Below are 56,896 nucleotides of genomic sequence, written 5' to 3' on the forward strand. Positions count from 1 at the left end.
CCGCGCCGCCCGTCGCGCCCGCGCCCGCGCCCGCGCTGTCGCTGCAGCCCTGCCGCCTGCCGGGCCTGGCCACCGCCGTGCGCTGCGGCACCCTGGCCCGCCCCCTGGATCCTGCCGATCCCCACGGCACGCAGATCACGCTGCAGGTGGCGGTGCTGCCGGCGCTGGCCCGCCAACCCCGGCCCGATCCGCTGCTGTTTCTGGTGGGTGGCCCGGGACAGAGCGCGGTGGAGCTGGCCGCCACCCTGCAGGCCCTGGTCGGCCCGCTGGGCCAGCAGCGCGACCTGGTGCTGGTGGACCAGCGCGGCACCGGACGCAGCGCACCGCTGCGCTGCCCGGCGCTGGAACAGCCCGCCACCGCCCCGCTGTCGCAGCAGTTGGCCGGCACCGAGGCGCAGGCCCGGGCCCTGGCCGCCTGCCGCCAGGACCTGGAACGCCTGCCCGGGGGGCGGCTCACGGCCTATGGCACCGCACAGGCCGCCGCCGACCTGGAGGCCGTGCGGCAGGCCCTGGGCGTGGCGCAGTGGAACGTGATCGGCGTCTCCTATGGCACGCGGCTGGCGCTGGAGTTGCTGCGCCAGCAGCCCCAGACCGTGCGGCGCCTGGTGCTGGACGGTGTGGCCCCGGCGGGCATGGGCCTGCCCGACGCCGCCGAGCAGGACGCGCAGGCCGCGCTGGACGGCTGGCTGGCGGCCTGCGCGGCCGACCCGGCCTGCCACCAGGCCCATCCCCGTCTGGGCGCGCGGTGGCAGGCCTGGCTGGCACGCCTGCCGCAGACCTTCACCTTGGCCCATCCACTCACCGGAACCCTGGAGCGTGTGCGCCTGGACGCCGAGCAGGTGGCCGGCCTGCTGCGCGCTCCGCTCTACCAGCCCGCGCTGGCCGCCGGCCTGCCTCGCGCCATGGAGGCTGCCATGGCCGGACGGCCCGACGGCCTGCTGGGCCTGGCCGCCAGCCTGCAGGGCACGGACGGGGGGCCGGGCCTCTACCACGGCCTGCATTACGCCGTGGTGTGCCAGGAGGACATGGCCCCCCTGCCCACTGGCGCCCGGCCCGGCCCGCTGCGCCGCCAGTACGAGACCCTGTGCCGCGGCTGGCCCACCGGCGCCCCGCCCGCACCGCTGCCACCCAGCCCGGCGCCGGTGATGCTGTGGGCCGGCGGTGACGACCCGGTCACCCCGCCGCGGCACGCGCTGCGCGTGGCCCAGGCCCTGGGCCCCAAGGCACGGTTGGAGGTGATGACCCACGGCGGCCACGGCCTGCTGTCCCACCCCTGCGTCGCCGACCGGGTGCGCCGCTTCATCCAGGCCCCTGACGAGGCCGCCGCCCTGCGCGTCTCCGGTGCGCTGGGCGCCCCGCCAGCCGGCGGCTCGGTGCCCCTCACCGCCGTGGCCTGGGGCTCCTGCAGCCTGGGCCTGCCCCGTCCGCTCCCCCTGACAGACGGCGCCCGCCCTCGGCAGGACACGCCCCCGCCGACCCAGCCGCCTGCAGCCGCCCCGCGATGATCCAGACCGAACACCTTTGCCGCCGCTTTCCTGCGCCACGACGCCTGCGGGACTGGCGGCCCCGTGCCGGGCCCGCCCGTGCGCCCATCACCGCGGTGGCCGACGTGAGCTTCACCGCCGCCGACGGCTGCATCACCGGCTTGCTGGGGGCCAACGGCGCAGGCAAGACCACCACGCTGCGCCTGGTGGCCGGCCTGCTGGCGCCCGATGCCGGCTGGGTGCAGGTGGATGGCCTGCCGGTGCACCCCGAGCCGCGCGCCGCCCAGGCCCGGCTGGGCGTGCTGTCCGACGCCCGCGGGCTGTACCCGCGGCTGACCGCGCTGGAGAACATCATCTACCACGGCCAACTGCAGGGCATGAGCGCTGAACATGCCCATGAACGCGCCCTGGCACTGGCCCAGTGGCTGGACATGGTGCCGCTGCTGCACCGCCGGGCCGATGGCTTCAGCCAGGGCGAGCGCATGAAGACCGCCCTGGCCCGCGCCCTGGTGCACGACCCGGCCAACATCATCCTGGACGAGCCCACCAACGGCCTGGACGTGGTGGCCACGCGTGCGCTGCGGCACTTTCTGCGCGAGCTGCGCGACCGGCAAGGCAAGTGCATCCTGGTGTCCACCCACATCATGCAAGAGGTGGAGCGCCTGTGCGACCACGTGGTGGTGGTGGCCCAGGGGCGCACGGTGGCCCAGGGCAGCGTGGCCGCGCTGCGGCAGGCCACCGGGCGGCAGGACTTCGAGGAAGCCTTCGTCGCCCTGGCCTTTGAGGACACGCCAGCCGCCGCCCCCGGGGGCCCCCTGGACGCAGGAGCCGACCATGCGCCGCGCTGACACCCCACCCGGCAGCGCCCTGGCCGGGGCCTGGGCAGTGTTCCGCAAGGAGTGGACCGACGCCCTGCGCGATCGCCGCACCCTGCTCATGGTGCTGGTCAGCGCGGTGCTGATGGGCCCCCTGGTGCTGGTGCTGCTCTCCGGCCTGGTGTCGGACATGGAGGCCCGTGCCCAGAGCCGCCAGGCCCTGGTGCAGGGCCTGGGCCGGGCCCCCACCCTGGAAAACTACCTGCTGCGCCAGGGCTGGCAGCTGCGCGAAGCCCCGCCCGAGCATGAGCGCCTGCTGCGCGAGAACCGCCTGCCCCAGGCGGTGCTGCGGGTGGAACCCGACTTCGAGCAGGCCCTGCGCGAGCGCCGCGCGCCGCGGGTGACGGTGGTGGCCGCCAGCGACAACCCGCGGGCCCAGGGGTCGGCGCAGCAGCTGCAGGCCCTGCTGCAGGGCTTTGCCCACGAACGCGCCCGCCTGGAACTGGCCCTGCGCGGGGTGTCACCCCAGGTGCTGCAGCCCCTGCGGGTGGCCGAGGAGGATCTGGCCCACCCGGCGGCGCGCGCAGCGCGGGTCACCGGCATGCTGCCGTTCTTCGTGCTGATGGCGGTGCTCTACGGCGCGCTGAACGCCGCACTGGACACCACCGCCGGCGAGCGTGAGCGCGGCACCCTGGAGCCGCTGCTGCTCAACCCCGTGCCCCCCTGGGCGCTGGCCCTGGGCAAGTGGGCGGCGGTGGCGGCGGTGGGCCTGCTGATCGCGGTGCTCAGCAGCCTGAGCTTCCTGCCCGGGCAATGGCTGCTGCAGAGCGAATCGCTGGCCGCCTTGTTCCGCTACGGGCCTGCCGAGGCCCTGCGCTTCATCGTGCTGCTGCTGCCGCTGGCCGCGGCCATGGCCGCGGTGCTGATGGCCGTGGCCCTGCCCTGCCGCACCGTCAAGGAAGCCCAGGCCAGCAGCACGCTGGTGGTGCTGGCAGTGCAGATGCTGCCCATGGTCACCCTGTTCAGCCTGGAGGGCGAATCCCCCTGGCAGCGCTGGGTGCCGGGCCTGGCGCAGTTCAACCTGCTCAACCAGGTGCTCAAGGGCAGCCCGGTGGACGCCGGGGCCCTGCTGGCCTCTTGGCTCAGCTGCGGCCTGCTGAGCCTGCTGGCGCTGGCCAGCGTCGCCCGCCGGCTGCGGCGGGGCGCCGGGGGCTGAACGGGCCGGCGCCGGCACGCGGCGCCCGGGCCTCAGCCCAGGCTCAGGCCCACGTAGTTCTCGGCCATGGCGGTCATAGCGGCCTCGGAGTTGACCAGGTAGTCCAGCTCGGCTTCCTGCATCTTGCGGCCGAACTCGCCGTTCTCAGGGAAGCGGTGCATCAGCGAGGTGAACCACCAGCTGAAGCGCTCGGCCTTCCAGATGCGGGAGAGGGCGCGCTGCGAGTAGCTGTGGATGCCGGCCTCACGGCCGCTGGCGGCACCGCCGTAGTACTCGGCCAAGCCGCGGCTGAGGATGCCCACGTCAGAGGCCGCCAGGTTCAGGCCCTTGGCGCCGGTGGGCGGCACGATGTGGGCGGCGTCGCCGGCCAGGAACAGGCGGCCAAAACGCATGGGCTCAGCCACAAAGCTGCGCAGCGGGGCGATGCTCTTCTCGATGGACGGGCCGGTGACCATGCGGGCCACGTCCTCGGGCGGCAGGCGGCGCTTGAGCTCATCCCAGAAGGCGGCGTCGCTCCACTGCTCGACCTTGTCTTCCAGCGGGCACTGCACGTAGTAGCGCACCCGCGTCTTGCTGCGCATGCTGCACAGCGCAAAGCCACGTTCGTGGTTGGCGTAGATCAGCTCTTCGTGCACCGGCGGCACATCGGCCAGCACGCCCAGCCAGCCGAAGGGGTAGATCTTCTCGAAATTCTGGATGGCGCCGGCCGGCACGCTGGCGCGGGCCACCCCGTGGTAGCCGTCGCAGCCGACGATGAAGTCGGCCTGGATCTCGTGGGTCTGGCCGTCCTTCTCGTAGCGCACGCGCGGCTGGCTGCCGTCAAAGTCGTGCAGGCTGACGTTGGCGGCCTCGTACACGGTGTGCAGGCCGGCGGCGGTGCGGTGGTCCATCAGGTCGCGGGTGACCTCGGTCTGGCCGTAGACCATCACGCGCTTGCCGGTCAGGGCATGCAGGTCGATGCGGTGGCGGCGCTCGCCAAAGCACAGGTCAAAACCGTCGTGCGGCAGGCCTTCACGGTGCATGCGCTCGCCCACCCCCGCCTCGTTGAGCAGGTCCACGGCCACCTGCTCCAGCACGCCGGCGCGGATGCGGCCCAGCACATATTCGGGCGTTTGGCGCTCCAGGATGACGTGGTCAATGCCCGCCTTGTGCAGCAGGGCTCCGAGCAGCAGGCCGGACGGGCCGGCGCCGATGATGGCGACTTGGGTACGCATGGCGATCACCTCAGGAAGGGTTCAGCAGGTCGGGGCCCGGCAGGCCCCGCAATGCCCGGCAGTGTGCGGCGCACGGCCCGGTTCGCCCATGCACGGACCCGGCAGGGTCTTGCACTTATGGAACATACTGAGGCGGTGATTACCCTGCCCTCCACGCCGCCCGACCAGCCCTTGCCGGCCTACCAGCTCTACGGCGAACCCGCCCCAGCACAGGGCAGTGAGCCGTGGCACCTGGAGACCATCTCGGCGCGCAGCCGACTGCACGACTGGGAGATCCGGCCGCACCGCCACGAGGGATTCCAGCAATTTCTGCACCTTCGCAGCGGCCAGGCCCAGGCCTGGCTGGACGGCCGGACCGAGCCCCTGACCGGGCCTTGCGTGGTCAGCGTGCCGCCACTGGCGGCGCACGGTTTTCGCTTCGAGCCCGGGGTGCAGGGCCATGTGCTGACGGTGCAGGCGGCCCACTTGCTGCCGCTGCTGCAGCGCCTGGGCGCGGCCGATGGAACGCTGCTGGCCCGCCTGGGCCAGCCGGCCCACCTGCCCCTGCGCCGCACCCCGGCCCTGGCGCGCACGCTGCAGGCCCTGGTGGACGAGCTGGCGCAGGAATACACCGGCCATGCCCCCTGGCGCGCCCAGACGCTGGATGCGCTGTGGCTGCGCTGGGTGCTGGGCCTGGCGCGGGCCCTGCCCGACACGACGCCGGCGGGGGCCGCGGCCGGCCCGCCCCGGCGGGCGCACGACCATCTGGTGCGCTACCGCGCGCTGGTGGCCTCGCGCTTCCATCTGCAGCCGCGGGTGAGCGACCTGGCCGCCGAGCTGGGCCTCACGGCCACCCAGCTCAACCGGGTGTGCCGCGCCACCGCCGGCTGCAGCGCCTTGGACCTGCTGCATGCCCGCCTGCTGCTGGAGGCCCAGCGTGAGCTGGCCTACACCCGCCAGAGCATCAAGCAGATTGCCCTGGCGCTGGGCTTTGCCGACCCGGCCTACTTCTCACGCTTCTTCCAGCGCCTGTGCGGGCAGTCGCCCCAGGCCTGGCGCGAGGCGCGCCGGCCGGCCAGCACGCCGGTGGCCACCGCCCCCGCCACCGGGGAGCCGGCGGGCTTCAGCCCACGCGGTGCAGGCGGGTCTTGAAGCGCTGGCCGTTGGCCACGTAATGCTGGGCGCTGAGCTTCAGCCGCTCGATCTGCTCGGGGCTGAGCTCACGCTTGACCACGGCCGGGCTGCCGACGATGAGCACCCCATCGGGGAAGACCTTGCCCTCGGTGACCAGGGCGCCCGCGCCCACCAGGCAGTGGCGCCCGATGCGCGCGCCGTTGAGCACCACCGCGCCGATGCCGATGAGCGAGCCATCGCCAATGGTGCAGCCGTGCAGCGTGGCACGGTGCCCGATGGTGACGTCCTCGCCGATGGTCAGCGGCACGCCAGCGTCCGAATGCATCACCGTGGCCTCCTGCACATTGCTGCCGCGGCCGATGCGCACCGGCTCGGGCTGGTCGCCCCGGATCAGACAACCGGGCCAGACGCTCACGTCCTCGCCCAGCTCCACCCGCCCGATCACCTCAGCCGACTCGGCCACCCAGGCCGAGTCGGGCACCACGGGGGCCACACCATCGAGTTCATACAAGGCCATGGGATCTGTCTCCAGTCGTTGAGATGTCGCGGCGGGCCGGCAGGCGGCCCGCGCCTGGTTCAGGGGGCCGAGGCCGGCGCGGGCGGCAGGGCCGGTGGCGGCACTGGCGTGACAGGCAAGGCGGGCGTGGCAGGTGCGGAGGCCGCCACAGGCGCCGGCCCGGTGGCGCTGGCGCCCGCCGCGGCGGAGGCCGCCGCCTCTGCCGCGCCCGGCTCCTCCAGGCCCACACCGGTGAGCCAGCCGCCCTCGGCATATTCGGCATAGCGCCAGTCGCCGCCGGCCTCCACCACGCCCTCGGGGGGCACCTGCGGAGCCACCGGCACGCCGCGCAGGGCGCGCTCCATGTAGCTGATCCAGACCGGCAGGGACAGGCCCCCGCCTGACTCGCGGCTGCCCAGGCTGCGCGGTTCGTCGTAGCCCATCCACACCACCGCGACGATGCCGGGCTGGAAGCCGGCGAACCAAGCGTCCACGGCGTCGTTGGTGGTGCCGGTCTTGCCGTAGAGGTCGGGGCGGCCCAGCTGCGCCTGGGCGCGGGCGGCGGTGCCGCTGCGGGTCACCTCATTGAGCAGGCTGTTGGTGATGAAGACGTTGCGCGCCGGCACCACGCGCAGGTCCTCGGACAGCGCCGGCGCGGGCGGGGCCTCGAACACGGTCTTGCCCTCGCCGTCGACGATGCGCTCGATCACCAGGGGGCTGACCTTGTAGCCGCCGTTGGCCAGCACCGCGTAGGCCGAGGCCAGCTGCAGCGGCGTGACGCTGCCGGCGCCCAGGGCCAGGGTGAGGTTGTCCGGGTGCTTGGCGGCTTCAAAGCCGAAGTGCCCCACCCATTCGCGCGACGGGCCCACCCCCATTTGCTGCACCAGGCGGATGCTCACCAGGTTCTTGGACTTGGCCAGGGCCCGGCGCAGGCTGATGGGGCCGTCGAACTCACCGTCGGAGTTCTGCGGGTTCCAGTCCCCCGGACCCCCGGCGCCGGGCAGCACCAGCGGGGCATCGTTGATCAGGGTCTGGGGCATCACGCCATGCTCAAGCGCCGCCGAATACAGGAAGGGCTTGAAACTGGAGCCGGGCTGGCGCCAGGCCTGGGTGACGTGGTTGAACTGCTGGCGGGTGAAGTCAAAGCCGCCCACCAGGGCGCGCACCCGCCCGGTGCCACTGTCCAGCGACACCAGGGCGCCCTGCGCCTGGGGCCACTGCGCCACCTGCCAGCCCTGCCGCTCGTGCCGGACCACCCGGATCACCGAGCCACGGTGCACCGACAGCTCGGCCGTGGGCTTGGCCACCAGCCCCGGCTGCGCCAGGCGCAGCCCGTCGCCACCGACCGTGATGGTCTCGCCGCTGGCGAGCTGGGCGGTGATCGACTTGGGGCTGGCCTTGAGCACCAGGGCCACGCGCAGGTCCTCGTCATCGCGATGCTCCTTGAGGATCTGGGCGGCCACGGTGTCGGCACTGTCGTCGTCGGGCAGGTCCTCCTGGGCCTCAGGGCCGCGCCAGGGCTGCTTGCGCTCGTGGTCGAGCACGCCGCGGCGCAGCGCCGCCCAGGCGGCCTGCTGGTCGGCGGCCACCAGCGAGGTGTAGACCTTGATGCCGGAGGTGTAGGCCGCTTCGCCGAACTGGTCGTACACCGCCTTGCGGGCCATCTCGGCCACGTACTCGGCATGCACCGTGGTCTGCAGCTTGGTGCGGATCACCAGCTTCTCGGCCTTGGCGGCGGCGTACTCGGTGTCCGAGATGGTGCCGGTCTCGTGCAGCCGGGCCAGGATGACCTGCTGGCGCGCGCTGGCCCGGGCGAAGTTGGTGATGGGGTTGGCAAAGGCCGGGTTCTTGGGCAGGCCCGCCAGCATCGCGCACTCGGCGATGGACAGCTCCGCCAGCGGCTTGCCAAAGTACACCTGGGCCGCGGCGCCAAAACCGTAGGCGCGCTGGCCGAGGTAGATCTGGTTCATGTACAGCTCCAGGATCTCGTCCTTGGAGAGCTGCCCCTCGATCTTGAGGGCCAGCAGCGCTTCTTTGATCTTGCGCTCGGGCGTGCGTCGCGCCGAGAGGAAGAAATTGCGCGCCACCTGCTGGGTGATGGTGGAGGCCCCCTCCACCCGGCCGCGGGTGAAGACGTTGAACACCGCGCGCGCGATGCCCCGGAAGTCCAGCCCGCTGTGCTCGCGGAACCGGATGTCCTCCACCGTGACGATGGCGTCCTGCATGCGCCGCGGGATCTGCGCGATGGGCAGGTACTGCCGGCGCTCGGAGCCGAACTGGGCGATCTCCACCCCATCACGGGTGAAGACTTGCAGCGGCAGGCGCGGCTGGTAGTCGGTCACCCGGTCCAGCGCCGGCAGCTGCGGGAAATACACCAGGGCAGCCAGCAGCACCAGCAGCAGCCCGGCCCCCCCCGCAGCGCCCAGGACCACCACGGGCCAGAGCCAGGGCTGGGCGGCCAGCCGCGCGCGGAGTCGGGACAGCAGGGGCGGACGGTCGTCGGTCATGTCGGACAGGAGAAAACTGCGGTGGGAGCGCGCCGGCCGGCAAGCGGGCACGCCGGGGATTATCAACAGCGGACTGTGCGGACAAGTCCGACTGCGCGTGTGGACTGTTGCCCCTCAGGGAAGACCCTGTGTTTACCATTCGACACGATCACATCGGCGCAGGATCCACGCGGTATCCGGTTCTGCCCCCAACTCCAACCAAGAGAGTCAGGGCGACCACGGGTGCCTCATCGGCCACCAGGTCGCCCATCAGGCGAGGTGTCCATGATCCGATTCAAGCGCGCAGGCCGGTGCTCCCGGTCTCGGTGGTCCTGCGGACCGGTCTCGGCGTTCCTGCTGTGCGCCGCCGCCAGTGCGGGCGCCCAGTCGCCGGGCCCTAGCGCCACCACCACCGCCACGCCCGCAGGCAGTCCCGCGGCGGGCACACGCCGCACCACACCGCGGCCGACACCGGCGGCTGGCCCGCGGGCCAGCGCCACTGAAGTGGCGCCCACCGCCCAGCTGCCCGCCCCGATGCTCATGATCTGGCCCCGTTCCGCAGGCCCGGTCCCCACGGGCTCCGGCATCGCCCCGGTCGCAGAGGGCGCCCATGCCACCGAGGTCTCCCCCCGAGCACCGGCCGACGCGGCCACGCCCGGCCCGGCCGACGCCCCCCTCACCGGGGCGGCCCAGCCGGGACGCAGCGCTGGCGCGCCGGACCTGCGGCTACCACCACTGCCCGAGACTGAGCCCGACGCCCCCAGGCCCATCACCGGCCGCGGGGCCGGTACGGGCCCCCGCCCAGCCACGGCGGACGCCCGGGTGCGTCCCGCCACGGCCACCTCCGCTGCGCGCCCGACCGGTCCCGCAAGCGCCCAGGGTCAGGCCTCGCCACGCCCGGCGCCGGTCGCCGCCTCGCCCCTGGCACCAACACCCGCCGCGGGGATCCCGGGCACGACGGCGGCCCCATCCCCCGTGACGCCCCAAGCGTCCATGGCCACCACATCCCCCGCATGGACCGCGACCCCGTCCGCCACCGGGGAACCCGGGCTGGCCACGGCGGAGGGTCTGCGGCTGGCCCTGGTGATCGGCAATGGGCACTATGCGGACGCGCCGCTGGCCAACCCCACCAACGACGCCCGTGCGATTGCCGCCGCCCTGGAGGCCAGCGGATTTCGGGTGGTCCTCAAGCTCAACGCCCCCCTGCGGGAGATGCAGGCCGCCGTGCGCGACTTCGGCGACAGCCTCAAAAGCAGCGGGCGGCAGAGCACCGGCCTGTTCTACTTCGCCGGACACGGCATGCAGATCAAGGGCCGCAACTACCTGATCCCGGTGGGCGCCGAGATCCAGCGGGAAGACGAAGTGGCCTATCACGCCCTGGACGCCCAGGCGGTGCTAGACAAAATGGAGTCTGCAGGCAACAGCACGAACCTGCTGGTCTTGGACGCTTGCCGCAACAATCCCTTCGCCCGCAGCTTCCGCAGTCAGCAGCAGGGCCTGGCCCAGATGGAGGCGCCGGTGGGCACCCTGGTGGCCTTCGCCACCGCGCCCGGCTCCGTCAGCAGCGACGGGGTGGGCAGCAACGGCCTCTACACCGAACACCTGCTGCGTGCCATGCGGACCCCGGGCCTGAAAGTGGAGGACGTCTTCAAGCAAGTGCGCGCGGCGGTCCGACGGGAATCGCAAGGTCGGCAGATCCCCTGGGAGAGCACGTCCCTGGAAGGCGACTTCTACTTCCTCACCCCCATCCGCCCCGGCGGCGCCCTCGCCGCGGCCCTCCAGCCCGAGGGAGCCGCCAGCGCTGCGGCCCCGGCCAAGCCGCCCACGCCCGCCGAGGCCACCCCCCTTCCCTCGCCCGAGGCTGAACTGGACGACGCCATGTGGCAGGCGGTCAGCCGCGCCAGCCAGGCAGGCCCCCTGGAGGCCTACCTGCGGCGCTTTCCCTCGGGTCAGCATGCCCAGGAGGCGCTGCGACGCATGCTGCACTTGAGAGCGGTGGAGCAGGAGCGGTCCGCCGTGGCACCACCACCTGCCTTGAATCCCTTTGGCTACGGCGTGGGCGACCGCTGGCAGTACCAAGTGCGGGAGGGCTGGACACAGCGCCAGCTGGGCGAATACGAGATCGTGGTCACCGCCGTACAGCCGGACGGCAGCCTGCAGGGCCAGGACAAGGCCGAGCTGCACCGCCAGGGACATCTGCGTGCGCTGGGCGCCATTCCCGGCAGGCCTGCCCAGCGGTACAGCCCCTACCGACCCATCTGGCACGAGCTCGCCCAGACCGTTCCCAATCAGCGGCTGCGCTACAGCTTGACGGAAGGCGAGGCCGACCAGGCGATCCTCTATGCGGTGGATGCCGAACTGCGGGTCGCGGGCCAGGAGTCGGTCCAAGTGCCCGCGGGCACCTTCATGGCGTACCGGGTGGACCTGCGGGAATGGGTCACGGCCAGCCGGGGCCACGAGCGCTGGCAGGAGTATTGGCTGACCACCCACTGGTACAGCCCGGAGGTGGGGGCTCCCGTCGCCTCAGAGTACAGCCGTCGGGACCAGGCGGGCAATACGTTCAAGTGGCGGCAGCGTGAGGACCTGGTCCAGTACCGCCGCGTGCACGACGGCACCGGCTCGGCCAGCCAGACGGCAGCAGAAAGCCACGCCGACGCGACAAACTGACGGGCTTTCGCACGGCATATCGGCCGGCCGCCCAGCCCTACAGGCCCCACCATGCAGTCCTGGGGGCCAAGGCGGCCCTCCCGGAGAGCGCCATGCCCCGCTGGTTGTCACGCCTCAACCACCTCCTGCCCCTGCGCTGGGCGACCCTGGGCCTGTGCGTCGTCTGGACGCTGGCCGGCGCGGCCGGCGCCCTGTGGGCCGGCTGGCATCCGCTGTGGGTGCTGCCGGGCTTGGCCGGCAGCATGCTGGGCTGGCAGGACCTGCGCCAGCAGAAGCGCGCCATCCTGCGCAACTACCCGGTGATCGGGCACCTGCGCTACCTGCTGGAATTCATCCGGCCCGAGATGCGCCAGTACTTCATCGAAAGCGACAACGAAGCCGCGCCCTTCTCGCGCCAGCAGCGCAGCCTGGTCTATCAACGGGCCAAGGGTCAGCCGGACAAGCGGCCCTTCGGCACCCAGATGGATGTGCATGCCCACGGCCATGAGTGGATCAACCACGCCATCGTGCCCACCCAGCTGGCCTCGCACGACTTCCGCATCACCATCGGTGGCGGCCGGGCCCAGCCCTACCGGGCCAGCGTGTTCAACATCTCCGCCATGAGCTTTGGGGCCCTGTCGGCCAACGCCATCCAGGCGCTCAACGGCGGCGCGCGCAAGGGCGGCTTCATGCATGACACGGGCGAGGGCTCGATCAGCGCCCACCACCGGGTGCACGGCGGCGACCTGGTCTGGGAGATCGGTTCAGGCTACTTCGGCTGCCGCGACGCGACCGGGCATTTCAGCGAGGAACGCTTCGTGGCCAACGCCATGGACCCTCAGGTCAAGCTCATCGAGATCAAGCTCAGCCAGGGGGCCAAGCCCGGCCACGGCGGCGTGCTGCCCGGCCCCAAAGTCACGGCGGAGATCGCCGCCGCCCGCGGCGTGACGCCCGGGCAGGACTGCGTGTCACCGGCCAGCCACACGGCCTTCGCCACCCCCATCGAGCTGCTGCAGTTCGTCGACCGGCTGCGCCAGCTCTCCGGTGGCAAGCCCACCGGCTTCAAGCTCTGCGTGGGCCACCCCTGGGAGTGGTTCGCCATCGCCAAGGCCATGCGGCAGACGCGCATCCTGCCGGACTTCATCGTGGTGGATGGGGCCGAGGGCGGCACCGGCGCCGCGCCCCTGGAGTTCACCGACCACGTGGGCATGCCGCTGCAGGAGGGGCTGCTGCTGGTGCACAACACCCTGGTGGGGCTGAACCTGCGGGCCGACATCCGCCTGGGCGCCTCGGGCAAGATCGTCAGCGCCTTTGACATCGCCCGGGCCATGGCCCTGGGGGCCGACTGGTGCAACTCGGCGCGTGGCTTCATGTTCGCCCTGGGCTGCATTCAGGCCCAAAGCTGCCACACCGGCGAATGCCCCACCGGCGTGGCGACCCAGGACCCGGTGCGCCAACGGGCCCTGGTGGTCACTGACAAGATCGAGCGGGTGGCCCATTTCCACCGCAACACCCTGCATGCGCTGCAGGAGCTGGTGCAGGCCGCAGGCCTGCACCACCCCAACCAGATCGGCCCGCAGCACATCATGCGGCGCATGGAGAGCGGCAAGGTCTGCCTGCTGACCGACCACCTGCGCTTCATGGCCCCGGGCAGCCTGCTGGCGGCCGAGCGCGGCCAGCAACCCTGGCCGGCGGAGATCTTCGCCCGCTACTGGCCCCGGGCACGGGCAGACGCCTTCAGCCCCCGCGAAACAACAGCAGACCCGACGCCTTCAGCACGGGAGGAAACGCAGGAGTCGGCCACCCGCGGGGCGGCGAAGCAGGAGACGGCCTAGCCGAACGCGGCCTCAGGCGGCCGGCGGCAGGGTGTCGGCGAAGCTCGGCCGCGCGGCCAGCTTGTCGGCCAGACGGGCCAGGTTGCCATGACGCTCGCGCCAGGAGATGGCCGGGAAGCGGAAGTCCAGGTAGCCCAGGGCGCAGCCCACCGCGATGTCGGCCAGGCTGAAGTGGTTGCCCGCGCAGAAGGGCTTTTCGCCCAGGCCCAGGGCCATGGCCTGCAGGGCGGACTCCACACGCACCATCTGGCGGTCGATCCAGGCCTGGCAGCGCTGGGCATCGGTGCGGCCGCTCCAGGTGGCCTCCATGCGGGCGGACACGCAGGCGTCGAGCAGGCCGTCGGCCAGGGCTTCCCAGGTGCGCACCTCCACCCGCTAACGGCCGCTGGGCGGCAGCAGCTTGCCCACCGGCGAGAGGGTGTCCACGTACTCCACGATGACGCGGGAGTCGAAGATGGCCTCGCCGCCTTCCATCACCAAGCAGGGCACCTTGCCCAGCGGGTTGACGGCCAGCATGGCCTCGCTGCCCCACACGTCCTCCTGGAGGAACTGGATGTCCAGCTTCTTTTCGGCCAGCACGATACGGACCTTTCGGACATAGGGGCTGGTGAGAGAGCCGTGCAGTTTCATGGATTGGATCTTGGTACTTCCCTGGGGTCGGCGCGATTCTAGCGAGGGGCTTTCGTCCGCTGCCCGGGCCCCCCAGATTCCCCCGGACCGCACACCGTCTAAAATCAGGGACTTCCCTCAAGTGCGGCCCGGCGCCGCCCCGCGCCTGTGGCAGACCGCACACGGGCCGCTCCCCTGACCCTCCCTCCGCCTGCTCCATGACCCACTCCGCCCTGATGGCGCTGTCCCCCCTGGACGGCCGCTACGCCGCCAAAGTCGCCGCCCTGCGTCCCCTGCTGTCGGAGTACGGCCTGATGCACCGCCGGGTGCAAGTGGAGGTGGAGTGGTTCATCGCCCTGTCCGACGCCGGCCTGCCGGGCTACGCCCCGCTGTCCGAGGCCGCCCGCGCTCACATGCGTGCCCTGGCCAGCGGTTTCTCGGAAGCCGACGCCCAGGCCATCAAGGACATCGAGAAGACCACCAACCACGACGTCAAGGCCGTGGAGTACTTCATCAAGTCGCGCATGAAGGGCGTGCCCGAGCTGGAGGCCGCCCTGGAGTTCGTGCACTTCGCCTGCACCAGCGAGGACATCAACAACACCAGCCATGCGCTGATGCTCAAGGCCGCCCGCGCCGAGGTGGTGCTGCCCACGCTGGACCAGATCATCGCCGCCCTGACCGCCATGGCCCAGCGCTTTGCCGCCGTGCCCATGCTCAGCCGCACCCATGGCCAGACCGCCAGCCCCACCACCGTGGGCAAGGAAATCGCCAACGTGGTGGCCCGCCTGCAGCGCAGCCGCACGGTGATCGCTGAGGTCAAGCTGCTGGGCAAGATGAACGGCGCCGTGGGCAACTACAACGCCCACAGCGTGGCCTACCCCGAGACCGACTGGGAAAGCTTCTCGCGCGGCGTGGTCGAAGGCGGCCTGGGCCTGACCTTCAACCCCTACACCATCCAGATCGAGCCGCATGACTACATGGCCGAGCTGTTTGATGCCGTCACCCGCACCAACACCATCCTGATCGACTTCGCGCGGGACGTGTGGGGCTACATCTCGCTGGGCTACTTCAAGCAGCGCCTGAAGGACGGTGAGGTCGGCTCCTCGGCCATGCCGCACAAGGTCAACCCGATCGACTTCGAGAACGCCGAGGGCAACTTCGGCCTGGCCAACGCCCTGCTGGCCCACCTGAGCCAGAAGCTGCCCATCAGCCGCTGGCAGCGTGACCTGACCGACTCCACCGTGCTGCGCAACATGGGCGTGGCCCTGGGCTACGCCGTGCTGGGCTATGACTCGCTGCTGCGCGGTCTGGGCAAGCTGGAGATCAACGAGGCCGCACTGGCCGCCGACCTGGACGAGGCCTGGGAAGTGATGGCCGAGGCCATCCAGACCGTGATGCGCCGCCACGGCCTGCCCCAGCCCTACGAGCAGCTCAAGGCCTTCACCCGCGGCAAGCCCATGACCCGCGAGCTGATGCAGGGCTTCATCGACAGCACCGACCTGCCGGCCGAAGAGAAGGCCCGCCTGCTGGCCATGAGCCCGGCCAGCTACATCGGCCGCGCCGTCGAGCTGGCCCGCCGCATCGGCTGAAGACCGCCGCCCCCCACGACGCCCAGAACCCGGAGCCCCCCATGAACTTCACCAGCCTGCTGGACCACGTCACCCACCGCCACGAGTCCATGCTCTGCGTGGGCCTGGATCCCGAACCGGCCAAGTTCCCGGTGGGCATGAAGGGTGACGAGCGCCGGATCTTCGAGTTTTGCGCCCGCATCGTGGATGCCACCAAGGACCTGGTCTGCGCCTTCAAGCCGCAGATCGCGTACTTTGCGGCCCACCGCGCCGAGGACCAGCTCGAGCAGCTGATGGCCTACATCCGCCGCGTGGCGCCGGATGTGCCCATCATCCTGGACGCCAAACGCGGCGACATCGGCGCCACCGCCGAGCAGTACGCCCGCGAGGCCTTCGTGCGCTACCAGAGCGATGCGGTCACGCTCTCGCCCTACATGGGCTTCGACTCCATCGAGCCCTACCTGAAGTACGACGGCAAGGGCCTGATCCTGCTGTGCCGCACCTCCAACCCGGGCGGCTCGGACCTGCAGTTCCAGACCCTGGCCTCGGGCGAGAAGCTCTACGAGGAAGTGGCCCGCCTGGCCGCCGGCCCCTGGAACGCCTCCGGCCGCCTGGGCCTGGTGGTGGGGGCCACCTTCCCCGAGGAGCTCAAGCGCGTGCGCGAGCTGGCGCCCACCCTGCCGCTGCTGATTCCCGGCGTGGGCGCCCAGGGCGGAGACGCCGCCGCCACCGTGGCCGCCGCCTGGCGGCCGGACGCGCCCATCATCGTCAACTCCTCGCGGGCCGTGCTTTACGCCAGCCAGGGCGAAGACTACGCCCTGGCCGCCCGCCAAGTGGCCCAGGCCACCCGAGAACAGCTGGCCCGCGCCCGCTTCGCCCCCGCCACCTGAGCCGGCCGGCGCCGGCGCCCGGACAGGGCACCGGCGCTGCGCCCCCCCGGAACGAAGCACGCCACCCAAAAACAGATTACGCGCCAGCCCCAACGGGTGCACACTGACGCAGCCCTACCGCGGCACGCCCGCCACACCCCATGCCCGCCCCCGCCTCGACGCCCACCGCGCCCATGCGCCTGCATGAGCTGCTGCGCATCGCGCTGGGCGCAGCCTGTGGGGCCGCCCTGGGCAGCGGCTGGTTGGGCAACCCCCTGCTGGGCGCCCTGGGGGCCAGCCTGGGCGCCGGCCTGGCGGCCCGCTGGCGGCCCGCTGCTGACCACGCCGGCGACAGCGACGGCCAGGGCGGTGCCCCTCCTGGCGGACAGGCCGCCGCCCTCGACCCGCTGGCCGATCCCCCCTGGGCCGAGGTGCTGTGCACCTACCTGCCCGATGCCTTGGTGATCACCGAGCGCGCCACCGGCCGGCTGCTGTGGGTCAACCCCGGCTTCGAGCGCATGACCGGCTGGGCGCCGCATGAGGCCCTGGGGCGCACCGCCCTGGACCTGGGCCTGTGGGTCAATCCCGCCGACCGCCTGGTCTGGATGATGGCCTTGCGGCGCGAGGGTCGCCCCCTGGCCTGGAGCGGCCGCTTCCGCCGGCATGACGGGCAGGAGATGGTGGTCCAGCTGGCTTGCCAGGTGGCCCCGCTGCAGGGCCACGAGGTGGTGCTGATCGCCGCCCGCGACATCACGGAAGAGGCCCGGGCCCAGCGGCTGGCCGAGAGCCAGCGCGCCGAGCAGGCCGCCGCCCAGGCCCGCGCCCTGACCGAGGCCCGTGACGCCGCCGAGGCGGCGAGCCGGGCCAAGAGCCAGTTCCTGGCGCGGGCCAGCCACGAGATCCGCACACCGCTCTCCGCCCTGCTGGGCCTGGCGGGCATGGCCCGGGACCCCGGACTGGACGACCTGCGCCGGCGCCGCTACATCGAGCTGCTGTGCGACAGCGCCGAGGCGCTCTCGCGCATCCTCTCCAACATCCTCGACTTCAGCCGCATCGAGGCCGGCCGCCTGAGCGTGCAGCCGCAACCCTTTGACCTGCCGGCCCAGCTCGATCCGCTGGGCGGGGCCTTCAGCGCCCTGGCCGATGCGCGCGGGCTGCAGATGGAGGTGTCACTGGCGCCTCAGCTGCCGCACATCGTGGTGGGCGACTGGGACCGGCTGCGCCAGATCCTGGTCAACTTCCTGCACAACGCACTGAAGTTCACCCGGGAGGGCGGCGTGCACTTGGTGGTGGAACCCGCTGCGGGCGACCGGGTGCGTTTCGAGGTGCACGACACCGGACCCGGCATCGACGCCGCCACCTGCGCCCGCCTGTTCCAGCCCTTCGTCCAGGCCCAGGGCCCGCAGGCGGTGCGTGCCGGTGGTTTTGGCCTGGGGTTGTCCATCTGCCGCGAGCTGGCCCAGCTCATGGGCGGCGAGGTGGGCGTGGACAGCCAGCCCGGCCAGGGCAGCTGCTTCTGGCTGGAACTGCCCCTTCCGGCGGCCGATGCGGCCACCACCCAGAGCAGCGGCCTGACCCTGATGGACGGCCAGCCCCTGCAGGGGGTGCATGTGCTGGTGGCCGAGGACAACGCGGTCAACATGCTGATCGTGGCGGCCATGCTGGAGGGTTGGGGCGCCGAGGTGACGCAGGTGGGTGATGGTGCCCAGGCGGTGGCGGCGGTCCGGGAGGCCGCGCGCCGCGGACAACCGGTGGACCTGGTCCTGATGGACCTGCAGATGCCCGAGATGGACGGCCTGGCCGCCACCCGGCGCCTGCGCCTGGACTGGACCCACCAGCAGCTGCCCATCGTGGCCCTGACCGCCGCCGCCCTGCAGCATGAGCAGGACGAAGCCCTGGCCGCCGGCATGGACGGCTTCCTCACCAAGCCCATCGATCCGCCCCGGACCCGGCAGATGGTGATGCGCCTGCTGGGTCTGCCCAGCCGCTGACGCCGCCCGGCGGCCGCTCAGACCGGCCGCGGCAACCCCTCGACAAAGACCCGCAGCTCGCCCGGACGCATCGCCGTCCAGGCCTCGTCGCGCGTCAGGGGCTCGGTGGCCACCAGGGCCACGCGGTCATGCGGCGTGGTGTGCTGGGCAAAGTCCACCCGCAGGTCCTCGTCCTTGAGCGAGACGGGGCGGAAGGGGTGCTCTCGCACCACCCAATGCAGATGGGTTGAGCAGTGGGCCCACAACGCCTGCCCGTTGGACAGCAGCATGTTGAAGGTGCCGTGCCGGTGCAGACGCGGACACAGCTCGGCCAGGGTGCGGCTGAGCTCCTCCACACTGGGCACGCTGGCATGCGACTTGGCCAGCTCCTGCATCAGCCAGCAGAAGGCGCGCTCGCTGTCGGTGTCCCCCACCGGCCGGAAGGCGCCATGCAGCCGGGGGTGGAAGTCCACCAGGTTGCCGTTGTGCGCCATCACCCAGTAGCGGCCCCAGAGCTCGCGCTGGAAGGGGTGCGTGTTCTCCAACGCCACCTGGCCCTGGGTGGCCTTGCGGATGTGGGCGATCACCTGGCTGCTGCGGATGGGCCAGGTCTTGATGAGCGCCGCCACCGGCGAGCTGCGGGCGCTTTGCGCATCCACGAAGAGCCGCACGCCGCGGTCCTCGAAGAAGCCGATGCCAAAGCCGTCCTTGTGCTCCTGGGCGCGGGTGGCCAGGCCGGTGAAGCTGAACATCACGTTGGTCGGCGTGTTGGCGTTCATGCCCAGGAGTTGGCACATGTCAGGAGGGCCGGCAAGGGCGTGCAGCAGAAGGGATGGCGCCGGATTCTAGGAGGCCGGCCCAGGCTGCGGCCGGGCTTGAGACGGGTCAAGGCCCAGCCCGCGCCGCGGCGGGACCATGGCAGCACAAGGAGAAGCCTCATGACCGCTCTGCCCACCTCTGAACAACGTGCCCAACTTGCCCAGCGCCTGCAGGCGCGACGCCTGCAGCTGATCGAACAGCGCCAGGCCCAGCTGCAGGGCCAGGACCGCGTGGCTTACGCCACGGAGCTGCTGCTGCAGGATGGGGACGATGCGCCGCAGCGCGACGCCGATCGGGAAGTGGCGCTGGCACGCGCCGACCGTGAGCGCCAGGAGCTCGGCCACATCGAGCAGGCGCTGATGCGCCTGGACCATCCCGGCTTCGGCCTGTGCACCGACTGCGGCGAGCCCATCGCGCTGGCCCGCCTGCAGGCCGAGCCCTGGGCACTGCGCTGCGTGGCCTGCGAGAGCGCCCGCGAAGGCTGGCAGCCGCGCCATACCCTGTGAGGGCTACCCCGCCTGACGGGGCCGTTGGGCGCCTCAGCGCACTGGCTCGGGCGCCCGCCCGCCCTGGCGCTTGAGCGCCGCCTCCAGCTTGATGAGCTGCCACTCCTCCTGCGCGGTGTAGCGGAAGGTGGCCTCCAGGGCCTGCGTCTGGTGCAGGGCCGAGGCCACCGAGGTGCCCTGCCGCACCAGCCAGCCCGCCGCCATCAGCGCCGCCAGACCGGCGCCCTCTTGCGCCAGCACGCAGACCACCTGCCCATGGTCCAGGCCCTCGGCCACCTGGCCGATGAGCTGGGCCAGGCCCGCGGTGCTGTGAACCGTACCGGCGTCGGCGGCGGCCCGCAGCTGCAGGCCCGCCAGAGTGGCCGACTCGGCCATGGCCGGCCCTTCCAGGCCCAGGGTGAGGACCGTGCCCACCCCCAGCTGGCGCAATGTGGTCAGGGTGCTGTCGAGCAGGCGCTGGCCCGCGGGCAGCAGCAGGCAACCCAGCCGCCCCGGCTCGACCCAGCGCATCGGCGCGGGCAGTACGGGCAGACCGGGACGAGGCGCCAGCGGCGCCGTCGGCTCGCGGGACTCCAGGAAATCCGAAGGCGCCGGCGAGGCCACGTCCCCCCAGTCGGTGGGCGGAGCCAAGGGCTCGGCGGGCCGCGGCATGGCGGCTGACACAGCCGCCGGGGTGGCGGTGGGTGAAGCCGGCAGGTACTGGCCGGTGCGCAGGAACAGCGCCACTGGCGAGTCCGCCGCCGGACGGAAGAAGGTGGTGACCGGCTCGGCGGCGCAGACCTGGCCGTGGGCCATCAGCACCACCAGCTGGCCGATGGCCCGGATGTGCTCGATCTGGCGCATCACCGCCAGCACGGCGCGGTCCTTGGCCAACTGGCTCATCAGCGACAGCACGCTGATGGCGCCGGCGCGGGGCAGGCCCGCCGTGGGATCGTCCAGCAGCACCAGCGGTTCCCCCATGACGGCGGCCATGCCGATACCCAACCGCCGGAACTGGGCCACGCTCAGGTCGGCCAGCTCGGCCTGCTTGAGGGCCACCAGATCGCCGCAGCCATGCCAGGCCAGGGTTTGCCAGGCCAGGTCCAGGTCCAGGATCTGACTGGGCTGCCGTGCCCGGTGGCAGCGGCGCATGAACTCCTCCACTGACAGGCGGATGCCCGGCGGGTTGGGAAAGGCCATGAAGGGCCGGTTGCGGGGCTGGAGCGGCGCGCCATGGAACTGCGCCCGTCCGTGGTGGACCATGCGGCCGACATCGCGCGAGAGCACCGCCATGCCGCGCAGCAGCATGGACTTGCCGCCGCCGGCCGGACCGGTCAGCACCGTCACCCCGCGGGCGGGCACCCGAAGGTCGACCCGGCTGAGCAGGACGCGCTCGCCCGCCGTCAGACCGAACTGCTGCAACTCCAGAATGCTTGCACCGGGCATGCTACTGCTCATGTCCCATAGAAGGCTTCCCTGCGGCCGGTGAATGCCAGCGCGCCGCCCAATTCGGTGCGCCCGTCGACCCAGGTGCCAACACGGAGTCTAGCGGCCCTGTCCGCCCCCGCACCCCCGTTGGCATCAATCTGTGAGTTATCCCCCTGACGTGGAGGCCGCCAGTGCCCGGCCGGCCAAGGCCATGGAGGCCAGCAGGGCGCTGGCGGCCCCGGTCCGCAGGGCCAGGGCCACGGGCACACGCGCGCCCAGCACCACCCCGCAGCTGGCCGCACCGGCCAGGTACTCCAGCTGCTGGGACAGCAGGTGGCCGGCCTCCAGGTCCGGCGCCAGCAGCACATCGGCCTGCCCGGCCACGGGACCGTGCAGGTCTTTCAGGCCTGCCGCCTCCATGGAGATGGCGTTGTCAAAGGCCAACGGACCGTCCACCACCGCGCCACGGATCTGCCCGCGGTCGGCCATCTTGCACAGGGCAGCGGCGTCCAGGGTAGAGGCGATGCGCGGCGTCACCGTCTCGACGGCCGACAGCACGGCCACCCGCGGGCAGGCCACGCCCAGGGCCTGGGCCAGGTCGATGGCGTTGCGCAGGATGTCGGCCTTGGCGGCCAGGTCCGGTCGGATGTTGACCGCCGCATCCGTCACCAGCAGGGGTCGGCCGTAGGCAGGCACCTCAAAGCGCGCCACGTGCGAGAGCCGTCGGCCGGTGGCCAGGGCCGGCTCGGCCAGCACCGCCAGCATGAGCTCCTCGGTGGACAGGCTGCCCTTGCAGAGCAGGTCGACCTCACCCCGCGCGGCCAAGGCCACGGCGGCCTGCGCCGCCGCATGGCTGTGGGGCTGGTCCACCAGGGTGCAGCCCGCCAGCGTCAGCTCCAGGCTGTCAGCCAGGGCCTGCAGCCGGGCCGCAGGTCCGAGCAGCACGGGCTGCACCAGCCCCGCGGCGGCGGCCTGCACAGCCGCGCGCAGCGACGACGCGTCACAGGGATGCACCACCGCACAGCGCGCGGGCTGCGCCGGGCGCTGCGCGGCCACCCAGGCCGCCAGCCGGGCCTCCGGGTCGAAAAGGTGCAGCGTGGGTGCGGCCAGCCGGGGCCGGCTGATCTTCTGCGACGGGGCCTTGACCAGCGCCTGGCCGCTGACCACCTGCTCGCCCACCTGGTTGACGACAGCGCAGTCCAGCCGCACGTTGCGGGTGGCCGGGTCCTTGTCCAACACGGTGACGCTGACCACCAGCGCGTCGCCCACGCGCACCGGACGGTGGAAGCGCAGGTTTTGCTCCAGGTAGATGGTGCCGGCCCCGGGGAACTCGGTGCCCAGGAGGCTGGAGACCAGCGCCCCGGCCCACATGCCGTGGGCGATGACACCGTGGAACCGGGTGGTCTCGGCCCAGGCCGCGTCCAGGTGGGCGGGGTTCACGTCCCCCGACACCGCCGCGAAGGCCTTGATGTCGTCCATGGCCAGGGTGCGGTGCAACTCGGCACGCTGGCCCGGCTGCAGTTCATCGAAGGTGTGGTTGTGCACCACGCCGTGGGCGCCCTCGGCGCCGGCCATGCCCGTCATGTCAGGTCCTCCTTCTCAGGGGTCAGGTCCACGCCGCGCTCAACGCACCGCATGCTCGCCTGCATCCACGTACAGCGTCTGGCCGGTCATGCCGGTGGCACCAGGCCCCGCCAGGAAGGCGACCAGGGCGCCCACCTCGTCCAGGGTGACCAGGCGACGCAGCGGCGCCGTGCGGGCGGCAGTGGCCATCAGGCCGTCGAAGTCGGCCAGGCCCGAAGCGGCCCGGGTGGGCATCGGGCCGGGCGAGACGGCGTGGACCCGGATGCCCTGCGGCCCGAGCTCGGCCGCCAGGTAGCGCACCAGGGACTCCAGCGCCGCCTTGACCGGGCCCATCAGGCCGTAGTTCGGGACCGCCTCCTCGGCCCCCAGGTAACTCATGGTCACCAGGGTGCCTTGGCGGGCGGCCAGGTGGGGTTCGGCACACCGGGCCAGCTCGGCAAAGGAATGGCATGAGACCCGCATGGCCCGCGCAAAGCCCTCGGCCGTGCTGTCGGCCACCCGGCCATGCAACTCGGCCAGGGGGGCGAAGGCGATGGAATGGACCACGAAGTCCAAACCGCCCAGCTCGGCCGCCGCCGCCTCGACCAGGCCGGCGATGGCCCCCGGCGCCTCGACGTTGCACTCATGCAGGCTGGCCTGCAGCGCCTCGGCCAAGGGACTGACCACCGCACGGGCCTTGGCATTGAGGCAACTCAGGGCCAGTCGGGCGCCTTGGGCATGGAGCTGCCGGGCACAGCCCCACGCGATGCTGGCATCGTTGGCCACCCCCAACACCAGGCCGCGGCGACCGGCAAGGGGGGGCGGGAAAGGCGTCTGGCTCATGAGCGGCTCCTGTCAGGAACCTGCGAACATGCCCGAGTTTTGTGGTGCCGCCATGAATGCCCGAGCAGAACCCAGGGTTAACCCTGGGTTGAGGGGGATCTCCAAAGCCTTCATCGGTTGACCCAGGCGTGGTCAACATGCACCAGCACACACTCGGCCGTGTAGGGCTGGCGGGCCTGCTCGCAGTGGTTCCAGGCCACCTCGACGGCCGCCGCCGGCGAGGCCCGGCCACTGGACCACCCATAGGCCCCCTGCGGCGACACGGCAAACGCGCGGTGACCGGTTTCCAGCAGGTAGTGCTGGCGGAAGGCCTCCGCGGCCTCGGACTTGCCCAGGTAGGCGTCGATCTCGGCCGCCAGCTGCGGCGGCACGTCGGCAAAGGCGGCCTCGTCGGACTGCTCGGACTGCTGGGGCAGGTCGCGCATAAAACGCTCCAAGGCCCTCAGCGCCATCTTGCTGCCGATGAGCAGCACGGCCACCAGCACCACGGCGCAGACACGCAGCACGCCCCCATGGCGATCGGCGGGCGGCGGCCCATAGTCGTTGTCACCTTCGGTGCCAGGCCAGATGGCCAGGGCGAAGCTGAAGATCTGCCCCACCGTGGGCACCAGGGTGAGCAGCAGCCACCACGCCGAGAGGTTGACGTCGTGCAACCGCAGGGCGGTCATGCGCAGGCCCATGACGCCCACAAGGACCAGCAGCACGGCGTTGAGCAGGAGCATCACGGCCCCGGGCGCCAGGGCCAGCAGCATCAGCCCGCCCAGCAGCACGGTAATGCTCAGCAAGCCGCCCGCCAGGTAGCTCTTGCGGTTGAGGCGGCCGTCGATATGGCGCCCGAAGAGGCCGGGCTCCTGGGCGTCCTGCACGGGGGCGGCCCCACCACGGTGGCCGGGCCGCGCTGCGCCCGAGGCCACGGCCTGACGGGCCTCGCGCTCGGCCTGGCGCTCCTCCTCACGGGCCGCCAGGGCCCGGGCCAGGTCGGTCACGCACTCCTGGCAAAAGGCCTGCATGCGCTGGCGGGTGCCGCATTGGGGGCAGACCACCCAGGGCACTCCGGCCTCGGCGGCAGCAGCCGCCGAGGCAGCCACGGCCAAGGGGTCCGGCAGGGGGGCCACGGACTCCTGGGGCGCCAGGGGCACCAGGGACAAGCCGCTGCTGTCAGGGGCGCTGGCATCGGGCTCGGGTGCCCGGCGGGCCGGTGCCGGCGGCGGCACCTGAGGCAGGCTCGGCAGCGGGGCGATGGGCGTGCGGCCCGCCGGCGGCAGGCGCAGCGCCGGCGACTCCACCCGGGCAGGCCGGTGGGCCGGGGGCATGGCGGTCGCGGTGGGAGGCACCCGTCCCGGCACCGGGACCGGGGCCGGCGCCGGCGCGGATGCCGGCGTGCGCAGGGCGGCCCCACCCGATGCCGGCACTGCCTCGGCGTGGGCCGGCTGGACCCGCAGCACCGCACCGCGCTGGGCGAAACGGTTCACCCAGGCCGCCACTTCTGCAGAGGGCACCGCGCGCTTGATGACGACAGGGCGGCCGGAAAACATCTGGTCCAGCCGCGGGGTGTCCAACTGCAGCCAGGCGCCCAGACGCTCACGCACCGCCTCGGGCGTGGCACCCGGCATCAGTTCTCCGGCAAACACCAGCCGCATCGGCGCATCCATCACCCGCTCTCCCTCGTCCAGTCCCTTGAGATGGTCCAGACGGGTCGGTGCAGGGCACGGCGCGCCTGGGCAGGCGCGCTCCGGCATGGCCAGGGACGCGCGTGCGGGCGAGAGCCTAACGAGCCAGAAGCGATGGCGTCGCCCGTACCCGGCCGGCCGGAGGGGTCTGGGGGCCGGACGGCCGCGCCTGAAAGCCGGGCGGCCAGGCGCTGCAGGCGGAAGCCAGGGGCCGCTCAGGCCTCGGCGGCGTCGCGGCGCAGGGCGTCCAGCAGCACGTCCATATGGATGAGCGCATGCTTCTGGTCAGGGGCTTCCAGCACACCCTCACGCTTGAGCTGGGCCAGGGTGCGGCTGGCGGTCTCGATGGTCATGTCCAGCATGGCACTCATCTCCAGGCGCGAGGGCAGCCACACGGCCTGGCCATCGGCGTATTCGCTCAGCTTGAGCAGCAGGCGCAGCATGCGGTGGCGGGCGGGACCGGCGCACAGCTCGGTGAGCCATTCGTCGGCGTCGTCCAGGGCACGCTGCCAGCGGCGCATCATGTCGCGGGCCAGTTCCACCTGGTCACGGGTGAGCTCGTCGACCAGGCTGCGCGGCAGGCGGCAGACCTCGACCTCGGTGCAGGCCACCGCGTCGGCGGCATAGGACTGGCCCAGCATGGCCTCCATGCCCAGGGTGTCGCCCCGCCCGCCCAGGCGCAGGATGCGGCGCTCGCCGCGTTCATTGAGGCGCTCCAGCCGCACCACACCGCTGCGCACGGTGTAGGCCGCCTGGCCAGGCGCCTGGGCGCTGTAGAGCAGTTGGCCGGGGGCCAGGCGGATGGTGGCGATCTGGACGTGGATCTGGTCCAGGGCCGTCAGGTCCAGGGCGCCGAAGAGGGCGTGCTTGCGGATGCCGCACTCGGCACAGACCCGCGCCTGCGGGTTGAACAGGGCCGGCGTGCCGGCGAGCAGGGGAATGACGTTGGCAGCGGACATGGCGCGGCCAGTATGCACAAACGCCCTGGGGGTCGCCGCGCTCCGGGCGACAGCCCGGGAAGCGGTCAGGGACTCCGCCCAACCTGGCGTGCCACCGGGGCCGCCCCCAGACGGGCACGGGCGCCAAGGCGCCCGTGCGGGAGGGGGACGGCGGGCGGCCCCGCAGGACCTCAGCGCTTCTGGTCGGCCTTCTGCAGGCGCTGGGCAGCGCGGCGGTCGGCCCCGAACAGGGCGCCCGACCAGAAGGGCTCGAACTTCTGCCCCTTGTCGGACAGGCGCTCGGCGGCCTGGCGTTCAAAGCGGGCGGGCATCTTGTTGAACACGGCGGATTTCTGCATGGCGGCAACTCCAGATCAGGTCGGCGTCTCTTGTGTCGGGGTCAGGTGATGGGCGCCGTGAGCAGACAACGCCGGCCGATGGCGGCCGGATGACAGACCGGTTCACATTTTTTTTACCCCCTGGCGCCGGGGCGTCCAACGCCGTGGCGGGCACCTGGCGTCTGGCGGGCCGCGGGGCGGGCTGGCTATCATGACCGGTTGGCCCTTTGCGGCGTTTCGCCGGCCCTGCGCCCTTCCCCTCCTGCCATGACCACGTCCCCAGACACCTCCGCCGGCACCTTGTCGGTGCGGGGCGCCCGCACCCACAACCTCAAGAACATCGACCTGGACCTGCCCAAGCACGCGCTGGTGGTGATCACCGGCCTGTCGGGCTCGGGCAAGTCCAGCCTGGCTTTCGACACCCTGTATGCCGAGGGCCAGCGCCGCTATGTCGAGAGCCTCTCGGCCTACGCCCGACAGTTCCTGCAGTTGATGGACAAGCCCGATGTGGACGTGATCGAGGGGCTGGCGCCCGCCATCTCCATCGAGCAGAAGGCCACCAGCCACAACCCGCGCTCCACGGTCGGCACCATCACCGAGATCCACGATTACCTGCGGCTGCTCTACGCCCGCGCCGGCACACCCTTCTGCCCCGACCACGGGCAGCCTCTGCAGGCCCAGAGCGTCAGCCAGATGGTGGACGCGGTGCTGGCCCTGCCTGAAGGGACCAAGCTGATGGTGCTGGCCCCGGTGGTGCGCGACCGCAAGGGCGAGTTCACCGAGCTGTTTGCCGACATGCAGGCCCAAGGCTATGTGCGCTTCCGGGTCGATGGGGTCATCGTCGAAGCGCTGAGCCTGCCGACGCTCAAGAAGGCTGAGAAGCACGACATCGATGTGGTCATCGACCGGCTCAAGACCGGCGACGCCATGCGCCAGCGCCTGGCCGAGAGCTTCGAGGCCGCGCTGCGGATCGCCGACGGCCGGGCCATCGCCCTGGAGATGGACAGCAGCGCCGAGCACCTGTTCTCGGCCAAGTTCGCCTGCCCGATCTGCAGCTACTCGCTGCCGGAGCTGGAGCCGCGGCTGTTCTCCTTCAACGCCCCCATGGGCGCCTGCCCGCACTGCGATGGCCTGGGCATGGAGACGGTGTTCGACCCGGTGCGGGTGGTGGGCTTCCCCAGCCTGAGCCTGGGCTCGGGCGCCATCAAGGGCTGGGACCGCCGCAACGGCTACACCTTCTCGCTGCTGCAGCGGGTGGCCGAGCACTACAGCGTGGACATCGAGCTGCCCTGGGAGGAGTTGCCTGAGGCCTTCCGCCAGGTGGTGCTGCACGGCTCGGGCACCGAAGAGATCCCCTTCACCTACCAGGCCGAGGGCAAGACCGGCAAGACCCGCAGCGTCACCCGCGCCCATCCCTTCGAGGGCGTGCTGCCGAACTTCGAGCGCCGCTACCAGGAGACCGACTCGGTGGCCGTGCGCGAGGACCTGGCGCGCTACCAGATCACCCGCCCCTGCGCGCACTGTGGCGGCAGCCGCCTGCGCAAGGAAGCCCGCCACGTGTTCATCCCCGGTGACGCGGCCGCCCCGGGCAAGCCGATTTACGAGGTGGAGCACCTGACGCTGGCCGGCGCGCTGGCCTGGTTCAGCGGTCTGCAGCTCACCGGCGCCAAGGCCGAGATCGCCGACAAGGTGGTGCGCGAGATCCGCTCGCGCCTGAAGTTCCTCAACGACGTGGGCCTGAACTACCTGAGCCTGGACCGCAGCGCCGACACCCTGTCTGGCGGCGAAGCCCAGCGCATCCGCCTGGCCAGCCAGATCGGCTCCGGCCTGACCGGCGTGATGTACGTGCTGGACGAGCCCAGCATCGGCCTGCACCAGCGCGACAACGAGCGCCTGATCGGCACCCTGCAGCACCTGCGCGACCTGGGCAACAGCGTGCTGGTGGTGGAGCACGACGAGGACATGATCCGCGCCGCCGACTACGTGGTGGACATGGGCCCGGGCGCCGGCCGCCACGGCGGCCGCGTCATCGCCGCGGGCACGCCGGCCGAGGTGGCCGCGCACCCGGACTCGCTCACCGGCCAGTACCTGGGCCGGGTGCTGCGCATTGCCGTGCCCGTCCAGCGCCGCCTGCGCGACGACAGCCGCCCCATCCCCGCGCTGCGCGTGGTCAACGCCCACGGCAACAACCTCAAGGGGGTGACGGTGGAGATCCCCGTGGGCCTGTTCACCTGCGTCACCGGCGTCTCGGGCTCCGGCAAGAGCACGCTGGTCAACGACACGCTCTATGCCGCCGTGGCCAAGAAGCTCTACGGCAGCCATGCCGAGCCCGAGGCCCATGACGCCATCGAGGGCCTGGACGCCTTCGACAAGGTCATCAACGTCGACCAGAGCCCCATCGGCCGCACGCCGCGCAGCAACCCCGCCACCTACACCGGCCTGTTCACCCCCATCCGCGAGCTGTTTGCCGAGGTGCCCACCGCCCGCGAACGCGGCTACGGCGCCGGCCGCTTCAGCTTCAACGTGGCCGGCGGCCGCTGCGAAAGCTGCCAGGGCGACGGCGTGATCAAGGTGGAGATGCACTTCCTGCCCGACGTCTACGTGCCCTGCGACGTCTGCCACGGCGAGCGCTACAACCGCGAGACGCTGGAGGTGCTCTACAAGGGCAAGAACATCGCCGAGGTGCTGAGCCTGACCGTGGAGGACGCCCGCGAGTTCTTCAGCGCCGTGCCGGCCATCGCCCGCAAGCTGCAGACCCTGATGGACGTGGGCCTGGGCTACATCACCCTGGGCCAGAGCGCCACCACGCTCTCGGGCGGCGAGGCCCAGCGCGTGAAGCTGGCGCTGGAGCTGTCCAAGCGCGACACCGGCCGCACCCTCTACATCCTGGACGAGCCCACCACCGGCCTGCACTTTGCCGACATCCAGCTGCTGCTCAAGGTGCTGCACCAGCTGCGCGAGGCGGGCAACACCATCGTGGTGATCGAGCACAACCTCGACGTCATCAAGACCGCCGACTGGCTCATCGACATGGGCCCGGAGGGCGGCTCCGGTGGCGGCACCGTGCTGGCCGAAGGCCCGCCGGAGGTGATCGCCGCCTGCGCGGCCAGCCACACCGGCCGTTTCCTCAAGCCGCTGCTGGAAGAATCCTGACCGCTCCCCCCACCGCCTGAGACCCCCCCATGCTGCGCTACCACACCGTGCCGGTCACCGGCTTCCAGCAGAACGCCTCCCTGCTCTGGTGCGACCAGACCCAGGAAGGCGTGATCGTCGATCCCGGCGGCGACCTGCCGCGCCTGAAGGCCGAGGTGGCGCGGCTGGGCATCCGGCTGGTGGCGCTGTGGCTGACCCATGCCCACATCGACCACGCCGGCGGCACCGGCACCCTGGCACGCGAGCTGGGCCTGCCCATCATCGGTCCGCACCCCGGCGACCAGTTCTGGATCGACGGCCTGCCGCAGCAGAGCCAGATGTTCGGCTTTCCACCGGCCGAGGCCTTCACGCCCACCCGCTGGCTGGCCGACGGCGACGTGCTGCAGCTGGGCCAGTCCACGGTGACGGTGCGCCACACCCCGGGGCACACCCCCGGGCATGTGGTGTTCCATGCCGCCGAGATCCAGCGCTGCTTCGTGGGCGACGTGCTGTTCGCCGGCTCCATCGGCCGCACCGACTTCCCCGGCGGCGACCACGACACCCTGATCGACAGCATCACCCAGCGCCTGTGGCCCATGGGCAATGAAACGGTGTTCATCCCCGGACACGGCCCGGAGAGCAGCTTCGGCGTCGAGCGCCGGCAGAACCCCTACGTGCGCGGCACCTGACGCCCCGTGGCGCGGCGCCGGATGCCGTCGATCAGACCGGCGGCTGGTAGCGCTGCGTCGGCCGCGCGGCCTTGGCGTACAGCCCGTTGACCTTGGGCAGGTGGCTCTGGATCTCCTGGATCCGGGTCTTGCTGGCGGGGTGGGTGGAGAGGAACTCCGGCGGCGCCCCTTCGCTGGCTTTCATCATCTTCTGCCAGAGCGTCACGCCTGAGGCCGGGTCGTAACCGGCGCGGGCGGCCAACTCCATGCCCACCAGGTCGGCCTCGGACTCGTCCTCGCGGCTGAACTTCAGCGACAGCAGCTGCGCGCCCATGCTCAGCGCCGCATCCCCCAGGTTGCCCAGGCCCAGCAGCGAACTCAGCAGCCCGGCACCGGCCCGCGTGGCCGCCGACTTGCCCATGCGCTCACGGGCATGCTCGCGCAGGGCGTGGGCCATCTCGTGGCCCATGATCATGGCCACCTCGTCGTCGCTGAGCTGCAGGCGCTGCAGGATGCCGAAGTAGAAGGCAATCTTGCCGCCGGGCATGCAGAAGGCGTTGAGCTCCTTGGAGCCAAACAGCTGCACCTCCCACTTCCAGGCCGAGGCCCGGTTGTTCCAGGGCTGGGTGTAGGGAATGAGCCGCTGGGCAATGGCGCGCAGGCGCAGCACCTGGGGATGGTCGTCCGGGGCCAGGGCCCGCTTGCCGGCGGCCTCCTGCTTCATCTGGGTGAACTGCTGCTGCGCCGCCTGTTCCACCTCCTCGGCCGACACCAGCTTGGCAAAGCGCGAGGTGCTGCCCACCTCACCGCGCACCCCCTCCTCGGCGGCCAGGGCGCTCAGCGGCGCCAGGCCCCAGGCCCCGGCCACCGCCAGGCTGGCGCCGGCACCCAGCCGGCGGCGATGCCGGTCCACCGGCTGGTGGCAGGCGCAGGTGGCGGCACGCCGCGCCTGGACCAGCGGCGGCAGGGCGAGCTCGGCATCGGTGTGGAACGCAGGGCACGAGGTCATGGTGATCCGGTCAAGGCTGGGGAACAGGTCCACATTCTGGCAAGGGTGGCGGCCAGGCGTCAGCCGGTGGGCAGCTCTAGGGCGCGGATCTCGGCCCGCAGACGCCAGAGCAGCCACAGGGCCGGCGTCGCCATGGCGGTGGACAGCACAAAGAACGCCGGCCAGCCCATGGCGGTGGACAGCACCCCGGCCAGCGGCCCCACCCAGACCCGGCCGATGGCCGAGAGCGCGCTCAACAAGGCGAACTGGGTGGCGCTGAAGCGCTGGCTGGTCAGGCTCATCAGGAAAGCCACGAAGGCCGCGGTGCCCATGCCCCCGCTCAGGTTGTCCAGGGCCACCACCGCCAGCAAGCCGGGGTCCACCGGGGTGGGCTGGGTCAGGCGCAGCACGCCCCAGTCAAAGGCCGGGATCAGCAGCGCCGCCTCGGCCGAGCGGCCGGCCACCGCCAGCCACCAGAAGCCCAGGTTGCTGAACATCTGCAACAGGCCGAAGGCCATGAGCGCGCGCCACAGCCCCAGGCGCAGCATGAGGGCGCCGCCCAGCAGAGCACCGGCCACCGTCAGCCACAGGCCGATCAGCTTGTTGACCAGGCCCACCTCGGCCGAGGTGAAGCCCACGCCCTGCAGCAGAAAAGGCGTCATCAGCGACACCGCGAAGGCATCGCCCAGCTTGTAGAGCACCACCAGGCCCAGGAAGGCCACCGCCCCGGGCTGCTGCAGGTAACTGCCCAGGCCGTTGAGCAGGGTGTCAAAGCCCGCGCGGCGCGCCGCCCAGGCCGCCAGCGGCAGTGTGGCCGCCAGGCCCAGCAGCAGCGCCAGCAGGTCGGCCCAACGCTGGGCCAGGGGACTGAGCGCCGCGCGCCCGGCCCAGCCGCCCCCCAGGGCGGCCACCGCCAGCGGATCCAGCACATGGCGGGTGAACAGGTAGCCGGCGGCCGCGCTCAGCAGCACGGCGACGAAGCCCTGCAGGTCGCGTCGGGCCGGGGGCCTCGGCCCCTGCGGCCGGGGCAGCCGCGGCAGGATCAGCGCACTGAGCACCGCGGCACCGGCCATCAAGGCGGCGCAGAAGCGGTAGACCTCCGGCCAGGTCCACCCCCCGCCCTGGGCGACATCGGTCCAGATCAGGGTGACGCCACCGGAGAGCACCATGGCCAGCCGGTAGCCCATGACATTGAGCGAGGAGCCCAGTCCGCGCTCACGCGGCGGCAGCAGGTCGGTGCGGTAGGCGTCACAGGCCACGTCCTGTGACGCCGAGAGGAAGGCCACCCCCAGCGCCAGCCAGGGCAGGGCACCCAGGCCCTGGGCCGGGTCCTGCCGGGACAGGCCCCACAGGCCGGCGGCCAGCAGCAGCTGGCTGAGCACCAGCCAGCCCTGCCGCCGCCCCAGGCCCGGCAGGTCGAAGCGGTCCATCAGCGGCGCCCACAGGAACTTGAAGGTATAGGGCAGGCCCACCAGCGAGAGGAAGCCGATCGTCGCCAGGTCCACCCCGCTCACGCTCAGCCAGGCCTGCAAGGCCTGCCCGGTGAGCGCCAACGGCAGTCCCGAGGCCAGCCCCAGCAGGATCACCACCCCGGCGCGGTGCAGGGCCCCGAGGGGGGAACGGGGGGCCGCCGCGGGGCCGTCGGGGGGGGAGGTGAGGTGCATCGGGAAATTCTAGGAGCGCCACCCGCTGCCGCCGGCCCGCGCCTCATGGGGGGCGCCAGGCCCGCAAAGGCCGCGGTTGTGGCCTAATTGAGGGTTTTGATTGGGTGGCTGTCCGCGCCTGCGTGGCGGGCGACCCGCCTCACCCGCCTCACAGCAACCGCTCGACAGGAGAAACACCATGGGCAACAAGATCGTCACCGAAGCCGACCGCAAGGCCACCCCGCGTCCCGGCGCCGCCAAGGGCTCCGCCTTCACGGCCCCCACCGGCCAGCGCTGCAGCCTGGAGCGCGGTTCGCACACCCGCTCCAAGAAGAACCCGGGCAAGCGCCCGCACCAGGGCTGATTCCCGGCGCCGTCAGGCGCCGCAGCTCCCAGCCGGCCCGGGCGGGCTGGCCTGACGCCCCCGCACCGGGGACACCAGGCCAGACGCCCGGGCCGCTGGCATTCTGGCGTCGCCTGGCCGGTCCGGGCCCCGTGCGCCCTGTCTGCGCGATGACCACGCGCCCCCGATGTCACCACAGCCCCCTGCCACGCCATGACCCCTGCCTCCGCCACCCCGCCAGCCCCCACCGCTGCCGCCGTGCCCCAGCGCTCGGGCGTCATCCGCATCACCGAGCTGCGCCTGCCGCTGGACCACGCACCCGAGGCCCTGCGCCCGGCCGCCTTGGCCCGGCTGGGTCTGAAGGACGCGCAGGTGCAGGACATCGAGGTCTTCAAGCGCGCCTATGACGCCCGCAAAAAGACCGCCATCGTGCTGACCTACACGCTGGATTGCGTGTTGGCGCCGGGCGTGGACGCGGCGGCCGTGTTGGCGCGCCTGCAGGGCGACCCCCAGATCCGCCCCGCGCCGGACACCACCTACCGCTTCGTCGGCCACGCGCCGGCGGATTTCTACACCTCGGGCGAGAAACTGCGCCCGGTGGTGGTGGGCTTTGGCCCCTGCGGCATCCTGGCCGCGCTGGTACTGGCTCAGATGGGCCTGCGCCCGATCGTGCTGGAGCGCGGCAAGACCGTGCGCCAGCGCACCAAGGACACCTGGGGCCTGTGGCGCCAGAAGGTGCTCAACCCCGAGTCCAACGTGCAGTTCGGCGAAGGCGGTGCCGGCACCTTCTCCGACGGCAAGCTCTACAGCCAGATCTCCGACCCGCGCCACCTCACCCGCAAGGTGCTGACCGAGTTCGTCAAGGCCGGCGCGCCCGAGGAGATCCTGTTTGTGGCCAAGCCGCACATCGGCACCTTCCGCCTGGTGAGCATGGTCGAGAAAATCCGTGAGGACATCGAGGCCCTGGGCGGCGAGATCCGCTTTGAGCAGCAGGTCACCGACCTGCACATCGAGACCGACACCCACGGCGTGCGCCACTTGCGCGGCGTGACCCTGGCCAGCGGCGAGCAGATCCGCACCGACCACGTCATCCTGGCCCTGGGCCACAGCGCCCGCGACAGCTTCACCATGGCCCACGAACGTGGCGTGCAGATGGAGGCCAAGCCCTTCTCCATCGGCTACCGCATCGAGCACCCGCAAAGCGTGATCGACGCCGCCCGCTTTGGCCCCAACGCCAAGCACCCGCTGCTGGGCGCGGCGGACTACAAGCTGGTGCACCACGCCAAGAACGGCCGCTCGGTCTACAGCTTCTGCATGTGCCCGGGCGGCACCGTGGTGGCGGCCACCTCCGAGCCGAACCGCGTGGTCACCAACGGCATGAGCCAGTACTCGCGCGCCGAGCGCAATGCCAACGCCGGCATCGTGGTGGGCATCAGCCCCGAGGACTACCGGCGCGACCCCGGCGGCAGCGGCCCGGTGAACCCGCTGGACGGCATGGCCTTCCAGCGCGTGTGGGAGAGCCGGGCCTATGAGCTGGGCGGTGGCGACTACATCGCCCCCGGCCAATTGGTGGGCGACTTCATCAAGCGCCAGAAGGGGCCGGCCAAGGGCTTTGGCTCGGTGATGCCGTCCTACAAGCCCGGCGTGCACCTGACCAACCTGAGCGAGAAGGGCCGCGAAAGCCTGCCGACCTACGCGCTGGAGGCCATCCGCGAAGCCCTGCCAGCGTTTGAGCGCCAGATCCGAGGCTTCAGCATGGCCGACGCGGTGCTCACCGGGGTGGAAACACGCACCTCCTCGCCGCTGCGCATGAACCGTGGCCGCGACTACCAGAGCCTGAACACCCGTGGGCTGTACCCTGCCGGCGAGGGCGCGGGCTATGCCGGCGGCATCATGAGCGCCGGCGTGGACGGCATCGAGGTGGCCGAGGCCCTGGCCCGCAGCCTGCTGGGCCAGGCGGCCTGAACCCGCCCGGTACCCCAGGCCGCCGCCTTCAGACCGTGGGCTGCGCCCCCAGGGCCCAGGCCAGCAGGGTGAAAGTCACAAAGGCCAGCGCCGTGCTGGCCAGGATGATGCGGGCCACGCGGCCGTTGTCGGCGCCATAGCGCTCGGCCAGCAGCGAGACGTTGCTGGCACTGGGCAGGGCCGCCGCCAGCACCAGCACGGTGGTCTGGAAGGCCGTCAACGGCAGGCCCAGCTGGCGCACCGCCAGGCAGCCTGCCCCCACCACCAGCGGGTGGATCAGCAGCTTGATCAGCGCCACCGGCAGGTAGCTGGAGACCGCCGCCTGGCGGCCGCTGGCCCGGTCGGACTGGCCCGAGCGCCACAGCACCGCCCCGATGGTGAACAGCGCCACCGGCGAGGCGGCATCCGCCAGCATGCCCACGATCTTGAGCAGCGGCCCAGGCAGGGGCAGGCCCAGGGCGCCCACCAGGCCGCCCGCCGCGATGGACCAGGGCAGCGGGTTGGACAGCGCGCCGCGCGCCGCCTTGAGCGCCGCCGCCCGCGGCCCCTGGCCGCTGGCCTCATGCGCCTGGGCCAAGCCCACGCACACCGAGGTGGTCACGATCATGTCGGCCAGCACGATGCAGATCACCGGCCCGGCCGCCGCCGGGCCCATCAGCGCCACCAGCAGCGGCACGCCCATGAAGCCGGTGTTGGGGAAGGTGGCCACCAGCGCGCCAAAGGCTGCGTCCTTCAGGTGCACGGTGGGCGAGAGCGTCATCGCCACCGTGAAGAACACCACCAGCGCCGCTGCCAACAGGTACAGGCCCAGCACCACCGGGTTGAGCAGCTCCAGCACAGGCGTGTTCATGCCGAAGCGGAACAGCATGGCCGGCAGCGCGAAGAACAGCACGAAGGCGTTGAGCCCCGGCACCGCGGCCTCGGGCAGGATTTGCCGGCGCGCGGCCAGCCAGCCGCCCAGCACCAGGGCGAAGAAGGGAAGGGTGACGGCGAGGACGGCCTGCATGCGGGGACACGGGTGGCGGCGGCCGCGCCGGGGCCCCACGGGCCCGGGGACCGCAGCGCGCCTGGACAGGCACGCAGTATGCGGGCACGGCTTGGCGCCGCCACCGTGGCGGAGTGTGCAGGGCTGCAAGGTCGTCGTGCGGCCCGGCAGGAAACGGTCAGCGGACAGCAGGGCCCGCCCCGGGTTCAGTGCATCAGCACCTCGGCCCCGGCGGTGGCCAGGCGGTGGTCGGGCAGCTGCCGCTCCAGCAGGTCAAAGTCGAGCTTGAGGTGGGCCACCAGCGCGGGATGGGTCATGCGCAGGCCATCCCCCAGGTCTTCACCGTTCTCGCGGCAGTCGGCCACCACGCTGGCCAGGCGCAGGGCCGCGCCCAGGGGCGAGAACGGTCGCACCGCCATGGGGTCGGCAGCGGCATCAAAGGCCTGCACCATGGCGCGGGGGAAATTCCAATGCCGGGCCATTTCGGCGGTCAGCTCGGGATGGGTGCAGCCTAGGATGACGGCCTCAAAGCCGATGCGGCTGTCCAGGTCCAGGGCGTGGCGCTCCACCTCGGCGTCGTCCGAGGGGCTCTCCATGAGCATGAGCAGACGGCCGGTGCGCAGCATCAGGCCGCCGATGTAGGCGGTGTCGGGCTCGGCATCGGTCAGCGGGGCCAGCACCTGGGCGTAGGCGGCCACGGCCAGGGTGCCGCGCCAAAAGGCCATGCGGTCAAAACCAGGCAGGGGCGGAAAGACCGCCGACAACGCCGCCGACAGGGTCAGGTCCCGCAGGGTGCGCAGACCCAGGATCGCCGCTGCATCGGGCAGGGTGGCCACCGTATGGCGGGTGCTGAAGCGCGCCGAGTTGGCCAGGCGCAGCACTTTGGCCGACAGGGTCAGGTCCTGCCCGATCAGGCCGGCCAGCTCATGCAGCGAGACCTGCTCGCGCTCAAAGGACTGCAGCAGCCGGCTGGCCACCTCCGGCATGGCCGGCAGGCTGCGGGCGCGTTGGATGTAGGGGTCGGTGAGGGACACGGTGCGGGCTCCTGCGGACGGCGCCGGGGCGCGCACTCGCCGCGCGTCCCTGCCCATCGTCCCGGTATCGACCGCGGCACGCAGGGTGTTGAGGCGTCACGCGCGCCGGCGTGGCGGAGTTCACGCCGGCCAGGGACGGCGCGGCTCAGGCCACCTCGTGGCGGCGGGGCAGGTCGGCGCCGCGGCGTCCACAGGTGATGGCCGCCGCCCGGGCGGCAAAGGCCAGCACCTCGGCCCAGACCTCAGCCGGCAGCGCGCGCAGGCCGTCCGGGCTGAGGGCACCGCGCTCGGCCAGGGCCGTGAGCATGCCGGCCTGGAAGGTGTCGCCCGCGCCCACGGTGTCCACCACCGCCACGCGCACCGGTGCCACCGGCACCTCGCCCTGGGCGTGGTAGCCGGTGGCGCCCTCACCCCCACGGGTGATGACCACCATGGCCACGCCCGCGGCCCGCCAGCGCGCGGCCAACTCGGCATGGGCCACGCCGGGGTACAGCAGGGCCAGGTCCTCGTCGCTCACCTTGAGCAGGTGGGTGCGGGCCGCCATCCAGTCCAGGGTGTCGCGCCAGCGCGCCAGGTCCGGCTCCACGTTCAGGCGCACATTGGGGTCGTAGGCGATGACACGACGGCCATGCTCGCGCTCCACCAGGGCGCGCTGGGTGCTGGCCGTGGGGTCCACCACCATGGCGTAGCTGCCGAACTGGATGGCCTGGGTCTCGGGCGGCAGGCGGTCCAGCGCCGACAGGGGCAGCAGGCGGTCGGCGCAGCCCGCGCCATAGAAGCTGTAGGAGGGCACACCGGCCTCGTCCACCCCGATCAAGCTCAGCGTGGTGGGCGCCTCCAGCAAGGCCAGGCAGCGCTCATCCACCCCTTCCTCGCGCAGGGCGCGCAGCAGGCGCTCGCCGAGAAAACCGCGCGAGAGTCCGCCCAGGAAGGCCACGGGCTGGCCCAGGCGCCGCAGGCCCACGGCCACATTGAACGGCGAGCCGCCGATGCGCGCATCCATCATCAGGCCGGTGGCCGTGTCGCCCGCGGCGAACACGTCAAACAGGGCCTCTCCACACACGACAAACATGAGTTCTCTCTCCACGACAAAGACGCCCGCCGCACGGCGGACTTGAGCCCCCGCACCGCCGGCCGATGACCCCCAGGGCACGCCCGGCAGGGGCGGCCAAGGCCCTGACCCCCGGCAGGACGTCACGGGCTCAAGCATCGCCGCTCTGGCCGGCGGGCTGGATCGGGGTTTTCCATAAATCAATCAACTTGATTTAATAAAAGATCCGGGCGCAGAATCTATACCGTTCCGCTGCCGGGCGATACGCAGTTGCCTCGGGCGGGCGGACACCACTCCCAACCAGCCTGGAGACAACATGTTCAAGACCGTCCTGACCACCGTGGCCGCCTCCGTGATGCTGATGTCCGGCGCCGCGATCGCCGCCGACCAGCCCATCATCGGCCTGATCACCAAGACCGAGACCAACCCCTTCTTCGTGAAGATGAAGGAAGGCGCGCAGGCCGAGGCCAAGAAGCTGGGGGCCAAGCTGATGACCGCCTCCGGCAAGAAGGACGGCGACACCGCAGCCCAGATCACCGCCATCGAGAACATGGTGACCGCGGGCGCCAAGACCATCCTGATCACCTCCTCCGGCGACGCCATCATCCCGGCGGTGAAGAAGGCCCAGGCCAAGGGCGTGCAGGTGATCGCGCTGGACAGCCCGTTCGACGGCGCCGACGCCCTGTTCGCCACCGACAACTACAAGGCCGGCATCCTGATCGGCCAATACGCCAAGGCCGCCCTGGGCGGCAAGCCGGCCAAGATCGCCATGCTGGACCTGTTCCCCGGCCACCCGGTGGGCGCCCAGCGCCACAACGGTTTCATGACCGGCTTCGGCCTGAAGGCCAATGACGCCAAGTCCAACGAGCTGTCGTCCACGCCTGAGACCGTGTGCGCCGCCGACACCGACGGCAACCAGGCCAAGGGCCAGACCGCGATGGAGAACTGCCTGCAGAAGGCCCCGGACATCAACGTGGTCTACACCATCAACGAGCCCGCCGCCGCCGGTGCCTACAACGCGCTGAAGAAGGCCGGCAAGGAGAAGGGCGTGATCATCGTCTCCGTGGACGGCGGCTGCGCCGGCGTGGCCGATGTGGGCAAGGGCGTGATCGCCGCCACCAGCCAGCAGTACCCGCTGAAGATGGCCGCCATGGGCGTGGCCGCTGGCGTGGACTACGCCAAGGGCGGCAAGAAGGCCAGCGGCTACGTCGACACCGGCGTGACCCTGATCGCCGACAAGGCCGTGGCCGGCGTCGAGAGCCAGAGCGTCAAGGTCGGCACCGACCTGTGCTGGGGCAACAAGTAATCAGCCGTCCCAGGCCCCAGGCCCGGGCACCTGCCCGGACCTGGGGCCGGCACCGCCGACCCCACCGGGCCGGCCCCTGACGGACAGGGCGCGGCCCCGTCGCCGCCACCCCCTCCTGTCCCGCCGGAGTCCCCGCCGCCTGCGGGGACCCGGTCCCCAGGCCCGCCGCCGCGGGCCTGCGCCGGGATCACACCTCCCATTTCGTCACCTTCCCCGAGGTCTCCCGTGAACACCTTGAAAGACAAGCTGCCGCCGCTGAGCCAGCTCGGGCCCTTCATCGCGCTGGCCGTGGCCTGCGTGGTCTTCGGCCTGACCACCGACAACTTCTTCACGCCCGCCAACCTTGCCCTCATCCTGCAGCAGGTGATGGTGGTGGGCGTGATCGCCATCGGCCAGACGCTGATCATCCTGACCGCCGGCATCGACCTGTCCTGCGGCATGCTCATGGCCCTGGGCAGCATCGTGATGACCAAGTTCGCCGTGGAATACGGCCTGCCCGTGCCCCTGGCCATCCTGTGCGGCGTGGGCGTGACCACCTTGTTCGGCCTGGTCAACGGCCTGCTGGTCACGCGCATCAAGCTGCCGCCCTTCATCGTCACCCTGGGCACGATGAACGTGGCCTTTGCCATCACCCAGCTCTACTCCGACGCGCAAACCGTCTCCAACGTGCCTGAGTCCATGACCTGGCTGGGCAACACCTTCGGTCTGGGTGACACCCAGTTCGCCTACGGCGTGGTGCTGATGGTGGCGCTGTACCTGGGCGTCTGGTACTGGCTGCGCGACACCGCCTCCGGCCGCCACGTCTACGCCGTGGGCAACAACCCCGAGGCCACCCGCCTGGTGGGCATCCCCACCGACCGCGTGCTGCTGGGCGTGTACGTGCTGGCCGGCGTGTTCTACGGCATCGCCTCGCTGCTCACCGTGGCCCGCACCAGCGTGGGCGACCCCAACGCCGGCCAGACCGAGAACCTGGACGCCATCACCGCTGTGGTGCTGGGCGGCACCAGCCTGTTCGGCGGCCGCGGCATGGTGCTGGGCACGCTGGCCGGCGCCATCGTGGTGGGCGTGCTGCGCAACGGCCTGACGCTGATGGGCGTGTCCTCCGTCTACCAGGTGCTGATCACCGGCATCCTGGTCATCCTGGCCGTCACCGTGGACCAACTTTCTCGCAAGGGGGGCCGTTGAGATGGCCACGACGCAAATCGTGATGCAGGCCCAGGGCCTGGTGAAGCGCTACGGTCAGGTGACGGCGCTGGACGGCGTGGACTTTGAGCTGCGCGCCGGTGAGATCCTGGCCGTGATCGGCGACAACGGCGCCGGCAAGTCCAGCCTGATCAAGGCACTCTCGGGCGCGGTGGTGCCCGACGAAGGCCAGATCCTGCTCGACGGCAAGCCGGTGCAGTTCCGCACCCCCATCGACGCCCGGCGCGCCGGCATCGAGTGCTGCTACCAGGACCTGGCCGTGGCCCCAGCCATGACCATCGCCGAGAACCTGTTCCTGGGCCGCGAGATCCGCTGCGAGGGCGTGATGGGCTCGGTGTTCCGCAAGCTCGACAAGAAGAAGATGCTGGAGACCGCCATCGCCCGCATGGCCGACCTGAAGGTGGGCATCCGCAGCATGACGCAGGCGGTGGAGACGCTCTCCGGCGGCCAGCGCCAGTGCGTGGCCGTGGCCCGCGCCGCCGCCTTCGCCGAGCATGTGGTCATCCTGGACGAGCCCACCGCCGCCCTGGGCGTCAAGGAGGGCAACATGGTGCTGGAGCTGATCCGCCGCGTGCGCGACAAGGGCCTGGCGGTCATCCTCATCAGCCACAACATGCCGCACGTCTTCGAGATCGCCGACCGCATCCATGTGGCCCGCCTGGGCCGCCGCGCGGCAGTGCTCAACCCCAAGAAGATCAGCATGAGCGACACCGTGGCCGTGATGACCGGCGCGATGAAGCCCGAGGACATCCCGGCCGACTGCCTGGCGCACTGACCCCCCGGGAGACACCACCATGCTCAAAGGCATCGACCCCCTGCTGACGCCGGACCTGCTCAAGGTGCTGGCCGAGATGGGCCACGGCGACGAGATCGTCATCGCCGACGCCAACTTCACCGCCAAGACCCTGGCCGAGGGCCCGCACGGCCCCAAGCCGCTGATCCACCTGCCCGGGGCGGGCGTGGAGCGCGTGTCCCAGGCGGTGCTGAGCCTGCTGCCGCTGGATGCGGCGGTGGACCAGCCCGTGGCCTTCATGAAGGTCTGCGACACGCCCGAGGGCTACCTCAGCGCGCTGCAGCGCCGCATGCTGGCCCAGCTGGCCGCCGCCGGCCATGCCCAGCCCGGGCAATGCAAGGCCACTGAACGGTTTGCGTTCTACGATCGCGTCCGCCGCGCCCAAGCCATCGTGCTGACCGGGGAGTTGCAGCCGTATGGCAACTTCCTGTTCAAGAAGGGCGTGATCGGAGAAGTACTTGCCCCCTGACACCGTGGCCGCCCCCGCCACCCCCCTCCCCCCCTCCACCGCCCCCGCCCCCGCGCCAGCCGGCGGCCGCCGGGCGCTGCAGCCTCGTGGCTCCAGCCAAGGCGGCCTGCGCCAGTACAACGAACGCGTGGTGCTGCAGGCCATCCGCCTGCACGGCGCCCTGCCCGCGGCCGAGATTGCCCGCCTGACCCAGCTCACCGCGCAGACGGTGTCCATGATCACCAAGCGCCTGATCGAGGACGGCCTGCTGGTCAAGGGCAGCCCGCTGCGTGGCAAGGTGGGCCAGCCCTCGGTCCCCCTGGGCCTGGACCCGGAGGGGGCCTTCTCGCTGGGGGTCAAGGTCGGCCGCCGCAGCCTGGACGTGCTGCTGATCGACTTCACCGGCCAGGTGCGCGAGCGCTCCAGCCTGGACTACCCCCACCCCGAACCGCAGCAGGTGCTGCAGGCCATCGTGGGCACCGTGCAGGCCATGGTGGCCGGCCTGGGCACGCGGGCCAGCCGCCTGCAGGGCATCGGCATGGCCGCGCCGCTCTCGCTGGGCGGCTGGCAGCAGCTGCTGGGCTACCCCGACGACCTGGCCGAGCGCTGGCGCGACTTTGACCTGGCCGGCGAGGTGGAACGCCAGACCGGCCTGCCCACCGCCCTGCTCAAGGACACGGCCGCCGCGTGCGTGGCCGAGCTGGTGGCCGGACGCGGCCGCACCATCACCAGCTTCCTCTACATCTTCGTGGACACCTTCATCGGCGGCGGCCTGGTGCTCGACAGCCACCTGCGCGCCGGCCTGCACGGCAACGCCGGCGCGGTCGGCTCGCTGCCGCTGGGCCTGGCGGTCACGCCGCAGGGCACGCCGCCGCAGCTGCTCAGCCAGGCCTCGCTGCTCACGCTGGAGGCCCGGTACAGCGCCGCCGGCCTGGACCCCAGCGCCCTGGGCGATGCGCGCGCCCTGCAGGACGGCTGGGCACCGGTCACCCGCGTGTGGCTGCAGGAGGCGGCCCGCGGCATCGCCCTGTGCATCAACAGCGCCGCCTGCCTGCTGGACCTGGACAGCGTGATCCTGGACGGCTCGTTCAGCCGCCCGCTGCTGCAGGCGCTGCTGGCCGAGCTGGCCACCGCGCTGCAGGCCTACAGCTGGGAAGGGGTGACCCCGCCGCAGGTGCTGCCCGGCCAGATCGGCTCGGACGCCCGCGCCCTGGGCGGCGCGCTGATCCCGCTGCACGCCAACTTCTCCCCCGACCGCGGCCTGTTCCTCAAGGCCGCCGGCTGAACACGCGGCGGCCGCGGCCGCCGCGCTCAGCGGCGGAAGATCTTGCCCGGGTTGAGGATGTGGTCCGGGTCCAGCGCCTGCTTGACCGCGCGCATCAGGGCCACGGCGCCTTCGCCGGTCTCCTCGATCAGGAAGCCCTGCTTGTGCAGGCCGATGCCGTGCTCGCCGGTGCAGGTGCCCTGCATGGCGATGGCCCGGTGTACCACCGCCTGGTTCAGGCGCTCAGCCGTCTCGGCCTCGGCCGGCAGCGCCGGGTCGATCAGGTAGGCGATGTGGAAGTTGCCGTCGCCCACGTGCCCGACGATGAAAAAGGGCAGGCCCGAGGCCTGGGCCTCGTCGGCGGCCACCGTCACCGCCTCGGCCAGGCGCGAGATGGGCACGCAGGTGTCGGTGGTGATGGCGCGGCAGCCGGGCTTCATCTGCAGCGCGCTGAAGTAGGCGTGGTGGCGGGCGGTCCAGAGCTTGGTGCGCTCCTCGGGCGTGGTGGCCCACTGGAAGCTCTCGCCGCCGTGCTCCAGCGCCAGCTCCTGCACCGTGGCCGCCTGCTCCTGCACGCCGGCCGGGCTGCCGTGGAACTCCATCAGCAGCATGGGCGCCTCACGCAGGCCCAGGTGGTCGTGGTGGTTCACGGCGCGCACCGCGTTGGCGTCCAGCAGCTCGCAGCGGGCGATGGGCACGCCCAGCTGGATGAGGGCGATGGTGGTGTTGACCGCCGCGCCCACGTCCGGAAAGAAGCAGATGGCCGCGGCCACACTCTCTGGCAGGGGATGCAGCTTCAGGGTGATCTCGGTGATCACACCCAACGTGCCCTCGCTGCCCACCATCAGGCGGGTCAGGTCGTAGCCGGCGCTGCTCTTCTTGGCTCGGGTGCCCGTGTGGACGATCTCGCCCCGGGCGGTGACCACGGTCAGGGCCAGCACGTTCTCACGCATGGTGCCGTAGCGCACGGCGTTGGTGCCGCTGGCGCGGGTGGCCGTCATGCCGCCCAGGCTGGCGTCGGCGCCGGGGTCGATGGGAAAGAACAGGCCCTGGTCCTTGATCTCGCGGTTGAGCTGGCTGCGCAGCACGCCGGGCTGCACGGTCACGGTCAGGTCCTCGGCCTGCACCGCCACCACCCGGTTCATGCGCGAGAGGTCCAGGCTGACCCCGCCCTCCACCGCCAGCAGGTGACCCTCCAGCGAGCTGCCCGCCCCGTAGGGAATGACCGGCACCTTGAAGCGGGCGCACTGGGCCACGGCAAAGGCGACGTCTTCGGTGCTGTCGCAGAAGACCACCGCGTCGGGCGGCGGCACCTCGTAGGGGGACTCGTCCCGTCCGTGCAGCTCGCGCATGGCGCGGGCAGCGCTGAAGCGGTCGCCAAAGTGTGCCTGCAGGGCGGCCAGCAGTTCGGCCGGGGCGGTGCGCGGAGGCAGGAGGTCCAGGGCATGGGTGGGGGCGTTCATGCCGCCGCATTCTGGGCCTGCCCCCGCCCGTGGCCAATGGGGGGCGATGCCGGGTGGGCCTGCAGGCTTGCAGGCCTGCCCGGGCGCGCGGGCCCTCAGCGGGCCAGGCCGCGCAATGCGTCCTTGCCGCGCTGGAGGGCCTCCTCCAGCAGCGCCCGGCGTTCGGCGGCCTTGTCGCGCTTGGCCGGCGCTGCAGGCGCGGCGGGCTCGGCCGCCGCCACCGGCAGCGCGCCGGCCGCGGCATGGGCGGCGCAGAACTCACGGTACTTCTCGGCCACGGGCAGGGAATCGCCACGGCCCACGCATTCGCGCTGCACCAGTTTCTGGCCATGGCCGCCCTCGCCCACACAGGCCTGGGCCAGGGTCTTGAGGTCCTCCGCACGTTCGGCCTCGGCGCACAGGGTCTGGCGCTGCACGCCCAGGTCCACGCCGCACACGGCGCTGGCATCGCCCAGGTCATCGGCCCCCGGCACACCCGGCTGGCGCGGCCGGCCCGCCAGGGCACGCAGGCCCTCCGGTGTGCGGGCACGGGTGCAGAAGCCGGCCTGCTGCTCGGCGCTGCACAGGCCGGGCTGCCGGAACAGGGCCGGCTGCAGGTTCAGCACCGCTTGGCCGCAGGCCTGCAGCAACGCGGCATGGGCCTGTCCCTGCGCCGCGGCAGCGGCGGCCTGCCACGGGGCCATGGGCTCGGGCAGCTCGGCGGCGCAAACCCCCAGCCGGCGACCGCTCAGGGCCATTTGCAAGGTCTGGCCCCCCTGGACCATCTCCACCCGGCCGCTGTAGGCATCCGGGCCCTCCCGGGTGAGCTCGAAGGTGCCCCGCCCCTCGGGACACTGCAGCGTCCAGCGGGTGGTGGCACCCTGGCGCTGGGTGTCCAGCACCTGGCACTGGTGTTCCTGCAGGCCGGGGGGCCCCTGCTCTTCCACGCCACGGTCCAGGCACAGGGTGCGGGTGGACGGCGGCAGGACCCTACCCGGCACGGTCATGCTCTGGGTGACCTCCCAGCGGTCTTTGGGGGCGTTGGCCGCCTCCGCCACCGCCGGCAGCGCCAGCAAAACCAGCAGCGCGGCCCGCTTGACAGGAATCCTGCTGCGGCGGCGCGACCCGTCAACAGCCAAGGCAGAGAGGGCAGGGAGACAGGCGGAATGGAAGGACATGTTGAAGCTCCTGGTCGGCATGGCGCTGGCGGCCGGTCATGGCGGCGCAGCCCGCAGCGCACCGGTCCCCCAGCCGCCGCCAGCGCGGTGGTGCCATTGGACGCCGGCCCAAGCCGCCTGCCCATCGGCCACGGCCACCAGACGCGGGGATCACCCCCCCCCTTGTTCGTGGTGCCTGCCACGCGAGCCGCACCGTCTGCCGCCGCTGCGTAAACCGGTGAGCCGCGCAGGCCTTTCCCAGTCAGCCCTGCCGCGCGCCCCCCACGCTCCGGAGAAGTCCATGCCCCTGTTGACGCACCCCTTGACCCCTTGGCCGCTGCTGGCCGGCTTGCTGCTGCCGATGACGGGCCATGCCCTGGCCCCGATTGCGGTGCAGTCCTACAGCGGCCCCGACGGCCCCTATGGCTTCTATGGCTATGACGACCAGACCTACAGCGGGAGCCGCGCCGGCGGCCTGCTGTCCGGGGGCACCGGGGACTTGACCGACGGGGTGGTGGGCGGCTCGGTGGGCTCAGGCTACTGGAACTGGTCGCCCTATGTCATGTGGGACGGCGTCTCGCCCGTCCTGACCCTGGACCTGGGCACCGAGCACCTGGTGCAGAGCGTGCAGACCAGCCTGATCGCCTACCCCAGCGCCGCGGTCTACATCCCCACCGAGGCGCGGCTGCGCTTCTCGACCAACGGGGTGGACTATGGGCCGGAGATCGTGCGCACCTTCAGCGCCGCCGAACGCGCGCTGGGCAACGACGCCACGCCCACCTACGAGCTGCTGTCGAGCGGGGCCGCCAGCGGTCGCTATCTGCAGCTGACCCTGGTGAGCGCGGGCCGCTGGACGGGCCTGTCGGAGGTGACGCTGCTGGGCAGTGCAGCGGCCGTGCCCGAGCCCACCCCACTGGCCCTGCTGGCAGCCGGGCTGTCGCTGCTGGCCTGGCGGCGCCGACGCCCGGCTGGCTAACATGCCCGCATGGCCAACCGACTCACACAAATTGCCACGCGCACCGGCGACGATGGCACCACCGGACTGGGTGACGGGCAGCGCGTGCCCAAGGATCACCTGCGCATCGACGCCATGGGCGACGTGGACGAGCTGAACTCCCACCTGGGTGTGCTGTTGGCCGAACCGCTGCCCGAGGCGGTGCGCGAGCTGCTGGTGACCATCCAGCACGAGCTGTTCAACCTGGGCGGCGAGCTGTGCATGCCCGGCCACCGCCTGCTGCAGGACGAGGCCGTGCTGCGCCTGGACCAGGCCCTGGCCGAGCACAACGCGGCGCTGCCGCGGCTGATGGAGTTCATCCTGCCGGCGGGCACGCGCAGTGCATCGCTGGCGCATGTGGCGCGCACCGTGGCGCGTCGCGCCGAGCGCGCGGTGGTGCGTCTGGCCGCGCAGGAGGCGGTCCACCCCGCACCGCGGCAGTACCTCAACCGGCTCTCCGACCTGCTGTTCGTGCTGGCCCGGGTGCTCAACCGCGCCAACCTCGACGGCCTGGGCGGTGACGACGTGTACTGGCGCAGTGAGCGCCTGGCCCGTCAGCAGGCTGGCGGCGAACACACCACGGACTGAGCCGTTTGGCCGGCGGCGCCTGCGTATGCCGGTGTGAGCCCAACGCCGACTTCTCCTGTGCCACCGGACCACCCCGAAGGGCGGAACTACCCGCCTGCGCGCACGCGCAGGCATCGGGCCGGGCCTTCAGCAGGTCACCGTCATGGCGCCCACGTCCACCACCACCAGCGGGCGCGCCAGGGCGGCGCAGGCGTTCTGGGCAAAGGCCTGCCGCCAATGCTCGTCCTCAAAGCCGGACTCGCCCACCTCGCTGGCCAGGGCCAGCACCTTGTCGGCCGTGAGCACCTTGCCACTGGCACGCAGGGGGCTGCAATCCAGGCGCACGAATTCCTGATCCAGCCAGCGGCGGGCTTCGAAGGGATCGGGCAGCGGCGCCTCCACGGCGATGTCCAGACGCTTGCGCGCGTCAAAGAGGACGGAGAGTTCGTGTCTCATGGCGTGTCTTTTCTGGCGAGGGGGGCGGGAGACGGCGTGGCGCTCAGTTCCCGGTGCAGCCAGGCACGGGCCAGGGTCCAGTCGCGCTTGACCGTTGCCGGAGAAATGTCGAGCACCTCGGCAATCTCGTCAATCTCCAGTCCCCCGAAGAAGCGCAGCTCCACCACCTTGGCCGCGCGCGGGTCCAGCGCCTCGAAGGCCAGCAGGCATTCGTGCACCGCCAGCACGTCACGGTCGCTGGGAGCGGCCAGGTCGTCCAGGCCCGACAGCGAGAGCGCCGTCACGTCGGCGTCGCGCTTGGCCGCCCGCCGCGCCTGCTCATGGCTCACCAGGATGCGGCGCATCATGGTGGAGGCCACCGCCAGGAAGTGCGAGCGGTTGCGCCAGTGCGTGCGCGTCTGCTCGGCCATGCGGAACCAGGCCTCGTGGGTGAGCGCGGTGGCGCTCAGGGTGTGGCCCGGGTCCTCCTTGCGCATGTGGCCGCGGGCCATGCGGCGCAGCTCGTCGTACAGGGCCTCGAACAGGCGCTGGCCCGCCTGCGGATCGGGTCCGCTGAACTGCGACAGCCAGAGCGTGAGCTCGGGATCGGCGCCGCCTTGGGCGAAGGGATCAGAAACCATGCACGTCACCAGGGCCCGGACACATTGCAGCAATGTGCGCGATTATGGGTGCGCACCGCTGAATCCGGCACACCCCGGCCGCGCCTGCCCGGCACGCGCATGAGCCCGCCGGTCCCCCCGACGCCATCCGCACGCCCGGCCTGGGCGCAGGTCCGCGCAGCGTTCGAGGCCGCCCAGCGGCTGCCGCAGGCCGAGCGCCTGGGCTGGCTGCAGGCCCAGGTGCAGGCCGGGGACTGCAGCGCCGCCGTGGCCGACGAGGTGCGCAGCCTGCTGGCCCATGCGCCGCCGGACGACGCGCCGGACACCGGGTTCCTGCAGACCCCGGCGCGCTGGGCCGATGGGGCACCACCGCCGGACGCCCCGGCCCCGTCCGACCCGCCGCTGCAGCCCGGCCAGCGCCTGGGTGCCTGGGCGGTGGTGGACCGCCTGGGCACGGGGGGCATGGCCGAGGTCTGGCGCGTGCGGCGCGCCGACGGCGCCTGGCAGGGCGAGGCGGCGGTCAAGGTGCTCAAGCGCGGCATGGACTCCGAGGCGGTGCTGGCCCGCTTTGCCCTGGAGCAGCGGGCCCTGGCCCGGTTGCAGCACCCGCACATCGCCCGGCTGCTGGACGCCGGCCGCACCGCCGGCGGCCAGCCCTACTTCGTGATGGAGAAGGTGGACGGCCTGCCACTGGACCGCGCCACCGAGAACCTGCCGCTGGAGGCCCGTCTGGCCCTGTTCCTCCAACTGGCCGACGCGGTGGCGCATGCCCACCGCCAGCTGCTGGTGCACCGCGACCTCAAGCCTGGCAACGTGCTGGTCACCGCCGAAGGCCAGGTCAAGCTGCTGGACTTCGGCATCGCCAAGGCCCTGGACCCCACGGCCGGCGGCTGGGAAGCGGCCGACACCACCCAGGCCGGCCAGCGGCCCTTCACGCCGCATTACGCCAGCCCGGAACAGGCGCGGGGCGAACCCATTGGCACCGGCACCGACCTCTACAGCCTGGGCGTGCTGCTCTACGTGATGCTGACCGGCCTGCGCCCCTACGGCCGCCGCGCCCGCAGCCCGCACGAGGTGCTGCGCAGCGTGCTGGAGGAGACGCCCACCCGGCCCAGCGCGCTCAGCCCCGACGAGGTGCCCGACCCGCGCTGGACCCAGCACCGCCGGCGCCTGCAGGGCGACCTGGACAACATCCTGCTCAAGGCCCTGGAGAAGCTGCCCGAACGGCGCTATGCCAGCGTGGAGGCGCTGGCGGCCGATGTGCGCGCCTTTCTGGGCGGCTTCCCTGTGCAGGCCCGCCCAGCAGGCTGGGCCTATGTGGCCCGCAAATTCCTGCGGCGCCAGTGGCTGCCCGTGGGTCTGTCGGCCCTGGCCCTGGCCAGCCTGGTCGGTGGCCTGGGCGCCGCCCGGTGGCAGGCCGAGGCAGCGGCGCAGGCCCGCGACGAGGCCCGGGCCCAGCTGGCCGCGGTCAAACGCATCACCGGCGAGCTGGTGTTCCGCTTTGGCGATGCGGTCAGCACCCTGCCCGGCGGGCCGGAAGCCCAGGCCGAGATGCTGCGCAGCACCCTGGACCAGCTCGACACCCTGGCCGGCCCGTTGCCCCAAGACAGCGGCCTTCAAGCCTTGCGCGCGGCCACCCTGGCCCGTCTGGGCGAGCTGCAAGGCAAGCGCGACATGACCGACGAGCGCCTGGTGGCCCAGGCCGAAAACACCCTGAAGCTGGCGGTGGCGCAAGGCGAAGCGGCGTGGGACGCCCAACACGGGGACTGGCGCTTTGCCAGCTGGCACGCCCGGGCGCTCAATGCCCTGGCTCAGGTGCGGCGCCTGCAGCGCCAGCCCGGCGCCGGTCTGGAGTCGCTCACCCTGGCCGTGCTGCGCCTGGACCAGGCCCTGGCCACCGGCCCCGGAGACGAAGGCCGCGCCCACCTGCTGGGCGTGCGCGCCGGCAGCCTGCTGCTGGCCGCGCAACTGCACGACCAGCCCACCATGGCCAGCCTGCGCCAGCCCGACCAGGCCCTGGCCCTGTTTGACCGGGCCGAAGCCGATCTGCGCGCCCTGCTGGCCGAGGACCGGCTGCTGGCCACGCTGGACCGCCAGCGGGTGCCCGGCGACCCCTCGGTGCGGGTCTACCTGCGCCATGAGCTGGGCACGGTGCTGGGCGGTCGCGCCCTGGTGCACCTGGGCCGCAACGCCCTGGAGCCGGCGCGGCAAGCGGCCGAGGCCGCGCTGGCGCTGCGCCGGGAGAACCTGGTGGCCGAGCCCCACAACCTGGAATGGCGTGAAGGCCTGATGGTCGAATCCAACACCTTGGCCCTGGTGCTGCTGCGCCAGGGCCAGGGGCCGGCCGCCCTGGACGCCGCCCGCACCAGCTGGGACACCGCCGCCGCCCTGGCCCGCGACGAGGGGCCGCAGGGCCGGCACGCCCAGGCGCCGCTGTTTCTGGCGCCGCAGCTGGGGCAAGCCCTGGCCCTGAACCACCAGCATGCCCAGGCCCTGGCCGTGGTGCTGCCCGCGTACGCACGCTGGCAGGCCTTGGTGGCCGACGGCAGCAGCCCCACCGCCCGCCGCCGCTTGGCGCAACTGGCCCTGCTGGGTGCCAACAGCCACGCCGCGCTGGGCCAAACCGCGGCAGCACGGCCCCTGCTGGCCCAGGCCCTGGACCTGCTGCCCCCTCTGCTGACCGACGCCGCCCAGGCCGAGGAAGCCGGGCGCCTGCACGCGCAAGCCCTGGCGCTGCAGGCCCGCCTGGCCCCCCGCTTGCAGACCCCACCCCGCCCGTAGCCGGGCCACGGCGGGCCCTTCGGCCACGCCTACAGGCTCAGGTGCGTGGTGTTCTTGACCTCTTCCATCACCGCATAGGTGCGGGTCTCGCGCACGCCCGGCAGCGACCAGATCACATCGCCGATGAAGGCCCGGTAGGCCGCCATGTCCGACACCCGCGTCTTGAGCAGGTAGTCAAAGCCGCCGGCCACCAGGTGGCACTCCAGGATCTCCGCCCGCACCTGCACCGCGGCACGGAAGCTGTCCATCACGTCCTGCACCGTGCGGTCCAGCAGCACCTCCACGAACACCATCAGCCCGGCGCCCAGCTTGGCGGGGTTGAGCCGGGCCTCGTAGCCCAGGATGTAGTTCTCACGCGTCAGGCGCTTGACCCGCTCCAGCACCGCCGTGGGCGAGAGGTGCACCTCTTCGGCGAGCTTGAGGTTGCTGATGCGCCCGTCCTTCTGCAGCACACGCAGGATGCGCAGGTCGATCTTGTCGAGCTCACGCTCCGTCTCTGATGTATCCATGTTGGGTTTCATGGTTTGAATAACTCCGCCGTTTGAGCAAAGTTCCGAATCTCTCTCGGCCATTGTCTCCATAAGCTGTCGATCTCTCCATCAGGGCTGCCACCACCATGACCGACTCCGCCACCTTCACGCCTGCCGCGCCGCCGGTGCCCGCCGCACGCTTGCCATTTCCGTACCAGCCCGAGGCGGCCGGTCTGACCCAGGCCCTGGCGCGCCTGCAGGGCGCGCTGGACTGGGCCGCCGTGCTGGCCCGCGCCACCCCTTGGGTGGAGGCGGTGCGCCAGCACCCTGCCCCCTTCTGGGCGCTGGACAGCCTGCTCAAGGAGTACCCCATCTCCCAGCCCGAAGGCCTGTCGCTGATGCGCCTGGCCGAGGCCCTGCTGCGCGTGCCTGACGCCGACACCGCCATCGCCCTGACCGCCGACCAGCTCGGCCGCGCCGACTTCGCCGGCGACGGCGGCGAGCATGCCCTGCTGGCGCGCCTGTCCTCGCAGGCCATCGGGCTGGCCAAGCACTTCCTGCCCGCGGCCGAGGGGGGCCAGGGCGGCGAGCCCGGCGTGTTCCAACGGCTGGGCGCGCGTACCGTGGTGGCCGCCACCGTGCGCGCCATCCAGTTGCTGGGCCGGCAGTTCGTGCTGGGCCGCAGCATCGAGGAGGCCATGGACGAGGCCCAGTCCCTGCGCCGCGGCCAGCCCCGGCTGCGCTTCTCCTACGACATGCTGGGCGAAGGCGCCCGCACCGAGGCCGACGCCGAGCGCTACCTGGCCGCCTACCTGCAGGCCATCGGCGCCCTGGCCGCACGGGCCCACGGGCAACCGGCCGCCGGCCCCGAGGGCAGCGACGGGATCTCGATCAAGCTCTCGGCCCTGTTCTCACGCTACGAGGCCGCGCAGCACGAGCGGGTGATGGCCGAACTGCTGCCCCGGGTGTGGCAACTGGTGCGCAAGGCCGCCGCGGCCGACTTGAACCTGACCATCGACGCCGAGGAGGTCGACCGGCTGGAGCTGTCCCTGCTGGTGTTCGAGCGCCTGGCCGAGCGCATCGCCGCCAGCCACCCCGGCTGGCGCGGCTTTGGCCTGGCGGTCCAGGCCTACCAGACCCGCGCCTTGGCGGTGGTCGACGAGGTGGCGGCCATCGCCCGGCGCCACGGCTTGCGCTTCATGGTGCGCCTGGTCAAGGGGGCGTACTGGGATGGCGAGGTCAAGCGCGCCCAGGAGCTGGGGCTGGCCCGCTACCCGGTGTTCACCCGCAAGGAGCACACCGACGTCTCCTACCTGGCCTGCGCCCACGCCCTGCTGCAGCACCGTCAGGTGCTCTACCCGCAGTTCGCCACCCACAACGCCGGCACCATCGCCGCCATCGCCCAGCTGGCCGCCACCGCCGGCGCCCGGCCCGGCGAACACTACGAGATGCAGCGCCTGCACGGCATGGGCGAAGGGGTGTACCGCGAGGTGCTGCAGGACGGCAGCGTGGCCTGCCGCGTGTACGCCCCGGTGGGCGAGCACCGCGACCTGCTGGCCTACCTGGTGCGCCGGCTGCTGGAGAACGGCGCCAACTCCTCCTTCGTCCACCAGCTGGCCGACCCGACGGTGGCGCCGGTGGCCCTGCTGGCCTCGCCGCTGACCCTGGCCTCGGCCACCCTGACCCGTTCCAGCCAGGCGCAGGCCGTGGCCGGCGCCCCTGCCGCCGACCCTGAAGGCCTGGTGCTGCCCGGCGCGCTCTATGGCGCGGGCCGTGCCAACGCCGCCGGCTGGGACGTGAGCTGCCCGGCCCACCTGGCCCCGCTGACCCAGGCGGTGGCGCAGGCGGTGGTACCGGCCGTGGCACTGGCCACCCCGGCGACGGTGGACGCCACCATGGCCCGCCTGCACCAGGGCTTTGACGCCTGGGACGACCGGCCGCTGGCCGAGCGGGCCGCGGTGCTGCGCCGCGCCGCCGACCTGCTGGAGGCCCGCACCCCCGCCTACTGCGGCCTGCTGGTCAAGGAAGCGCACAAGACCCTGGGCGACTGCGTGGCCGAGGTGCGCGAGGCCATCGACTTCTGCCGCTACTACGCCAGCCAGGCCGAGGAACGCCTGGGCGAGGTGGTGCTGCCGGGCCCCACCGGCGAGCGCAACACCCTGCGCTGCACCGGCCGCGGCGTGTTCGTCTGCATCAGCCCCTGGAACTTCCCGCTGGCCATCTTCGCCGGCCAGGTGGTGGCCGCGCTGGTCACCGGCAACACCGTGGCGGCCAAGCCCGCCGAGCAGACCCCGGCGGTGGCCGCGGCCTTTGTGGCCCTGCTGCACGAGGCCGGCGTGCCGGCCGACGCCCTGGCCCTGCTGCACGGCCCGGGCGAGACCGTGGGCGCCGCCCTGGTGGCCGACCCCCGGACCGCCGGCGTGTGCTTCACCGGCTCCACCGCCGTGGCCAAGCACATCCAGCGCGCGCTGGCCGCCCAGGACGGCGCCATCGTCCCGCTGATCGCTGAGACCGGCGGCCTCAACGCCATGGTGGTCGACTCCACCGCCCTGCCCGAGCAGGTGGTGGACGCGGTGGTGCAAAGCGCCTTCCGCTCGGCCGGCCAGCGCTGCTCGGCCCTGCGCCTGCTGTGCCTGCATGAGGCCGTGGCCGACGCCATCCTGCACATGCTGGCCGGTGCCATGGCCGAGCTGCGCCTGGGCGACCCCGCCGAGCTGCGCACCGATGTGGGCCCGGTCATCGACGCCGAAGCCCACGCCGGCATCCGCGCCCAGCTCGCCCGGCTGGAGCGCGAGGCCCGCCCCATCGCCAGCACCCCGCTGCCCGCGGAGCTGGCCGCGCGCTGGCCCACGCTGGTGGCGCCCGCCGCCTTCGAGCTGGCCCGGGTGGACCAGCTGCAGGCCGAGATCTTCGGCCCAGTGCTGCACGTGGTGCGCTGGGGCCCGGGGCAGGCCCGCCAGGGCGGCGCGGCCGACGCCGGCGCCCTGGTGCGCCAGATCAACGCGCTGGGCTACGGCCTGACCTTTGGCGTGCAGACGCGCATCGACTCCCGCGCCCAGGCCCTGGCCCGCCAGGCCCGGGTGGGCAATGTGTACGTCAACCGCAACATGATCGGCGCGGTGGTCGGGGTGCAACCCTTTGGCGGCGAGGGCCTGTCGGGCACCGGCCCCAAGGCCGGCGGCCCGCACTACCTCTACCGCTTCTGCGCCGAGCGCACGGTGACCGTCAACACCGCCGCCGCCGGGGGCAATGTGGAGCTGCTGGCCGGTCACGCCTGAGGCCGCCCCGCACCGGGCAGGGGCCTGAAAAGCGGGGCAAATACCGAGGGATTGGCCCTTTCGGTGGATGTTTGCGGGCCGTGAACGGCTCGTAAACTGAGGTGCATCCCCACCCGAGCCACGGCCCCGCCGGTGCCCATGCGCCGGCCGCAGCCGCAGCCCCGCCAACGCCCGCCCACCATGACCCTGCCCCCCCTCCCGCGGCGCGCGCTGGCCGCCGCCCTGCTCGCCCTCACCGGACTCACCGCCCAGGCGGTGGACCTGCGCCCGCAGACCAGCGCACCCGCCGACGACCGCGCCGACCGGGGCTTCTCCTACTTCCTCGGCCTGGGCCGCCAGACCATCGACTACCAGGAGAAAGCCAGCCTCTACGGCATCCGCAGCAAGGCCAAGACCAGCAGCCCCATGCTGATCTCCGGCGCGCTCTACGTGGTGGACGAAGACCTGCTGTTCTCCATCGACAGCGCCAGCACCTTCTACCCCAGCGCCACCACCGAGCGCTGGACCACCACCGCGGCCAGCCTGCCCAGCGGCTCGGGCCCGATCCCCATCACCGACCCGCTGGTGCAGACCAACCAGTTCACCCTGTCGCAGACCCACACCCAGCTGCTGGCGCACTGGCGGCTAAGCGGCCCGGTGTTTGCCGTGGCCGGCCCGGCGGTCAACACCCAGACCTTCAAGCGCTACTCCTTCCAGCCCGGCGTGGACGATGCCGTCACCGCCCTGCCCGGCCAGGTGGTGGAGGAAACCTCGGGCGAGGTGCTGCTGATGGCCGGTCTGGCGCTGGAGTCCGAGCGCGTCAAGGGCCGCGACAGCCACCTGGGGCTGCGCGTGCTGGCCGGCGTGCCGGTGTGGCGCCGGGTGACCAACACCAACAGCCCGCAGTACGAGTTCTCGGGCACCAAGGGCTATGACGTGGCCCTGGAAGGCCGCTACAGCCGGGCCGTCTACCGGGGCCTGCACCTGGGCCTGTGGGGCAAGGCCAGCCTGTCCCAGCGCGAGCGCGAGACCGAGGGCAGCGCGGCGGAACTGCCCGAGTCACGCACCCGGGCGATGAGCGCCGGTCTTGAGCTGCTCTGGAAGCTCTGACCCCCCCACACGGCGCCGGGGCCTGCAGGCCCGCGGCGCCTGCGCGCCGCGCGCCAGGACGGACGCGGCGGCCAGAACCAGGCCCCGGAGCGGGCCGGCAACGTGCGAGGAAGATCCTGATGAACAAGCACTGGATGGTGGCCGCCCTGCTGGGCGCGGCCCTACTGTCGGGCTGCGGCAGCGGCGGCAGCAAGGAAGACGGCGGCGAAGAGCCGCCACCGGCATCGGACAAGCTCACGCTCACCGGCGTCGTCACCAAGGGCCTGATGGCCAACGCCGAGGTCAACGTCTACGCGGCCAACCCCGACGGCAGCCTCTCGACCACCCCGGTGCTGGCCTCACCCATCCTCAGTGACAGCAACGGCCTGTACCGCCTGAACTTCACCCCGACGGCCGGCCAGGTCTACGTGGTGCAGGTCAAGGCCATCACCGGCACCACCCACCTGGATGAAGTGACCGGCGAGCGCCAGAGCCTGCCGGTGGGCTTCACCATGCGGGCGCCCTTCATCCCCAGCGGCTCGGGCACCGTCACCCTCACCCGCAACGTCACCGCCTTCACCGAGATGGCGGTCTCCGCGGCCCAGACCGGCTCCGGCGGCCTGACCAGCACCAATGTGCAGCAGGGCCTGTCCACCGTCAGCCAGCTGCTGGGCTTTGACCCCGCCCAGGTGGACGTGCAGACCACCACCACCGCCGACACCGAGAGCGAGAAGGCCCAGGCGGTGATGCTGACGGCGCTCTCGCGCATGGCGCAGGAGAACACCCTGGGTTGCAACCAGGCCAACGCCGGCGAGCGCGCCCAGTGCGTGGTGCAGACCCTGGCCGCCTCCGCCAA

The 56,896-nt window shown here is 72.1% G+C and carries 45 protein-coding genes and 1 pseudogene (1 of these 46 cut by a window edge); 25 read left to right on the plus strand and 21 right to left on the minus strand.

Annotated elements, in window-relative coordinates; all coding sequences use genetic code 11:
* The 3 genes from G3A44_RS17290 to G3A44_RS17300 form a co-directional block, all read left to right on the plus strand.
* The coding region (locus tag G3A44_RS17290) for an alpha/beta fold hydrolase (RefSeq protein ID WP_163459005.1) at window positions 1-1,505 on the plus strand (1,505 nt) is incomplete at its 5' end.
* Window positions 1,502-2,332, plus strand: coding sequence for an ABC transporter ATP-binding protein (locus G3A44_RS17295; protein WP_163459006.1), 831 nt, complete (start codon window positions 1,502-1,504; stop codon window positions 2,330-2,332). The genes G3A44_RS17290 and G3A44_RS17295, both read left to right, overlap by 4 nt.
* Entirely contained in the window at window positions 2,319-3,515 is a 1,197-nt protein-coding gene (locus tag G3A44_RS17300; RefSeq protein WP_163459007.1) for an ABC transporter permease, read from the plus strand. Before G3A44_RS17295 ends, G3A44_RS17300 begins: the two co-directional genes overlap by 14 nt.
* Window positions 3,516-3,547: 32 nt before the next feature.
* On the opposite strand, the gene pobA is transcribed toward G3A44_RS17300, so the two are convergent.
* Window positions 3,548-4,729, minus strand: a complete 1,182-nt coding sequence (gene pobA, locus G3A44_RS17305) for a 4-hydroxybenzoate 3-monooxygenase (protein WP_163459008.1) — start codon at window positions 4,727-4,729, stop codon at window positions 3,548-3,550.
* A gap of 135 nt (window positions 4,730-4,864) precedes the next feature.
* Here pobA and G3A44_RS17310 point away from each other — a divergent pair, with 135 nt between their 5' ends.
* Complete coding sequence (locus G3A44_RS17310) at window positions 4,865-5,860, plus strand: helix-turn-helix domain-containing protein (protein ID WP_163459009.1); 996 nt, start codon at window positions 4,865-4,867, stop codon at window positions 5,858-5,860.
* On the opposite strand, the gene G3A44_RS17315 is transcribed toward G3A44_RS17310, so the two are convergent.
* Together G3A44_RS17315 and G3A44_RS17320 are read right to left on the minus strand one after the other, a co-directional pair.
* The gene (locus tag G3A44_RS17315; RefSeq protein ID WP_163459010.1) at window positions 5,832-6,359 is read right to left on the minus strand and encodes a gamma carbonic anhydrase family protein; all 528 of its coding nucleotides are present in this window, start codon (window positions 6,357-6,359) and stop codon (window positions 5,832-5,834) included. The genes G3A44_RS17310 and G3A44_RS17315 overlap by 29 nt on opposite strands.
* Before the next feature lie 59 nt (window positions 6,360-6,418).
* Window positions 6,419-8,845 carry a penicillin-binding protein 1A gene (locus G3A44_RS17320; RefSeq protein ID WP_163459011.1) on the minus strand — a complete coding sequence of 809 codons (2,427 nt, stop codon included), beginning with the start codon at window positions 8,843-8,845 and terminating at the stop codon, window positions 6,419-6,421.
* A 972-nt stretch (window positions 8,846-9,817) separates the two neighbouring features.
* On the opposite strand from G3A44_RS17320, the gene G3A44_RS17325 reads away from it, so the two are divergent.
* Both G3A44_RS17325 and G3A44_RS17330 read left to right on the plus strand, forming a co-directional pair.
* A complete protein-coding gene (locus G3A44_RS17325; RefSeq protein ID WP_163459012.1) occupies window positions 9,818-11,491 on the plus strand; it encodes a caspase family protein in 1,674 nt (557 codons plus the stop codon).
* A 92-nt stretch (window positions 11,492-11,583) separates the two neighbouring features.
* Entirely contained in the window at window positions 11,584-13,305 is a 1,722-nt protein-coding gene (locus G3A44_RS17330) for an FMN-binding glutamate synthase family protein (protein WP_163459013.1), read from the plus strand.
* Between the two features lie 12 nt (window positions 13,306-13,317).
* Here the strand turns inward: G3A44_RS17330 and G3A44_RS17335 are convergent.
* Window positions 13,318-13,935, minus strand: a pseudogene (locus G3A44_RS17335) (glutathione S-transferase family protein).
* Window positions 13,936-14,132: 197 nt separating this feature from the next.
* On the opposite strand from G3A44_RS17335, the gene purB reads away from it, so the two are divergent.
* The 3 genes from purB (at window position 14,133) to G3A44_RS17350 (ending at window position 18,342) form a co-directional block, all read left to right on the plus strand.
* Window positions 14,133-15,503, plus strand: a complete 1,371-nt coding sequence (purB, locus tag G3A44_RS17340; RefSeq protein ID WP_163459014.1) for an adenylosuccinate lyase — start codon at window positions 14,133-14,135, stop codon at window positions 15,501-15,503.
* Window positions 15,504-15,544: 41 nt separating this feature from the next.
* Window positions 15,545-16,372, plus strand: coding sequence for an orotidine-5'-phosphate decarboxylase (gene pyrF / locus G3A44_RS17345; RefSeq protein WP_163459015.1), 828 nt, complete (start codon window positions 15,545-15,547; stop codon window positions 16,370-16,372).
* Window positions 16,373-16,512: 140 nt separating this feature from the next.
* Window positions 16,513-18,342 (plus strand): ATP-binding protein, encoded by a 1,830-nt coding sequence (locus G3A44_RS17350; RefSeq protein ID WP_163459016.1) that lies wholly within the window; start codon window positions 16,513-16,515, stop codon window positions 18,340-18,342.
* A 17-nt stretch (window positions 18,343-18,359) separates the two neighbouring features.
* Here G3A44_RS17350 and G3A44_RS17355 read toward each other — a convergent pair whose 3' ends face one another.
* Entirely contained in the window at window positions 18,360-19,118 is a 759-nt protein-coding gene (locus tag G3A44_RS17355; RefSeq protein WP_163459017.1) for a class II glutamine amidotransferase, read from the minus strand.
* A gap of 141 nt (window positions 19,119-19,259) precedes the next feature.
* On the opposite strand from G3A44_RS17355, the gene G3A44_RS17360 reads away from it, so the two are divergent.
* The gene (locus tag G3A44_RS17360) at window positions 19,260-19,646 is read left to right on the plus strand and encodes a TraR/DksA family transcriptional regulator (RefSeq protein WP_163459018.1); all 387 of its coding nucleotides are present in this window, start codon (window positions 19,260-19,262) and stop codon (window positions 19,644-19,646) included.
* A 33-nt stretch (window positions 19,647-19,679) separates the two neighbouring features.
* Here the strand turns inward: G3A44_RS17360 and G3A44_RS17365 are convergent, their stop codons facing one another.
* From G3A44_RS17365 to G3A44_RS17390, 6 genes are all read right to left on the minus strand, one after another.
* Window positions 19,680-21,071 carry an ATP-binding cassette domain-containing protein gene (locus tag G3A44_RS17365; RefSeq protein ID WP_163459019.1) on the minus strand — a complete coding sequence of 464 codons (1,392 nt, stop codon included), beginning with the start codon at window positions 21,069-21,071 and terminating at the stop codon, window positions 19,680-19,682.
* A gap of 147 nt (window positions 21,072-21,218) precedes the next feature.
* Entirely contained in the window at window positions 21,219-22,637 is a 1,419-nt protein-coding gene (locus tag G3A44_RS17370; protein ID WP_163459020.1) for a bifunctional enoyl-CoA hydratase/phosphate acetyltransferase, read from the minus strand.
* A 39-nt stretch (window positions 22,638-22,676) separates the two neighbouring features.
* Window positions 22,677-23,459, minus strand: a complete 783-nt coding sequence (gene fabI, locus G3A44_RS17375) for an enoyl-ACP reductase FabI (RefSeq protein ID WP_163459021.1) — start codon at window positions 23,457-23,459, stop codon at window positions 22,677-22,679.
* A 110-nt stretch (window positions 23,460-23,569) separates the two neighbouring features.
* A complete protein-coding gene (locus G3A44_RS17380; RefSeq protein WP_163459022.1) occupies window positions 23,570-25,111 on the minus strand; it encodes a DUF805 domain-containing protein in 1,542 nt (513 codons plus the stop codon).
* A gap of 233 nt (window positions 25,112-25,344) precedes the next feature.
* A complete protein-coding gene (locus G3A44_RS17385; protein WP_163459023.1) occupies window positions 25,345-26,088 on the minus strand; it encodes a Crp/Fnr family transcriptional regulator in 744 nt (247 codons plus the stop codon).
* Between the two features lie 170 nt (window positions 26,089-26,258).
* Complete coding sequence (locus G3A44_RS17390) at window positions 26,259-26,426, minus strand: hypothetical protein (RefSeq protein ID WP_163459024.1); 168 nt, start codon at window positions 26,424-26,426, stop codon at window positions 26,259-26,261.
* 246 nt (window positions 26,427-26,672) lie between these two features.
* Between G3A44_RS17390 and uvrA the strand changes: the two genes are divergently transcribed.
* Both uvrA and G3A44_RS17400 read left to right on the plus strand, forming a co-directional pair.
* Window positions 26,673-29,558 (plus strand): excinuclease ABC subunit UvrA, encoded by a 2,886-nt coding sequence (gene uvrA / locus G3A44_RS17395; protein ID WP_163459025.1) that lies wholly within the window; start codon window positions 26,673-26,675, stop codon window positions 29,556-29,558.
* Window positions 29,559-29,587: 29 nt separating this feature from the next.
* Window positions 29,588-30,226 carry an MBL fold metallo-hydrolase gene (locus tag G3A44_RS17400; protein WP_163459026.1) on the plus strand — a complete coding sequence of 213 codons (639 nt, stop codon included), beginning with the start codon at window positions 29,588-29,590 and terminating at the stop codon, window positions 30,224-30,226.
* 31 nt (window positions 30,227-30,257) lie between these two features.
* On the opposite strand, the gene G3A44_RS17405 is transcribed toward G3A44_RS17400, so the two are convergent.
* Both G3A44_RS17405 and G3A44_RS17410 read right to left on the minus strand, forming a co-directional pair.
* Window positions 30,258-31,214 carry a M48 family metallopeptidase gene (locus G3A44_RS17405; RefSeq protein WP_163459027.1) on the minus strand — a complete coding sequence of 319 codons (957 nt, stop codon included), beginning with the start codon at window positions 31,212-31,214 and terminating at the stop codon, window positions 30,258-30,260.
* A gap of 59 nt (window positions 31,215-31,273) precedes the next feature.
* Complete coding sequence (locus G3A44_RS17410; protein WP_163459028.1) at window positions 31,274-32,857, minus strand: AmpG family muropeptide MFS transporter; 1,584 nt, start codon at window positions 32,855-32,857, stop codon at window positions 31,274-31,276.
* A gap of 178 nt (window positions 32,858-33,035) precedes the next feature.
* Between G3A44_RS17410 and G3A44_RS23295 the strand changes: the two genes are divergently transcribed.
* Together G3A44_RS23295 and G3A44_RS17415 are read left to right on the plus strand one after the other, a co-directional pair.
* Window positions 33,036-33,200, plus strand: a complete 165-nt coding sequence (locus tag G3A44_RS23295) for a hypothetical protein (protein WP_203561454.1) — start codon at window positions 33,036-33,038, stop codon at window positions 33,198-33,200.
* A 192-nt stretch (window positions 33,201-33,392) separates the two neighbouring features.
* A complete protein-coding gene (locus tag G3A44_RS17415; RefSeq protein WP_239061940.1) occupies window positions 33,393-35,144 on the plus strand; it encodes an NAD(P)/FAD-dependent oxidoreductase in 1,752 nt (583 codons plus the stop codon).
* A gap of 28 nt (window positions 35,145-35,172) precedes the next feature.
* Here G3A44_RS17415 and G3A44_RS17420 read toward each other — a convergent pair whose 3' ends face one another.
* The 3 genes from G3A44_RS17420 to G3A44_RS17430 all read right to left on the minus strand — a co-directional run bounded on the left by G3A44_RS17420 (window position 35,173) and on the right by G3A44_RS17430 (window position 38,235).
* Window positions 35,173-36,150 (minus strand): AEC family transporter, encoded by a 978-nt coding sequence (locus tag G3A44_RS17420; protein WP_163459029.1) that lies wholly within the window; start codon window positions 36,148-36,150, stop codon window positions 35,173-35,175.
* Window positions 36,151-36,335: 185 nt separating this feature from the next.
* A complete protein-coding gene (locus tag G3A44_RS17425; RefSeq protein ID WP_163459030.1) occupies window positions 36,336-37,163 on the minus strand; it encodes an HDOD domain-containing protein in 828 nt (275 codons plus the stop codon).
* A 145-nt stretch (window positions 37,164-37,308) separates the two neighbouring features.
* Window positions 37,309-38,235, minus strand: a complete 927-nt coding sequence (locus G3A44_RS17430) for a carbohydrate kinase family protein (RefSeq protein WP_163459031.1) — start codon at window positions 38,233-38,235, stop codon at window positions 37,309-37,311.
* Between the two features lie 295 nt (window positions 38,236-38,530).
* Here G3A44_RS17430 and G3A44_RS17435 point away from each other — a divergent pair, with 295 nt between their 5' ends.
* From G3A44_RS17435 to G3A44_RS17455, 5 genes are all read left to right on the plus strand, one after another.
* Window positions 38,531-39,520 carry a sugar ABC transporter substrate-binding protein gene (locus tag G3A44_RS17435; protein WP_163459032.1) on the plus strand — a complete coding sequence of 330 codons (990 nt, stop codon included), beginning with the start codon at window positions 38,531-38,533 and terminating at the stop codon, window positions 39,518-39,520.
* 225 nt (window positions 39,521-39,745) lie between these two features.
* Window positions 39,746-40,705, plus strand: coding sequence for an ABC transporter permease (locus tag G3A44_RS17440; protein ID WP_163459033.1), 960 nt, complete (start codon window positions 39,746-39,748; stop codon window positions 40,703-40,705).
* Window position 40,706: 1 nt separating this feature from the next.
* Entirely contained in the window at window positions 40,707-41,498 is a 792-nt protein-coding gene (locus tag G3A44_RS17445; protein WP_163459034.1) for an ATP-binding cassette domain-containing protein, read from the plus strand.
* A 19-nt stretch (window positions 41,499-41,517) separates the two neighbouring features.
* Entirely contained in the window at window positions 41,518-41,985 is a 468-nt protein-coding gene (locus G3A44_RS17450; RefSeq protein ID WP_163459035.1) for an RbsD/FucU family protein, read from the plus strand.
* Complete coding sequence (locus G3A44_RS17455; protein WP_375138673.1) at window positions 41,975-43,249, plus strand: ROK family transcriptional regulator; 1,275 nt, start codon at window positions 41,975-41,977, stop codon at window positions 43,247-43,249. Before G3A44_RS17450 ends, G3A44_RS17455 begins: the two co-directional genes overlap by 11 nt.
* Before the next feature lie 26 nt (window positions 43,250-43,275).
* Here G3A44_RS17455 and G3A44_RS17460 read toward each other — a convergent pair whose 3' ends face one another.
* The gene (locus tag G3A44_RS17460; protein ID WP_163459036.1) at window positions 43,276-44,691 is read right to left on the minus strand and encodes an FAD-binding oxidoreductase; all 1,416 of its coding nucleotides are present in this window, start codon (window positions 44,689-44,691) and stop codon (window positions 43,276-43,278) included.
* 95 nt (window positions 44,692-44,786) lie between these two features.
* Window positions 44,787-45,848: a DUF3617 domain-containing protein gene (locus G3A44_RS17465; RefSeq protein WP_163459037.1), complete on the minus strand. Its 1,062-nt coding sequence runs from the start codon at window positions 45,846-45,848 to the stop codon at window positions 44,787-44,789.
* 280 nt (window positions 45,849-46,128) lie between these two features.
* On the opposite strand from G3A44_RS17465, the gene G3A44_RS17470 reads away from it, so the two are divergent.
* On the plus strand, window positions 46,129-46,803 hold the full coding sequence (locus G3A44_RS17470; protein WP_163459038.1) for a PEP-CTERM sorting domain-containing protein: 675 nt from the start codon (window positions 46,129-46,131) through the stop codon (window positions 46,801-46,803).
* A gap of 9 nt (window positions 46,804-46,812) precedes the next feature.
* Window positions 46,813-47,409 carry a cob(I)yrinic acid a,c-diamide adenosyltransferase gene (locus tag G3A44_RS17475; protein WP_163459039.1) on the plus strand — a complete coding sequence of 199 codons (597 nt, stop codon included), beginning with the start codon at window positions 46,813-46,815 and terminating at the stop codon, window positions 47,407-47,409.
* Between the two features lie 126 nt (window positions 47,410-47,535).
* Here G3A44_RS17475 and G3A44_RS17480 read toward each other — a convergent pair whose 3' ends face one another.
* Entirely contained in the window at window positions 47,536-47,844 is a 309-nt protein-coding gene (locus G3A44_RS17480; RefSeq protein WP_163459040.1) for a hypothetical protein, read from the minus strand.
* Complete coding sequence (locus tag G3A44_RS17485; RefSeq protein ID WP_163459041.1) at window positions 47,841-48,464, minus strand: ECF-type sigma factor; 624 nt, start codon at window positions 48,462-48,464, stop codon at window positions 47,841-47,843. Before G3A44_RS17485 ends, G3A44_RS17480 begins: the two co-directional genes overlap by 4 nt.
* A 99-nt stretch (window positions 48,465-48,563) precedes the next feature.
* Between G3A44_RS17485 and G3A44_RS17490 the strand changes: the two genes are divergently transcribed.
* Window positions 48,564-51,224, plus strand: coding sequence for a serine/threonine-protein kinase (locus tag G3A44_RS17490; RefSeq protein WP_163459042.1), 2,661 nt, complete (start codon window positions 48,564-48,566; stop codon window positions 51,222-51,224).
* 29 nt (window positions 51,225-51,253) lie between these two features.
* On the opposite strand, the gene G3A44_RS17495 is transcribed toward G3A44_RS17490, so the two are convergent.
* Entirely contained in the window at window positions 51,254-51,733 is a 480-nt protein-coding gene (locus G3A44_RS17495) for an Lrp/AsnC ligand binding domain-containing protein (protein ID WP_163459043.1), read from the minus strand.
* A 107-nt stretch (window positions 51,734-51,840) separates the two neighbouring features.
* Between G3A44_RS17495 and G3A44_RS17500 the strand changes: the two genes are divergently transcribed.
* From G3A44_RS17500 to G3A44_RS17510, 3 genes are all read left to right on the plus strand, one after another.
* Window positions 51,841-54,972, plus strand: a complete 3,132-nt coding sequence (locus G3A44_RS17500) for an L-glutamate gamma-semialdehyde dehydrogenase (protein WP_163459044.1) — start codon at window positions 51,841-51,843, stop codon at window positions 54,970-54,972.
* A 180-nt stretch (window positions 54,973-55,152) separates the two neighbouring features.
* Window positions 55,153-56,061 carry a hypothetical protein gene (locus G3A44_RS17505; protein WP_163459045.1) on the plus strand — a complete coding sequence of 303 codons (909 nt, stop codon included), beginning with the start codon at window positions 55,153-55,155 and terminating at the stop codon, window positions 56,059-56,061.
* 119 nt (window positions 56,062-56,180) lie between these two features.
* Window positions 56,181-56,896: the beginning of a hypothetical protein gene (locus G3A44_RS17510; protein WP_163459046.1), read on the plus strand. The gene runs 1,744 nt beyond the window's last position; only the first 716 of its 2,460 coding nucleotides appear in the window; it begins with the start codon at window positions 56,181-56,183; its stop codon lies off the right edge, out of view.

The sequence above is a fragment of the Ideonella livida genome (assembly GCF_010499455.1).
Classification (GTDB): Bacteria; Pseudomonadota; Gammaproteobacteria; order Burkholderiales; family Burkholderiaceae_C; genus Ideonella; species Ideonella livida.

What these genes read in the sequence shown, in the direction of transcription:
- G3A44_RS17410 (WP_163459028.1), bottom strand. Translation starts at nt 32,857, where the DNA reads ATGCACCTCACCTCCCCCCCCGACGGCCCCGCGGCGGCCCCCCGTTCC.
- G3A44_RS17315 (WP_163459010.1), bottom strand. Translation starts at nt 6,359, where the DNA reads ATGGCCTTGTATGAACTCGATGGTGTGGCCCCCGTGGTGCCCGACTCG.
- G3A44_RS17460 (WP_163459036.1), bottom strand. Translation starts at nt 44,691, where the DNA reads ATGAACGCCCCCACCCATGCCCTGGACCTCCTGCCTCCGCGCACCGCC.
- G3A44_RS17435 (WP_163459032.1), top strand. Translation starts at nt 38,531, where the DNA reads ATGTTCAAGACCGTCCTGACCACCGTGGCCGCCTCCGTGATGCTGATG.
- G3A44_RS17470 (WP_163459038.1), top strand. Translation starts at nt 46,129, where the DNA reads ATGCCCCTGTTGACGCACCCCTTGACCCCTTGGCCGCTGCTGGCCGGC.
- purB (WP_163459014.1), top strand. Translation starts at nt 14,133, where the DNA reads ATGACCCACTCCGCCCTGATGGCGCTGTCCCCCCTGGACGGCCGCTAC.
- uvrA (WP_163459025.1), top strand. Translation starts at nt 26,673, where the DNA reads ATGACCACGTCCCCAGACACCTCCGCCGGCACCTTGTCGGTGCGGGGC.
- G3A44_RS17370 (WP_163459020.1), bottom strand. Translation starts at nt 22,637, where the DNA reads ATGACGGGCATGGCCGGCGCCGAGGGCGCCCACGGCGTGGTGCACAAC.
- G3A44_RS17430 (WP_163459031.1), bottom strand. Translation starts at nt 38,235, where the DNA reads ATGTTTGTCGTGTGTGGAGAGGCCCTGTTTGACGTGTTCGCCGCGGGC.
- G3A44_RS17490 (WP_163459042.1), top strand. Translation starts at nt 48,564, where the DNA reads ATGAGCCCGCCGGTCCCCCCGACGCCATCCGCACGCCCGGCCTGGGCG.
- G3A44_RS17405 (WP_163459027.1), bottom strand. Translation starts at nt 31,214, where the DNA reads ATGACCTCGTGCCCTGCGTTCCACACCGATGCCGAGCTCGCCCTGCCG.
- pobA (WP_163459008.1), bottom strand. Translation starts at nt 4,729, where the DNA reads ATGCGTACCCAAGTCGCCATCATCGGCGCCGGCCCGTCCGGCCTGCTG.
- G3A44_RS17475 (WP_163459039.1), top strand. Translation starts at nt 46,813, where the DNA reads ATGGCCAACCGACTCACACAAATTGCCACGCGCACCGGCGACGATGGC.
- pyrF (WP_163459015.1), top strand. Translation starts at nt 15,545, where the DNA reads ATGAACTTCACCAGCCTGCTGGACCACGTCACCCACCGCCACGAGTCC.
- G3A44_RS17415 (WP_239061940.1), top strand. Translation starts at nt 33,393, where the DNA reads ATGACCCCTGCCTCCGCCACCCCGCCAGCCCCCACCGCTGCCGCCGTG.
- G3A44_RS17295 (WP_163459006.1), top strand. Translation starts at nt 1,502, where the DNA reads ATGATCCAGACCGAACACCTTTGCCGCCGCTTTCCTGCGCCACGACGC.
- G3A44_RS17325 (WP_163459012.1), top strand. Translation starts at nt 9,818, where the DNA reads ATGGCCACCACATCCCCCGCATGGACCGCGACCCCGTCCGCCACCGGG.
- G3A44_RS17300 (WP_163459007.1), top strand. Translation starts at nt 2,319, where the DNA reads ATGCGCCGCGCTGACACCCCACCCGGCAGCGCCCTGGCCGGGGCCTGG.
- G3A44_RS17385 (WP_163459023.1), bottom strand. Translation starts at nt 26,088, where the DNA reads ATGTCCGCTGCCAACGTCATTCCCCTGCTCGCCGGCACGCCGGCCCTG.
- G3A44_RS17420 (WP_163459029.1), bottom strand. Translation starts at nt 36,150, where the DNA reads ATGCAGGCCGTCCTCGCCGTCACCCTTCCCTTCTTCGCCCTGGTGCTG.
- G3A44_RS17320 (WP_163459011.1), bottom strand. Translation starts at nt 8,845, where the DNA reads ATGACCGACGACCGTCCGCCCCTGCTGTCCCGACTCCGCGCGCGGCTG.
- G3A44_RS17360 (WP_163459018.1), top strand. Translation starts at nt 19,260, where the DNA reads ATGACCGCTCTGCCCACCTCTGAACAACGTGCCCAACTTGCCCAGCGC.
- G3A44_RS17450 (WP_163459035.1), top strand. Translation starts at nt 41,518, where the DNA reads ATGCTCAAAGGCATCGACCCCCTGCTGACGCCGGACCTGCTCAAGGTG.
- G3A44_RS17505 (WP_163459045.1), top strand. Translation starts at nt 55,153, where the DNA reads ATGACCCTGCCCCCCCTCCCGCGGCGCGCGCTGGCCGCCGCCCTGCTC.
- G3A44_RS17330 (WP_163459013.1), top strand. Translation starts at nt 11,584, where the DNA reads ATGCCCCGCTGGTTGTCACGCCTCAACCACCTCCTGCCCCTGCGCTGG.
- G3A44_RS17390 (WP_163459024.1), bottom strand. Translation starts at nt 26,426, where the DNA reads ATGCAGAAATCCGCCGTGTTCAACAAGATGCCCGCCCGCTTTGAACGC.
- G3A44_RS17485 (WP_163459041.1), bottom strand. Translation starts at nt 48,464, where the DNA reads ATGGTTTCTGATCCCTTCGCCCAAGGCGGCGCCGATCCCGAGCTCACG.
- fabI (WP_163459021.1), bottom strand. Translation starts at nt 23,459, where the DNA reads ATGAGCCAGACGCCTTTCCCGCCCCCCCTTGCCGGTCGCCGCGGCCTG.
- G3A44_RS17400 (WP_163459026.1), top strand. Translation starts at nt 29,588, where the DNA reads ATGCTGCGCTACCACACCGTGCCGGTCACCGGCTTCCAGCAGAACGCC.
- G3A44_RS17365 (WP_163459019.1), bottom strand. Translation starts at nt 21,071, where the DNA reads ATGCCCGGTGCAAGCATTCTGGAGTTGCAGCAGTTCGGTCTGACGGCG.
- G3A44_RS17445 (WP_163459034.1), top strand. Translation starts at nt 40,707, where the DNA reads ATGGCCACGACGCAAATCGTGATGCAGGCCCAGGGCCTGGTGAAGCGC.
- G3A44_RS17480 (WP_163459040.1), bottom strand. Translation starts at nt 47,844, where the DNA reads ATGAGACACGAACTCTCCGTCCTCTTTGACGCGCGCAAGCGTCTGGAC.
- G3A44_RS17355 (WP_163459017.1), bottom strand. Translation starts at nt 19,118, where the DNA reads ATGTGCCAACTCCTGGGCATGAACGCCAACACGCCGACCAACGTGATG.
- G3A44_RS17500 (WP_163459044.1), top strand. Translation starts at nt 51,841, where the DNA reads ATGACCGACTCCGCCACCTTCACGCCTGCCGCGCCGCCGGTGCCCGCC.
- G3A44_RS17465 (WP_163459037.1), bottom strand. Translation starts at nt 45,848, where the DNA reads ATGTCCTTCCATTCCGCCTGTCTCCCTGCCCTCTCTGCCTTGGCTGTT.
- G3A44_RS17380 (WP_163459022.1), bottom strand. Translation starts at nt 25,111, where the DNA reads ATGGATGCGCCGATGCGGCTGGTGTTTGCCGGAGAACTGATGCCGGGT.
- G3A44_RS17495 (WP_163459043.1), bottom strand. Translation starts at nt 51,733, where the DNA reads ATGGATACATCAGAGACGGAGCGTGAGCTCGACAAGATCGACCTGCGC.
- G3A44_RS23295 (WP_203561454.1), top strand. Translation starts at nt 33,036, where the DNA reads ATGGGCAACAAGATCGTCACCGAAGCCGACCGCAAGGCCACCCCGCGT.
- G3A44_RS17350 (WP_163459016.1), top strand. Translation starts at nt 16,513, where the DNA reads ATGCCCGCCCCCGCCTCGACGCCCACCGCGCCCATGCGCCTGCATGAG.